This window comes from Rhizobium leguminosarum (assembly GCF_002953715.1).
Taxonomy (GTDB): domain Bacteria; phylum Pseudomonadota; class Alphaproteobacteria; order Rhizobiales; family Rhizobiaceae; genus Rhizobium; species Rhizobium leguminosarum_V.
Map to the genome: position 1 here is coordinate 3,193,680 of NZ_CP025012.1, position 56,766 is coordinate 3,250,445.

Below are 56,766 nucleotides of genomic sequence, written 5' to 3' on the forward strand. Positions count from 1 at the left end.
ACTGGAACCACTGCCGCGCCTGCGCCATGTTGCCGGCTTTGTAAGCGGCAAGGCCGAGTGCCTCGCGCGCCGAATGACGGAAGGCGTTCCCGGGAACGGCCATTTCCTCGATCGCGGCCGAAACCTGTTCGTAAGCACCGTTCTCGATGAGCAGCCAGCCGGCACGCATCTTGGCGGCATCGCGCACGGCGGCCGGAACGGCATTGTCCTTGCCGATCTCGTTGAAGGCGGCGATCGCCGCGGCGGTATCGCCCTTCTGCACCTGGACGGTCGCGGCCCGCATCCGCGCCAGCACCGGATAGGCGCCATGGCCTTCCTTCTCGAGCTTGTCGAGCGCGGCCAGCGCCTCGTCGTTCTTGTTCTCGTCGGCAAGCTTCATCGCCGCCAGGAACTGGTCGCCGGTGCCGGAGGAACGGTTGTCGTCCCAATACTCGTAGAGAACCTTGCCGGCTGTGCCGACGACGATCAGAATGGCGACGACGATGATATAGCGGCCGAACCGGCGCCAGACGCCCTTCATCTGGTCGGATCGCAATTCCTCATTGACTTCACGGATGAAGCTGTCGTCGTTGAATGCCATTCTCGTCTCCGGCCGCGGAAATACCCATACACCATGCAAAACGCATATTGTCGGGCCTTCTACTCCATTTTGCAGCTGTTGTAAGGGGGATGTGAAAGATTAGAGCAATTCCAGGAAAAGTGCGAAGCGGTTTTCCCAGGTAAAGCGCGAAGCGCTTTTGCCGGGAATTGCGTAGAAACAAAAGGTTAGAGCGGCTCTGAGCTTCCATGAAAAGCTGAACCGCTCTAGAGCGCCGCGCGTCCAACAGGACGCGCTAAGGACGCTCTAACACTTTGAATCCGCGTATAATCCTTTCCAAAAATCGGAATCGATTTTTGGGGTTATGCGCGGGTCAGATGACGAGCGGCGAAACGCCGATCAACCATTCGTGCAGCTTCCAGATGATCAGCGCCCAGACGACGATGCCGATGATGATGGCATAGAGGTCGTATTTGGCCGAGACGAACGGTCGGAGCGTGATCTCGCCCGCCCGCTGCCGCCGTTTCAGGGAAATGCGCAGGATGACGCCCCAGGCGAGAAAGGCGGCAAACAGCAGGACCGACGACGTCTCGCCATTGGCGAGCAGGTGCGCCAGCGCCCAGATCTTCACCGACAGCACCATCGGATGCTTGGTCTTGGTCGCGATATGCCCCGCCGGCAGCAGCGAGGCGACGAGACAGATCATCGCGATCAGCATCAGCGTGATTGTTATATGCGCCATCCAGACCGGTGGATTGTAGAGCATGCCGGTTACCTGCCGGGCCTGCCCGAAGCCGTAGATCAACAGGATCAGCGTGGCGAGGCTGGCGATCGAATAGGCCGCCCGCCAGCCCTTCTCGCCGAGGCTTGCAATCATCGAGCGGCGAAAGTCCGGCGACACCACCCGCACCAGATGCACCCCGAGGAAAAGTATGATGCCGACGATAAGCAATGTCATTGCGGATCCCTTCCGTGCCGTTTGTGTTGGCTTAGCCGGTGGCGTGAAAAAATGCCAGCGCGACCGCAGCTTCGCCGCAATTCTATCGGAGGGAAACCGCGAACAAATTGTCGCGGTGCCCATGTCTCGTTCCCTCCTCTCCGCCTGCCTTTCTGTCTCGCTCCTCGTTCCGGCAGTTGCAGAGGCGGCCGACCGGCCGAAACAGCTCGTCATCATTTCCTTCGACGGCGCCCACGACAACGCGCTCTGGCTGAAGAGCCGCGAGATGGCGGCGAAAAACAGCGCTCATTTCACTTATTTCCTTTCCTGCACCTTCCTGATGGACGAGGCGGCGAAGAAGACCTACCAGGCGCCGCACCAGAAGCGCGGAAAATCCAATGTCGGCTTCGCCCAGAGCGACGACGAGATCCGCGAGCGCCTCGGCAATATCTGGCACGCCCATCTCGAAGGCCACGATATATCGAGCCATGCCTGCGGTCATTTCGACGGCCGCCTCTGGAGCGAGGCCGACTGGTCGGCCGAATACGCAACCTTTCATGCGACTTTGAAAAACGCCTGGAAGAGCGTCGGCCTCGAGGAGCCGGCCGGCTGGCAGGATCTGGTCGATCACGGCATCAAGGGCTTTCGCGCCCCCTATCTCTCGGCGACAGCGGGCGCTGACATGATCGCCGCCGAAAAGAAGGCGGGCTTCACCTATGACGCGAGCCTCGTCACCAAAGGGCCTGCCATGCCTGTCGAGGAAGACGGCATCATCCGCTTCGGCCTGCCGCTGATCCCCGAAGGCCCGAACGAGAAGCCGATCATCGGCATGGACTACAATCTCTTCGTCCGCCATTCCAAGGGTGAGGAGGATACGGCCGATTCCGCGGAATTCGAGGATCGCGCCTATGCCGCCTTCAAGGAAGCTTTCGACAAGCAATATGCCGGCAACCGCATCCCGCTACAGCTCGGTTTCCACTTCGTCGAAATGAACGGCGGCGCCTATTGGCGCGCGCTCGACCGACTGGTCAGCGACGTCTGCCACCGGGATGACGTCGCCTGCGTCAGCTATTCGGAAGCGATCCCGATGATCGAGGACCGCGGGAAATTGCAGACGTCAGGTCTTTGATGGCGTCTAAGGAAATGCTGTAGAGACGGCAAGGTGTCTCCAGATTTCCTTGAACGAGACGGCATGCCGTGCCGCCCCCTCATCTACCTGCCGGCATCTTCTCCCCGCTGGGGAGAAGAGATTCGTTGCGACGCTGCGATTCCCCATTCTACCCACCGGAGGTCCGAAGGACGGGTCGAGACCTGTGGCTCGACCCCGCTCGGTGCCCGACAGGGCGGACGGGTGCCGCCGACGCGAACCTTCCGATCGCTCGCAGAATACCCCCGCTCCATCAGCCGTCGGCGTGAACAATACCCGCCTCACGCTCCAGATAGCGCTGGTCGATCTCAGGCAGCGGCTCGTCGTCGATTGCCGCTTCGAAGGCCTGGAGGCGTTTGTGGATGGAGAGTAGTTCGATGATCGTCGTCCAGGAACTCACGAGGTATTGGAACGAATTGCTGACCTGGCCAAAAGCGGTAGCAATCTGCTGCCATATCCCAAGCGTGATCTTATGCGCGACGAACGTCGGCACCAAAACGAAATAAAGAAATATCGCATCAAGCTGCCCGTATGAATAACGTGCAACATTGAAATAAAGATAATGAAAATACATACGGAAATAGTTTCGCCTGACATTCGAGAACAGCTCGGCGACGGTTACCGGTTGGGCTCTATCTTCATGATCTTCGCCGTAGACGAGTTCTTTGCGATAAGCCGCCTCAACACGTTGGTTGCGAAAATTCAATCCTGGCAGTTTTACGCCGACGACAGCCAGGAGGACGGTGCCTAATACCGACCAACCAAGCGCGAGCCAGACGAGGGAATTCGGAACCGCTCCAAGGATTGGAAGATCGGTTACATGGGCCGATAGCGCTGACAGGATTGGCAGGAAGACGATAAGCGTCATGACCGAGCCGATGAGGCTGACGCCGAGGCCTTCGATGATGTTTGCAAACCGCATCGTGTCTTCCTGGACACGCTGCGACGCTCCTTCGATATGACGAAGTTTCTGCCACTTCGACATGTAGAAATCGTTCATCGCCACGCGCCATCTCAACACATAGTGGTTGATGAGAAATGCAGACGCCACGGACACAATCACGCCCACCGTACCGATCTCCAAGAACTTCAAGATCAAATAATAGAAGTTCTCATTGGTGATGCCCGGTTTTCCGGCAAGTGCATTTTGAAGAAGATCAAAGAAAGGTCCTCGCCAAACATTAATTGCCACATCCATTTGAACGCCGAAATACGTAATGAAAATAATCAGCGCCGATCCCCAGACCGACCATATTTTCCAAGGATGCGCGTGGGCGAGGACGTGCCATACACCGCAGAACAAAGCGGAGCAAAGTATGAAAAATAGATAAAATAGCAAATTGGTAGGTGCGACAAAGAACGCGGCTCCGACTGGCTGTGCATCCTCCGACAGTGGAGGAAAGCCAAGATTGGTCAAAAGGCCAATGCCTGCGAAATACCAAAAGAAAACGCAGGCGAGCGTCCATGCGACCGCGGAGGTGAAAAACAGCTTCGGTCGGGGAAAAAACGAATGAAACACGGGGGGCTTTGCTTTCCTGAACTGTGAGTCTCGGGAGTGTCGTCAACACTGATTGTGCCGGAAACTAAGGCAGTTCCAAGGAAGCAGCAATGGGTTCAGCCGATTGTTACGGAGATGTAACCGGTTAAGAGATTTTCTTGATCACCGGCATCACCAGCGCTGCGCAGGCGACGAGTGCTATGGCGGCGATCACTGTCGGCACGGTGAAATTGCCACTGCGCTCGGCGATCCAGCCGGCGACAACGGGCCCGACGATCTGGCCGACGCCGAAGGCGGCTGTCATCATCGCCAGGATCCGCCGCGGACTGTCAGGCGAAAGCTTGCGGCCGATCTGCAGCCCGTAAGCGGTGATCGCCAGGAACGTCGCCCCGAACAGCGCCCCGCCGATCAGCGGTGCGACGGAAGGCGGCAGCGCCACGGTCGCAAGCACGCCGGCGGCCTCGACCAGAAGGGCTGCGACGTAGACGCCGCCAAGCCCGAGCGGCTTGACCAGCGGTTTCCAGGCAAACAGCGCCACCGCAGCCGTCAGGCCGGCGATGAACCAGCAGAGGAATTCGACGAAGGGTCCCGTTGCAGAAAGACGTGCGATGGTGACGAGGAAGGTCGCGGTGATGACGTAGCCGAAGCCGAATAGACCGTAGGACAGCGTCAGCAGCACCATCGGCCGGTTCCAGATGAGCGGCGGCTCCCTGCCCGCCTGCGCTGATTGCGCCGGCGTCGACGGCAATAGCAGGAAGACGACGACGAGGCTTGCCGCGCAATAAAGCGCTCCGCCGATCCAGTCGGCCCGCCAGCCGCCCGGCCCGTCGTGAAAGCCGAGGCCGATCAGAAACACCATGACCGAGGACAGCGCGATGCCCGCTCCCGGCCCGCCGAAATGCGCCGCCTGCACATGATCGTTACCGGCGGCAGCCCCGTGGCTGAGAACGATCGACGAGGTGAAGACCATCGCAAAGGCGCTGGCGACACCGGCCAAGAAACGAATAATGGCAAAGACGGCGACGGAATCGGTGGCGGCCATGGCGGCAAGCAGGATCGCGGTTGCCAGCAGCGACAACAGCGCCACCAGCCGCTCCCGCCCCGCCGCCCAGCCATAGGCGGCTAGCACTGCGCCGACGAGATAACCGACGAAGTTCGCCGACGCGATGAAGCCTGCATCCGCCGCCGAAAGCGGCACACCGCTGATCATACCGGGCAGGATCGGCGTGTAGGAGAAGCGCCCGAAGCCCATGGCAGCAGCCATGGCAACGGCGCCGGCAGCGGCGGTGGAGACGAGGTTCGGTGGGGAGTTTCGGGTGCGGGCGAGCATGTTCGTGTTTATCGCGCTGCAGCACCGGCATCACAATCAAGTAATTCTGATCGATCGATCAATTTCCCGAAACGTCGGAAATTTTCACCCCCTCTTGAAAACAATTATCTTACGATATATGTTTTACGACATAGTCAACGATACATCTAACGATGAAAGGAAGACCCATGAGAGGTTTTAAAGGCGGCATGTTCGGCGGAGATTTCCGTATGGGCCGCAAATTCGCGGCGGGCGACCTGCAGCTCGTCATCTTGGCCCTGCTCGCTGAGCAACCGCGCCACGGCTATGAATTGATAAAGTTGCTGGAGGAGCGGTCCGGCGGCTTCTACGTGCCGAGCCCCGGCGTCATCTATCCCGCCCTCACCTATCTCGAGGAAACCGGCCTTGCCGAGGTCGAGGTGGAGGGCGCCAAGAAGCTCTACCGCATCACCGAGGCAGGCCGCGGGCGCATCGAGGAAAACCGCGCCATGATCCTGCATACGTTCGCCAAGCTGGAACGCATCGGCGAGAAGATGGCCCATGTGAAGCGTGTCTTCGAAGCCGACCGTCACAGCGCCGACGAAGGCGATGACGGCGATTTCATGCAGGACGGTGGTGATATCCGCGCCGCCCGCATGCTGCTGCGCTCGGCCATGCGGATGCGCTATCCCTGGTCGAAACCCGAAGCCGCCCGCATCGCCGGCATCCTCGAACGCGCGGCCACCGAAATCCTGCAAGGCGGCAGGCCGGGAACGCGGGGTTAAAGAGCAAGGCTGGCCACCAAAGCTCGGTGAGTTGACGAGTGCGCTAACCTCTCCTCCCTCATTCCTGTGACAGGCACAGGAATGAGGGAGGAGAAGTGGGCGCACCCTACAAAGCGTCGTGGAGATGCAAACCTTGAAGGGCGAGGCGCTCCCTAACGCCCTACGCCCGCTCATCCGGCAAGGTCAGAATCACCGGCCCGTTGCGCGTCGCCACCACCGTGTGTTCGTATTGCACGGTCGGCGCCTTCGGATCGGCATAGAGCGTCCAGGCATCGTCGCCGCCTTCGGCCCATGTCGCGCCGAGTGAGAGAAACGGCTCGACGGTGAAGACGAGACCTTCCGTCATCATCCGCTTTTCCGAAGGGTCCGGCCAGGTCGAGAGCTCGGCCGGCTCCTCATGCAGGGAGCGGCCGACGCCGTGGCTCGCCAGATTGGCGACCAGCGTATAGCGGTTCTTCTGCGCAAAGGCGCCGACGGCTGTGCCGATCTTTGCCAGCGGCTCGCCCGATTTGACCTGGTTGAGCCCGATCCAAAGCGCCCGCTTGCCGTCGCGGCAGAGCCGCTCGATCTTCGGCTTGACCGGCGGCATGGTGAAGGAGGCGCCGGTATCGGCGAAGAAGCCATCCTTTTCCGCCGAGACGTCGATATTGATGAGATCGCCCGCGCGGATGACGCGCGGGCCGGGAATACCGTGGGCGATTTCCTCATTGATGCTGATGCAGGTGGCGCCGGGAAACTGGTAGCAGAACTCCGGCGCCGAACGCGCGCCCGAATCCTCGAGCACTTTGCGGCCGATCTGGTCGAGTTCCAGCGTCGTCATGCCGGGTTCCATTGCCGCCGCCATCACCTGTATGGCGTTGGCGCAGATGCGACCGATCTCCTTGAGCTTTACCAGTTCGTCGTCGTTTGCGATAACCATTCGTCTGTTCCGGCCTTGCGCAGGACGGCCGCGGCCGCCTCAGAGCGCCGCGCGTTCGACAGGACGCGCGAAGGACGCTCATCACGTTGAAGTGGCGCACAATCCTTTTTCGAAAATCGATTCCGATGTTCGACGTTATGCGCTCGTCAGGCCGTGGCTTTCGCCTCTTCGCCCCTTTCAGTCAATGCCTTTCTGACGATCGGCGCGACTTTCGTGCCGTAAAGCTCGATGCCGCGCATGATCTCGGCATGCGGCATCAGGCCGATCGCCATCTGCAGCAGGAAGCGGTCGTTCTTGAAGAGTGCATGATGGGCGATGATCTTTTCGGCGACCGCCTCAGGATCACCGACGAAGAGCGCGCCGTTCGGCCCACGCGACATGTCGAAATGCGCCCGGTTCGTCGGTCCCCAGCCGCGCTCACGGCCGATGCGGTTCATCACCTCGGCTTGAGGCCCGTAGAACTGGTTGGCCGCCGCCTCCGTTGTATCGGCGATGAAGCCATGGACGTTGATGCTGGTCTTCAGCTTCGCCTGATCCTGCCCTGCCCGGCGCGCCGCCTCGCGGTAGAGATCGAAGAGCGGCGCAAAACGACGCGGCTCACCGCCGATGATCGCCAGCGCGACCGGCAGGCCCAGCGCGCCAGCGCGCGCCACCGACTGCGGCGTGCCGCCAACGGCAACCCAGAGCGGCAGCGGATCCTGCAGCGGCCTGGGATAGACGCCGCGCCCGTTGATCGGCGCGCGAAGCTCACCCTTCCATTCCACAACCTCGCCGTCGCGCAGCGCCAGCAGCAGATCGAGCTTCTCCTCGAAAAGCTGGTCGTAGTCTTCGAGATTATAGCCGAACAGCGGGAAGGACTCGATGAAGGAGCCGCGGCCCGCCATGATCTCGGCCCGGCCGTTGGAGATCAGGTCGAGCGTCGAAAACTGCTGGAAGACGCGCACCGGATCGTCGGACGAGAGCACGGTGACCGCACTGGTCAGCCGGATATTCCTCGTCTTGACGGCGGCCGCGGCCAAGACGACCGCCGGAGCAGACGCTGCATAGTCCGGCCGGTGATGCTCGCCGAGCCCGAAGACGTCGAGCCCCACCTGATCGGCAAGCTCGATTTCCTCGATAAGATGCTTCAGCCGCTCCGCCCCTTCCGCGCCCTTGCTGCGGGAGGGGTTGGGATTGACGTCGGCGAATGTGTAAAGCCCCAGTTCCATCATCGGCATCCTGTTGAATTCTCGGCTGAGATAAGGATGCCGGGGATAGAGCGCAAATACAAATTCTGGAACGGACTGTTCGAGAATTTCGATGGGCGACATGATGTCTTTGGGAATCTGGAAGATCGATCGGCGACCAATTCGAATCTGAATTCAACGACTTCGAAGCGCCGGCGGAATCATCTTTCGAACCGCCTTAGACGATGCTTCAACTGCCAGGACGACGCGGTCTCGCCGCGCCGCCTCGCCCCCCGCTCACATCTTCGCCAGCAGCTCCGCCAGTTGGTCCGCAGCCTTGCCCCATCCTTCGTGGAAACCCATCTTCTCGTGTGCTTCCTTGTCCTCGGCGCGCCAGTGCAGCGCCTTGGCCGTATATTTCGTGCGACCGTTGCCGAGATCTTCGAGCAGGATGACGCCTGTGAAGAAAGGTTTCTCGGAAGGCACCCAGGCGCTGGTATAGGCATCGGTGAAGACGATCTTCTCGTTCTCGATGATCTCGAGATAGACGCCGCGGTTTGGGTACTGATTGCCCTCGGGGTCATGCATGACGATGACGCTGGAACCGCCGGAGCGGACGTCGAGCGTCGCTTCCGTCACACCCCAGGGACGCGGCACGAACCATTGCTTCATCAGATCAGGATCGGTCCATGCTTTGTAGATCTTCTCGCGCGGCGCATCGAATTCGCGAACGAGGACGAGTTCATGTTGCGTGCTGGCGGTCATGTCGACATCTCTCCATTTGAATGAAACCTGTTTCCTGTCAGGTTGTTACAAGGACGTGTCGAAGTTCGCCGTTCCGACAGCCCGCCGGCTTCTTCGCATTTTATTTTGCGATCGGCTGCGTGGCATCTTCCTGCATCTTGTCGATCTGCCGGCGGATATGGGCTGCCTCTGCCGCCGAATGGGCCAGTGCAATGGCGCGGTCGAAGGCTTCGCGCGCTTGGCTGGTCAAGCCAAGCTGCTTCAGCAATCCGCCCCGCAGGCCGTGATAGTAGAAATAGCCGCCGAGTTTTTCGCCAAGCGGATCGATGAGGTCGAGCGCATCCTGCGCACCCTGGAGCTTGGAGACGACGACGGCCCGGTTGAGCGTTACGACAGGCGACGGCTGGAGACGCTCCAGCGCGCGATAGAGCAGATCGATCTCCACCCAGTCTGTATCTTCAGCGCGTTTTGCGCGGGAGTGAACAGCGGCGATGGCTGCCTGAATCTGATAAGGAGCGGGCTGACGATGGCGTAGCGCCTTGTCGAGTAGCGCTAAGGCCTCGTTGACGAAGGGCCGGTTCCAGAGCGACCGGTCCTGATCTTCGAGCAGCACGATCTCGTCTCCGGCGTTGAAGCGCGCCGGCCGGCGCGAGATCTGCAGGAGCATGAGCGCAAGCAGCCCCATCAGCTCCGGTTCGGATGGGAAGATATGCAGCATCAATCGCGCCAGCCGGATCGCTTCGTCGCTGAAGGCAGCCGCCTCATGCCTGGGATCGGCCTGGCTGTAGCCCTCGTTGAAGATCAGGTAGATCATCGTGCTGACGATCGAGAGCCGTTCGGCCCTCTCCTGCGGGCTCGGCGTTTCGAAAGGCACGCCGGCCTTGGCGACGCGCGCCTTGGCCCGGGTAATGCGCTGTTCCATGGCGCTCTCGGAAACCAGGAAGGCGCGCGCGATCTGCGGCACCGAAAGGCCGGAGACGATGCGCAGCGCCAGCGCGATCTGCTGGGTCGCGGGTAGATCGGGATGGCAGCAGATGAACAGCAGCCGCAGAATATCGTCGCGATAGTTGGAATCGTCCAGCCGCTCGACGATATCGCTTTCGGCATCCTCGGTATCGGAAATGACGTCCTCATCCGGCAGAGCCTGGATCTTCGCCCGTTTGCGCACCGAATCGATGCCGCTGTTGCGACCGACGAAGATAAGCCAGGCTGTGGGATCGCGCGGTGGCCCTTTCTCCGGCCATGTCCGGATCGCCCTCAGACACGCCTCCTGAAACGCCTCTTCCGCGGTATCGAGATTGCGGAAATAGCGCAGCAGGGCGCCGAGCGCCTTCGGGCGGGCCGATGCAAGCGCGAGGTCGATCCAGGCAATGTCTGTCATGATGAAGCATCTCCGGGCCTGAAGACGTAGAAAGGCCGAATTTCGTAAGAGGTGGAACCTGGATTGACGGATGAAAGCTGCTTCGAGAAGCCGATCGCCTCGTCGAGCGTTTCAAAGTCGACGACGTAGAAGCCGAGAAGCGCCTCTTTCGTTTCCGCAAAAGGCCCATCGATGACCAAGGGCTCGTCCTTGCCCTTGCGCACCGTGGTCGCAGCCGTCGTCGGCATCAGTCGTCCGACGGGGCCGAGTTTGCCGGATGCGGCAAGCGGCTCCTGCACGGCGTAGAGTTTCTCCATGACGGCAGCTTCTTCCTCCTTGGTCCAGGCGAAGACGGTTTCCTCATGGGCGTAACAAAGGATTGCATAAAGCATCGCTCACTCCTCTTTTTGAATGACGAAGGAGTAACCGCTTACCCGACAGGCCGCATCAAAAAATTATTGACGGGAATTCGTGATCTTTCGAAGCAACGGCGACACCGTGGCTGCAGAAATTGCCGGGCATCTCCCGGGACAAGCGGAGCTATGGTACGGCGCTGATCACCCCTCAGCCTTCGCTCAAGGTCCGCCTGACCGCATTCTTCCAACCCTTGAGTTTTGCCGCCCGCACCTTCTCGTCCATGTCTGGTTCGAACCGCCGATCCCGTTTCCAGGTCGCCGAAAAACCGTCCCGGTCCGGCCACACCCCTGCCCGACTGCCGGCGAGCCAGGCAGCCCCCAGCGCCGTCGTCTCCAGGATCACCGGGCGATCGACCGGGGCGTCAAGCAGATCGGCAAGACGCTGCATCGTCCAGTCGGAGGCGACCATGCCGCCGTCGACGCGCAGGACGGTGTCGTCGGCGCCGTTCTTCCAGTCTTTCTGCATGGCATCGAGCAGGTCGCGGGTCTGATAGCAGACGGCCTCCAGCGCCGCCCGGGAGAGTTCGGCGGGGCCGCTGTTGCGCGTCAACCCGAAGATCGCGCCGCGCGCCTTGGCATCCCAGTGCGGCGCGCCGAGGCCGGTGAAGGCTGGCACGAGATAAACCTCCTGGGTCGGATCGGCCCTTTCGGCAAGCGCATTGGTCTCCGCCGCGCTGCCGATGATGCCGAGCCCGTCCCGCAGCCACTGCACGGCCGCACCCGCGATGAAGATCGAACCCTCCAGCGCATAGGTCGTCTCGCCGTTCAGGCGATAGGCGATGGTAGTCAGTAGCCGATTTTTGGAGCGCACCATGTCGGCGCCGGTGTTGAGCAGTGCGAAACAGCCAGTGCCGTAGGTCGATTTCATCATGCCCGGCGCAAAACACGCCTGGCCAATGGTCGCCGCCTGCTGGTCGCCGGCAACGCCGAGGATGGGGATGGCAGCACCGAAGATATCAAGATCGACCGTGCCGAAATCCGCGGCGCAATCCTTGACCTCCGGGAGCATTGCGGTAGGGACCCTCAGAATATCGAGCAGATCCTCGTCCCACGCGTTTTCGGCGATGTTGTACATCAGCGTGCGCGAGGCATTGGTGGCATCGGTGACGAAGCTCTTCCCTCCCGTCAGCCGCCAGATCAGGAAGGTGTCGATCGTGCCGAAGCAGAGATCGCCCCTGGCAGCACGCGCCCGGGCGCCCTTCACGTTTGCAAGCATCCAGGAAAGTTTGGTGCCGGAAAAATAGGGATCGAGGATCAGGCCGGTCTTCTTCGTGAACAGCCGCTCGAGATCCTGCCTTTTCAGATTGTCGCAATAGCTTGCCGTGCGCCGGTCCTGCCAGACGATGGCATTCTGGATCGGGCGGCCCGTCTCGCGCTCCCAGACGACAACGGTCTCGCGCTGATTGGTGATGCCGAGTGCAGCAAGATCCCTAGCCTCGATCCCGGCATCGCGCAGCGCCATGTGGACGGTGGAGACGACCGAATCCCAGATCTCCTCGGGATCGTGCTCGACCCAGCCGGAGCGCGGATAGATCTGGGTGAATTCCTTCTGACCCTTGCCGGCGACATGCATGTCGCCATCGAAGACGATTGCCCGTGTCGACGTCGTTCCCTGATCGATCGCCAGAACATATCCACTCATGAAAACCCTCCCGCTAGAGCAATTCCAGCAAAAGTGCGCAGCGGTTTTGCGTCCGGAATTGCGTGAACAAAGACATAGAGCATTTCCGTGATTCGGAGAAAAACGGAAATGCTCTTGCATGTCGATTATCGTGACAAATCAATAGGACACGGATGCGGGTGAGAAAAGCGAATAAAGCGGAATTGCCAGCCCGACGGCTTTGGGCATAACCTCGCAGCTAACGCTGCAACGCAGCATCGCCATTTCAGGGAGAACAGCATGAGCAGAACAGTCGTCGTCACCGGTTCCACCAGCGGCATCGGCCTTGCGATCGCCACTGCCTTCGCAGAAACGGGCGACAACATCGTCATCAACGGCTTCGGAAAGGCCGATGAAATCAAGGCGATCGTCGAGCGGCTTGAATCATTGTCCAAAGGCCGGGCGCTCTATCATCCGGCCGACATGACCAAGCCCGCCGAGATCGCCGACCTGATCGAAACGGCGGCCAAGACCTTCGGCGGCGTCGATGTCCTGGTCAACAATGCCGGCATCCAGCATGTCGAGAAGATCGAGGATTTCCCGATCGAGAAATGGGATCAGATCATTGCGATCAATCTGTCGAGCTCCTTTCATACCATGCGCGCCGCGATCCCGCTGATGAAGGCGAAGAAGTACGGCCGCATCATCAATATCGCCTCGGCCCACGGGCTCGTCGCCTCACCCTTCAAATCCGCCTATGTCGCGGCAAAACATGGTATATTAGGCCTGACGAAGACGGCAGCGCTGGAACTTGCCGAATTCGGCGTGACCGTGAACGCCATCTGCCCCGGCTACGTGCTGACGCCGCTCGTCGAGAAGCAGATACCGGATACCGCCAAGGCCCGCGGCATGACCGAGGAACAGGTAAAGAGCGAGGTCATCCTCAAGGCGCAGCCGACGCATGAATTCGTCAAGGCCGAGGAAATCGGCGCATTGTCGCTCTATCTCGCCAGCGATGCCGCCCGGCAAGTGACCGGAACGCACATCTCGATTGACGGTGGCTGGACGGCGGCTTAACCATTTGCAAAAACAACAACAGGAACATCATGAACGACAGCATCCGCTTCATCCTGAATGGCGAGGACATCACGCTTACCGATGTCAGGCCAACCGAGACGCTTCTCGATTTTCTGCGGTTGAAGCGGCGGCTGACGGGCACCAAGGAGGGATGCGCGGAAGGCGATTGCGGCGCCTGCACCGTGCTCGTCGGCCGGCTGGCCGATGGCAAGCTCGCCTATGAATCCGTCAATGCCTGCATCCGTTTCATGGGCTCGCTGCACGCCACCCATGTGGTAACGGTCGAGCATCTGGCCGGCAGGGACGGCGCGCTGCATCCCGTCCAGCAGGCACTGGTCGATTGCCACGGCTCGCAATGCGGCTTCTGTACCCCGGGCTTCGTCATGTCGCTTTACGGTCTCTGGCTCGCCAAGGAAAAGCCGAGCCGCCAGGAAATCGAAAAGGCGCTGCAAGGCAATCTCTGTCGCTGCACGGGCTACGAGCCGATCGTCAAGGCCGCCGAGCAGGTGAGCCTGATGCGGCCGAGCACACTCTTCGACCCGCTGGAACGGACGCGCTCGGAAATCGTCGCGCGGCTTTGGGCAATACAGGCGAGCGGCACGATCAGGATTGCGAATGGCGAAGACCGGCTGATCGTGCCGGCTTCTGTCCGGGCGCTGGCCGAGGTCCTTTCGCAGGAACCCGACGCGATTATCGTCGCCGGCGCGACCGATGTCGGCCTCTGGGTGACGAAGCAGATGCGCAAGCTGAGCCCGGTGGTTTTTATCAACCACCTCAGCGAATTGCAGTCGGTCACGGAAGGCGAGGACGGCATCGCCATCGGCGCCGGCGTCAGCTATACCAAGGCCTTCGAGGCGATCTCCAAGAAAATTCCGGCGCTCGGCCGGCTGATCGATCGCATCGGCGGCGAGCAGGTGCGCAACATGGGCACGATCGGCGGCAACATCGCCAACGGCTCGCCGATCGGCGACAGCCCGCCACCGCTGATCGCGCTCGGCGCGACGCTGACGCTGCGGTCCCTGCAAGGCCAGCGCAGAATGCCGCTCGAGGATTTCTTCATCGCCTATGGCAAGCAGGACCGGAAGCCCGGCGAATTTGTCGAAAGCGTCTTCGTGCCCTACCCGGCAGCAGCCAACCGCTTTGCCGCCTACAAGATCACCAAGCGCCGCGACGAGGACATCACTGCCGTGCTCGGCGCTTTCCTGCTGACGCTCGACGAGGCCGAAATGATCACCGACATCCGTATCGCCTTCGGCGGCATGGCTGCGACGCCGAAACGCGCCCGCACGGTGGAGGCCGCGCTGATCGGCAAACCATGGACGGAAGCGACGATCGACGCAGCCCGCCCCGCCTTCGACGCCGATTTCCAGCCGCTGACCGACTGGCGCGCGACGGCGGAATACCGCCAGCTGACGGCGAAGAACCTGCTGACGCGGTTCTATCTTGAGACCGTCGGTGCGCCGGCCGAACTGAAGCGGTTCGAGGAGGTGGCGTGATGGTTTGTTTCGCGAATTGGCCTCCCGCAGTCACCACTTTGCCCCTCACCCTAACCCTCTGCCCGCTTGCGGGGAGAGGGGACGTGCCCTGCGAGAGGTGGCGAGGAACGAAGACGGCGCGGCATGTCCCTTCTCCCCGCAAGCGGGAGTCCGAAGGACGGGTCGAGACCGGTGGCTCGACCCCGGTTGGTGGCGGCAGCCGGATGAGGGGCCGCGCAGAAAACCGTGCTGACCGTGGAGGGCTCATCTGATGGACAAATCCACCTTCGAAGACCGCAAGGCCATCATCGCAGGCCCGATGCACGGCTCGCTGCGGCATGATTCAGCGCATAAGCATGTCACCGGAACCGCCGATTATATCGACGATATTCCCGAACCCGCGGGCCTGCTGCACGGCGCCCTCGGCCTCTCCGACCGGGCACATGCCGAAATCACCGCTATCGATCTTTCCGCGGTCGCTGCCTATCCCGGCGTCGTCTGGGTCTTCACCGGCAAGGATGTCCCTGGCGTCAACGACGTCAGCTCCAACGGCAGCCATGACGAGCCGCTGCTGGCCGAAACATTAGTTGAGTTCCACGGCCAGCCGATCTTTGCCGTCATCGCCGAAACGCGTGATGTGGCCCGCCGTGCCGCGCGGCTGGCAAAGATCGACTATCGCGACCTGCCGCATTGGAGCGATATCGACGGCGCTCTCGCCAATGGCAGCCCGCTCGTCATCACCCCGATGACACTGCGGCGCGGCGAGCCGGAAACGGAAATGACGAATGCAGCCATGCGTCTGAAAGGTCAGATGCGCATCGGCGGACAGGAGCATTTCTACCTCGAAGGCCATATTGCCGTGGCCATCCCCGGCGAGGACGACGAGGTCACCGTCTGGTCCTCGACGCAGCATCCAAGCGAGATCCAGCACATCGTCGGCCACGTGCTCGATATCCCCTCGAACGCGGTGACCGTCAACGTGCGCCGCATGGGCGGCGGCTTCGGCGGCAAGGAGACGCAGGGCAATCAGTTCGCAGCGCTTGCGGCGATTGCCGCCAAGAAACTCGGCCGCGCGATCAAATTCCGCCCGGACCGCGACGAGGATATGAGCGCCACCGGCAAACGTCACGATTTCCTCGTCGATTACGAGGTGGGCTTCGATGCCGAAGGCCGCGTCCACGCGGTCGACGCGACCTATGCGGCACGCTGCGGCTTCTCCTCCGACCTCTCAGGACCGGTGACCGACCGTGCCCTCTTCCATGCCGATTCCAGTTATTTCTATCCGCATGTGCATCTGACTTCGAAGCCGCTGAAGACGCACACCGTCTCCAATACCGCCTTCCGCGGTTTCGGCGGGCCGCAGGGCATGCTCGGCGCCGAGCGCTTCATCGAGGAGATCGCCTATGCCCTCGGCAAGGATCCGCTCGATGTCCGCAAGCTGAATTTCTACGGCCAGCCGGGCTCCGAACGCACACTCACCCCCTACCATCAGGAGGTCGAGGACAATATCATCGCCCGCATCGTCGAGGAGCTGGAGGAAACGTCCGAATACCAGGCACGGCGCAACGCCATCATCGCCTTCAACCGCGACAGCCGCTATATAAGAAAGGGCATCGCGCTGACGCCGGTGAAATTCGGCATCTCCTTCACCATGACCGCCTTCAACCAGGCCGGCGCCCTCGTCCATATCTACCAAGACGGCTCGATCCACCTGAACCATGGCGGCACCGAAATGGGCCAGGGCCTCTACACCAAGGTGGCGCAGGTGCTGGCTGACAGCTTCCAGGTCGATATCGACAGGGTGAAAATCACCGCGACGACGACGGCCAAAGTGCCGAACACCTCGGCCACTGCCGCCTCCTCCGGCTCGGACTTGAACGGCATGGCCGCCTATGACGCCGCCCGCCAGATCAAGGAACGGCTGGTCGCCTTCGCCGCCGAGAAATGGGATGTTGGGCCCGCCGACGTCGTCTTCCTGCCGAACCGCGTGCGCGTCGGCGAGATCGAAATCCCCTTCCCCGATTTCATCAAGCAGGCCTATTTCGCCCGCGTCCAGCTGTCCGCCGCCGGCTTCTACAAGACGCCGAAGATCCACTGGGACCGCAAGGCCGGCCGCGGCACGCCCTTCTATTATTTCGCCTATGGCGCCTCCTGCACCGAAGTGTCGATCGACACGCTGACCGGCGAATATCTGATCGACCGCACCGACATCCTCCACGATGTCGGTCGCTCGCTGAATCCGGCGATCGATATGGGTCAGGTCGAAGGTGCCTTCGTGCAGGGCCTGGGCTGGCTGACGACGGAAGAACTCTGGTGGGACGACAAGGGCCGGCTGCGCACCCATGCCCCCTCGACCTACAAGATCCCACTCGCGTCCGACCGCCCGAAGATCTTCAACGTGCGCCTAGCCGAATGGTCCGAGAACGCTGAGGCCACCATCGGCCGCTCCAAGGCCGTCGGCGAACCACCCTTCATGCTGGCGATCTCGGTGCTGGAGGCACTGTCGATGGCGGTAGCAAGTGTCGCGGATTATCGGGTCTGCCCGAGGCTCGACGCACCGGCGACGCCGGAACGGGTGCTGATGGCGGTCGAGCGGATGAAGCGGGTGTAGGAAGATGGGCGCGCGTCAGGCTCGTTTGCTGTCCTCGGCGGCGAACCCATCGGTCAGCCACCCATGACCGACATCCGCCGCTTCCTCGCCGCCCACCCGGACAGCATCCTCATCGACATCACCGGCACACAAGGCTCCACCCCGCGTGAGACCGGTACCTTCATGCTCGTCTCGGCTGAAGCTCTGTGTGGCACGATCGGCGGCGGCCAGTTCGAATTCATGGCGATCGCGAATGCGCGGGACATGCTCGCGGGAACCGGCGGGATGGCGGAGATGGATATCCCGCTCGGCCCCGACATTGGCCAGTGCTGCGGTGGTCGCACGCAGCTGCGGTTTCGCCGGGTGACGCAGGCGGTTGGTGAAGAAATCGAAGCCAGGCTTGCCGGCGAGATCGAGTGTCTGCCGGAGGTCTATCTCTTCGGTGCCGGCCATGTCGGCCGGGCGCTGGCTACGGCCTTGGCGCCGCTGCCGCTGTCGGTGACGGTCGTCGAAACGCGGCAGGAAGAGCTCGCCAACCTGCCGGCAGAGACCAAGGCGCGACTTGTGCCGATGCCAGAAGCACTGGTGAAGGATATTCCGGCCGGCGGCGTGGTCGTCATCCTGACGCACGACCACGCGCTGGATTTCCTCATCGCCCGCGAGGCACTGGAAAAGACCGACCTCGCCTATACCGGCATGATCGGCTCGGCGACTAAGCGCGCCACCTTCGCAAGCTGGCTTTCCCGCGAAGGTGGCGGAGAGCGCGGCCGGATGGAGCGGCTGACGCTGCCGATCGGCGGCTCGGCAGTCAGGGACAAGCGTCCTGAGGTGATCGCCGCCATGACCGCCGCCGAGATCCTGACGGCGCTCGCTGCCTACCGCATGCGCTCGTCCTCGTAATAGGGATCGCGCCCGTCGAGGAAACCGAGATCGCGCTTGACGCGGTCCGGCACCGTGTCGAGATCGAGGCTGGGCATGCGCCAGATCTGCGCCAGCCAAGCGCCGATACGCTGGAAAATCCCGATGGTCGGCTGCGGCGGACTCTGTTCGATAGCATAGCAATTCATGACATCACCTCGATGGTTTGATGGTATGAGTTGCAGTTTGCAGCCAAAAGTGCTGCAATTCCAATCGAACGACCGTCTGCCTGCATCAAGAGAACTTATCCATGAAACTCTCGAAACAATTTCCGCTGAATGCGCTGCGCGTCTTCGAGGCTGCTGCCCGGCTCGGAAGTTTCACCAAGGCGGGCGACGAACTCGGCATGACGCAGACGGCCGTCAGCTATCAGATCAAGCTGCTGGAGGAGAATGTCGGCGAGCCGCTCTTCCTGCGCCGCCCGCGCCAGATCGCACTGACGGAGACCGGCGAACGCCTGGCACCGAAGGTGACCGAAGCCTTTGCCATGCTGCATGACGCAATGGCGACGGCGCGCGACAGCGTCGAAGGCACGCTCGCCATCAGCTCGACCCATACCTTCGCCTCGAAATGGCTGGCGCCGCGCCTCGGCTCTTTCCACTTGAAACATCCGGCGATTGCGGTGCGCTTTCAGGCGAGCTCTGATATCATCGACTTCGCCCGCGAGCAGATCGATGTCGGCATCCGCTGGGGCGACGGCAACTGGCCGGGGCTGACGCTGCACCGGCTGATGGGCCTGGAGTTCACGCCGATGCTGAGCCCAAAGCTGGCGGAGACGGCAGGCGGCATCAGGGAGCCGCGCGATCTCCTGAAGTTCGATCTCTTCGACGCCGGCGACATCTGGTGGAAACAATGGTTCGAGGCAGCCGGCGTCACGGAGACGGATCTCGATCGGCGCCCGCGCAACCAGCTTGGCTCCCAGGCGGTGGAAGCCGATGCAGCGATCGCCGGCCATGGCGTCGCCATTCTCCATCCGGCCTTCTATGCGGCCGAGATCGCGCTCGGCCGGCTCTACCAGCCCTTCGAACTGACCCGCAGCGACGGCAAGGCCTATTGGCTCGTCTACCCCGAAAACCGTCGCAACGTGCCCAAGATCAAGGCCTTCCGCAACTGGATCCTTGAGGAGATGAAGGCCGCCGGAAATTGATGCCGCCTAAAACTGTAGAGCGGTTTTCGGACAACGACATACCGAACCCGGTTCGTGAGCCGGGTCCGGTGCTGTGGTCCGTCTTCAATATCCCAGTTCCGGCGCATAGAAACAGCGCGGTGTATCCTCGTTCGGGAACAGACAGAGATGATAGTCGTTATCGCCGGATTGCATTGCCTTCGTCATTGGCAGCAGGAAGACATGAGCATGCGTGACCAACCGGTGGTCGCCCGGCATCAGCGTCACACGATATCCACCTGGCGTCACTGCCACGCTTTTCGAAGGGATCATCTGGCAATCGCCATTATGACTGTCGCCGTTGCAACAATAGGGGTCATAACTCCACCCCGAAGGTGCGTCGTGAGCCGTCGCCAACGACGCATACGCAATCATCACACACGTCAGAATGCTGCGCATGGGCATCTTCTCCGTCGATGAATGCGCCGCCGATGATCTAAGGGTTCTTATTTTATTCCGGCGGCCTGCAAAAATAACTGTAATCGAGTCGTCGTAGTTCCGGATCTGCTGAATTAGCAGATTCAGTATAAGGCAGAGATAATGCACAGCCTTCTCGGCAGCTTTTAGGCACGCGACAGCAGATCGACGATCCGACCGCGATCGGCAACTTCGGCAAAACCGCCGGAAATCATCAGTGGAGCGCCGAAGATCTCGACGAGCCCATTGCCGAGAATGACACCTTCGCCGTCCCGATACGCGAGAATGGGTGTTGTCGTCGTCTCGCTGTAGCGTAGTAGCGCGGAGAGATAGCCGGGATCGTCGTTCAGATGCGGGAAGAATTCGAAAGGCAGGAGATTAAGAGCCGCGCCATCCTGCACCGCATCAGGCGAAGCGCCGGAAAAGAGCGCGTCGACGGCGATTGTCGGCGTTATTAAAATCGCCCCGGCGCTGGTTCCGACAAGAATGCCATCGTCCAGTGCCCATGCGCGCAACTTGTCCAGCATACCGCTCTGCCGCAGCCTTCTCAGAAAATCGCCGGTATGGCCGCCGGAAAGATGGATGGCGTTACAGGAAAACAACCTGCTGATCTCCTCGTCGCCGGAGAGTGCGTCGAGATCGACGAAAGGATCGAGAAGAAGCCCGTACCTCATGTAATAACGCCGTTTCTCATCGAAAAACGCCCGCTGCGGGTCCGGACCGGACGTGATATAGCCGACGCGGTTCCCACGCGAGAGGATGAGTGCCGCAAGCCGCCGGTCCATCGGCGCGTTGTCGGCGATGACTTGATCGCTGTAGAGCGCGGTGATCATTCCATTGCTCCTTTGGCCGCGCCGGTCGTTGCGCGTGTGCAGTTCTTCAATCTCCTCTTCCCTCCCCGCCAAAATTTCCGCAATGTCACGAGTCGGAGGAAGATAGGGGAACTCGATGTATGAATATGCCATAGCATGGGAATGGCTCGCCTTCGCGGCACGCTGGTTCCATGTCATTACCGCGATCGCCTGGATCGGATCGTCCTTTTATTTTATCGCGCTCGATCTCGGACTGGTGAAACGCCCGCATCTGCCGCCCGGCGCCTATGGCGAGGAATGGCAGGTTCATGGCGGCGGCTTCTACCATATCCAGAAATATCTGGTGGCGCCCGCCCAGATGCCGGAGCACCTGACCTGGTTTAAATACGAAAGCTATTTCACCTGGATTTCCGGCTTCCTGATGCTCTGCATCGTCTATTATGGCGGCGCCGACCTCTTCCTCATCGACCGGCATGTGCTCGACATCAGCCCGCCCGTCGCCATCCTGATATCGCTGGCGTCGCTTGCCCTCGGCTGGATCGTCTACGACCTGCTCTGCAAGTCGCCGCTTGGGCGGAATACCTGGGGGCTGATGGCGGTGCTCTATGTCGTGCTCGTCTTCATGGCCTGGGGCTATACGCAGCTTTTCACCGGCCGCGCCGCCTTCCTGCATCTCGGCGCCTTCACCGCCACGATCATGTCGGCCAACGTCTTCATGATCATCATTCCGAACCAGAAGATCGTCGTCGCCGATCTTATCGCCGGGCGCACGCCCGACCCCAAATTCGGGCAGGTCGCCAAGCAGCGTTCGCTGCACAACAACTACCTGACGCTGCCCGTCATCTTCTTCATGCTGTCGAACCATTATCCGCTCGCCTTCGGAACGCAGTTCAACTGGTTGATCGCCGCCCTGGTCTTCCTGATGGGCGTCACCATCCGCCATTGGTTCAACACCACGCATGCCAGAAAGGGCCGGCCGACCTGGACGTGGATCGCCACCGTCATCCTCTTCATCCTGATCATGTGGCTTTCAACCGCACCGAAGCAACTGACGGGCGAGACGGATGCGGCGGCGGTCGCGCCCGCCTTCCAGCAATTTGCCGGCGATCCGCATTTCCCCGCCGTCAAGCAACTGGTCTCGACGCGCTGTTCCATGTGCCACGCGGCCGAGCCGGTCTATGAGGGCATCGTGCGGCCGCCGAAGGGCGTGCTGCTCGAAAATGAGGCGGAAATCGCCGCCCATGCCCGCGAAATCTATATACAGGCGGGCCGCAGCCATGCCATGCCGCCCGGCAACATCACCGACATCACGCCGGATGAACGCAAGCTGCTCGTCGCCTGGTTCGAGAGCGCAGTCGAAGGCAAGAATCAATGACGACGACACTCCTGCGCGGCCGCCTGCTTTCCTTCCATCGCGCACCGCTGAGCCTTGCCGACAGCCAAAGCTATCTCTACGAGGAGGATGGCGGCCTGCTGATGACCGACGGACTGATCACAGCGGTCGGCCCCTATGGCGACGTCAAGGCAAAAGCGGCGGAAGACACGATCGAGATCGACCACCGCCCGCATCTGATCATGCCCGGCTTCATCGACATGCACCTGCATTTTCCGCAGATGCAGGTGATCGCCTCCTATGCCGGCAATCTACTCGAATGGCTGAACACCTATACCTTTCCCGAGGAATGCCGCTTCGTCGAAAGCGCGCATGCCAAGCGCATCGCCACGCATTTCTTCGACGAGATGATCCGCCACGGCACGACCACGGCGGTCGCCTATTGCTCCGTGCACAAGACCTCGGTCGACGCCTTCTTCGCTGAGGCCATGCGGCGCAACATGCGCATGGTCGGCGGCAAGGTGATGATGGACCGCAACGCGCCGCAGGGCCTGCTCGACACGCCCGAGACGGGTTATGACGAGACGCGCCAGGTGATATCGGACTGGCACGGCAAGGGTCGAAACCATGTCGCCATCACCCCGCGCTTCGCCATCACCTCCACGCCGGCGCAGATGGAGACCGTAGCTGCCCTCGCGCGCGAATTTCCCGACCTGCACATCCAGACGCATCTTTCGGAAAACCACGACGAGATCAAATTCACCTGCGAGCTCTATCCCGACGCGCTCGACTATACCGACATCTACGCCCGCTACGGCCTGCTCGGGCCGAAAAGCCTCTTCGGCCACGCCATCCACCTGTCCGAGCGCGAAGCCGATACCATGAGCGAGGCGGGTGCCGTCGCCGTCCACTGCCCGACCTCCAACCTCTTCCTCGGCTCAGGCCTGTTTCCGCTGAAGGCGCTGGCGCGGCGCGAAAAGCCGGTTCGCATCGGTGTGGCGACCGATATCGGCGGCGGTTCCAGCTATTCGATGCTGCGGACGATGGACGAGGCCTACAAGATCCAGCAGTTGCTCGGCGAACGGCTGAACCCGCTGGAAAGCTATTACCTGATGACCCGCGGCAATGCCGAGGCCCTGTCGCTGACGGACAGGATCGGCACGCTGGAACCCGGCACCGAGGCCGATCTCGTCGTTCTCGATGCCGCGGCGACACCGGCCATGGCGCTGAAGATGGAAGTGGTGAAGACGCTGCCCGAAGAGCTTTTCCTGCTGCAGACGATGGGCGACGACCGGGCGATCGCCGAGACGTATGTGGCCGGCGTTGCATTGAAGGCGGGGCTTCAATTGACACGGCCTGTTACCCTTGAAATCGGCCCGTGAAAGCTGCCTGGCACGGCCAATTTCCCGTAACACTCCTGCCAAATTCATGTTATGGCCGATAGTCGCATTCAGATGTGAAGGTTCAATTCATGGCCACTCCGCTCACCATCGCTGATCTGAAAAAGCTTGCACAGCGCCGTGTGCCGAAGATGTTTTTCGACTATGCGGATTCGGGCGCCTGGACGGAATCGACCTATGCAGCCAACGAGAGCGATTTCAGCCAGATCAAGCTGCGGCAGCGGGTGATGGTCGATATGACCGACCGCACGCTGGAAACGACGATGATCGGCCAGAAAGTGTCGATGCCTGTGGCGCTGGCGCCGACCGGACTGACCGGCATGCAGCATGCAGATGGCGAGATGCTGGCGGCACGCGCCGCCGAGGAGTTCGGCGTTCCCTTCACGCTTTCGACGATGAGCATCTGCTCGATCGAGGACGTGGCGTCAGCGACGACGCGCCCCTTCTGGTTCCAGCTCTACGTGATGAGGGACAAGGATTTCGTCCTCAACCTCATCAACCGCGCCAAGGCGGCCGGATGCTCGGCGCTGGTGCTGACCGCTGATCTGCAGATCCTCGGCCAGCGGCATAAGGACCTGCGCAACGGCCTGTCGGCGCCGCCGAAATTCACCCCGAAACATGTCTGGCAGATGGCGACCCGGCCCTTCTGGTGCCTGGACATGCTGCAGACCAAGCGCCGCACCTTCGGCAATATCGTTGGCCATGCGAAAAATGTCACCAGTATCGCCTCGCTCTCCGCATGGACGCATGAGCAGTTCGACCCCCGGCTGTCCTGGGCGGATGTCGCCTGGATCAAGGAACAATGGGGCGGCCCGCTGATCATCAAGGGCATACTCGATCCGGAGGATGCCAAGGCGGCCGTCGACACCGGCGCCGATGCGATCGTCGTCTCCAATCATGGCGGGCGTCAGCTTGACGGTGCCCCCTCATCGATCAGCATGCTGCCGAAGATCGTCGACGCCGTCGGCGACCGTATCGAGATCCATCTCGACGGCGGCATCCGCTCCGGCCAGGACGTGCTGAAGGCTGTGGCGCTCGGCGCCAAGGGCACTTATATCGGCCGCCCCTTCCTCTACGGCCTCGGCGCCATGGGCAAGGAAGGCGTATCGCTAGCGCTCGGCATCATCCGCAAGGAGATGGACATCACCATGGCGCTCTGCGGCAGGCGCGACATCAACGATGTGAATTCGTCGATCATCGCCGGACGGCAATAACCTGCCGGAGAAGCCAGCTTAGAAGAGTCACGAGCCAGCCATCATGCAATCGACCGCATGCGATTCAGCATAGCGGCAGGCCGTTGTTTGCATCGAACAGAAGGATCGCGAAAATCACCAGACAGATGGCGAGGGCAAAACGCTGCCGCCAGACGATGCGGCGCGACCCGGCAATCCGCCTCTCCAAGCCAGGCGGCGCCCCGCCAGGCTTGCGAAGCTGCATCCGGGACAACAGGTCGTCGACGGCGGCAAGGCCGGCGACCTCTGTCTCGTGGCTCGACGCAAGGCGAAACAGCAGCGCATCGAAGAGGAGATGGACCGCCAGCGCAAGGACCATCACGCAGAAAACGAGCATCAAGAGCCAGCCGAGCGATGGAACGAAGCCGCGATATCCCACGGCGATCGGGCCGGCAATCAGTGGCAGCAGCGCTGCCAGCCCGCAGCAGATCGAATTGCGGCCGAGACTTCGCGCAGCCGCCGAGGCCGTGACATTCCACTGCGTCATTGCAAGCCCTCCGTCACGGCATGAAGGCTTTCCACGGGCAGATGAACACACCGCCCTGCCCGTTCGATCCGCCGCACGGCTTCGGATGGATCTTCGCAACGTCTGGTGATGAGCAGCCAACGCACGATGACGCAGGCGCTCCGCTGGAAGCCGAGCGCACAGCAGACGAGGACCGGTCCCTGCTGGCGCGAGGTCTCGATGAGGTTCGCCGCGGCGAGCGTCTGGATCTTGTCGAGGGCCGTAAGATCAAGGGTGGGAAAGCTGCACCAGCGCGCGCGCGTCCCGCCCGGACGCTGAAGTTCGCCGGTCATATCGATCACCGTGGCAAAACGGTCGGCCTCGTGGCGACGCGGAAAACGACCGAGATGGACGCCGTCGGTGATCACCACCGATGCCGGCATTCGCCGGGTCCAGAGCCGAATATTGATGAGAGCGCCAAGCCGGTAGGGTGCGAGCAGCCAGCGGCTGGCAATCGTGGCCCGGCCATCGACGCGTTTCTGGAATATCTGCGGGCCGGCGCCGAAATATCCGAGCGCAACGATCACCAGCGCAACAGCCGGCCAGAGCAACAGAAGCGCCGCTGCCGATAAAGGCGTGCAGAGCGCTCCAAGGCCGAGAAATGCGATGGCACCGCACAGATAATAGAAGCCGAGACGGCGCGACTTTGGATCGCCGCTCATCGTAAAATTCGCGAGAGGCGAACCGGCATCGCGCGGAAAAAGCCAGATGGCAAACAGACCGAGCAGCATGCCGGTCGGTATGTCGATGATGTGATGCTGCCACGTGGTCAGCACGGAGACACCGATCAGGAAGCACCAGAGGTGCCAGAGGAGCCGCACCTTCCGCGGCAGCCGGCCGCGCAGATGATCCCAGATCACCACCAGGAGTGCGATATGGAGCGACGGCGCTTGATTGAACGGCTTATCGAAGCCACCGAGGACGGCGAACATGAAGCCCGGCAGGCCACTCGTTGCCGGCCGCACGAAGGTCGCTTCGAGCGGAAACGCGATAAAGCAGGCTACGGCTACTATCTGGATCGTCAGATAACGCCTCGCCAGCCTATCCACATCGCGCGGCGCCGTGTTGATGAACAGGCAGAGTGCATAGAACAGATTGATCGACCAATATGGAATGATGGTCCATCCGAGGAACGGAATGGCGCTTTCCCATGCGAAGGCGACGTTCGGCACATGAGCGCGTTGCGATGCCACCCAATTGGCGCCGCCATAGCTCAGATAGAAGAACGGCGCCAGGAAGGCGAGCCAGAGCGCTGCCCGCTTCGGGACCAGCGCTGTCTGGGAAAAAGTTGAACGTGCCTTCTCCACGCTTTGCCCTCAGACTCTCTCAGCCAGCGACACGGTGAAAATGCCCCACTGGTCGATGCGCTGCTCGATCTTGCGGAAACCGGCTGCGGCGACCAGCTGGTCCATTTCCTCTTGCGTCCGCCGCCGCATCACCCACGCCTCGCCGCCGCGGTGCGAGGTCAGGGCGCGGGCGATCATCTCCAGTTGCGGATGCCATGGCTGGTTGGTGTAGACGAGCAGACCACCGGGCTGCATCGCACGGGCGATCCCATCGAGCGAAGCGGCGATCAGCGCATTGTCGGAAAACAGCTCGTAAAGGCCGGAGACGATCGCGAGATCCGGAGCCGGCGTGATTGCAGCCAGCCCCTCGCCGTCAAAGGCATCCTGCTGGCGGAAGCTCACGAAATCACTCAGTCCGCGCGTGGCAATGCTCTTGCGGCCGGCGTCGACGTTGATGGAGAAATAGTCCTGCAACCGCGCACTATCGGGACGCACGGCAGCCGTCTCGATCGCATCAAGGACATAACGGCCATGCCCGGCCGCTATGTCGAGCATGTGGGTACTGCGGCCGGCGGCTTTCAGGCGCTGCAGCGCGCGGTCGATCAGTTCCTGCAGGTGCAGCTTGCGCTGCCTGATGCCGCGCCAGCCGATCGCCTCGAGAAACACCTTGTCGATCAAACGCCCACCGGGGCCGAGCCCGCGCGGCTTGTTCTCGTAGACGTAATCGAGCGTCGAGCCGGAATCAAAGCCGGTCTTGACCCCGGTCCTTATGCCTTCGGACACCAGAGCGCCGATCTTGATGTTGAGGCGGCTGAGCACCCAGTAGATGCCGCGTGGGGATGTCGCATCAAGCGGGCTCGCGAGCCGGTCGGCCTCGTCCTTGGTATAGCCCTGGATATGGGCGGTGCGAAGGTCGGCAGGTGCCCAGGGCTCGGCGAAACACGCGTCGATAAAACGGCGGACCTCGGCCAGGGCAATCGCGCGGTCCTTTTCGCCGAGCGTGTCATGGTAGAAGCCGGCAAGCACATGCCGTTCCTTGATGCGGCTGCCGAGGTTTTCGTAAAACCGGTGCTGAGGCGCGTGTCGCACCACCCAGTCGCTGCCGGAGATCAGCAGCTGGGTTGGCACGGTGATGGCGCGGGCGTCTGCGACGACCCGGGCTGCCGCCTCATAGAGCTGCAACAGGATGTTGGAGGCAATCGGCCGGGTGATCAATGGGTCGGATTCGTACGAGGCGATGCGCTCGGGGTCATGCGTCAAGAACTTCGCCTTGACATAGGAATTGACGAAGAACGTTCCCTTGAGCTTTTCCCAGAACGCAATGCCCTCTTTGGCAAAAGGCACGTAGAGCTTGACGCTGAAGGCCGGTGAGGCCAGCACCAGCGCGCGGATCGGCGGCGCATAGTCGTGCACCCAGGTGGTGGCCAGCACTGCGCCGACGCTCTGCGCAATGACGGCGATGTCTTCGACGGCAATACCACTTGTCTCGCTGACATGGCGGACGAAGCAATCGAGATCACGCGCAGAGGCTGCAAAGGATGGCGAATAGCCGCGCTCTCCCGGCGAACGCCCGTGGCCGCGGGCGTCCCAAGCGTAGAAGGCAAAATCATCAAGGCCGAGCTCGGTGGCGAGATGGGCGACGCGGCCGCTATGCTCGTGGCCGCGATGGAGAAGAATGATTGCGCCCCTTGCTGCAGCGCCCGTCGAAGGCCACGTCCGATAAAACAGTCGGGTGCCGTCATGCGATGCGAATTCGGATTCATGCATTGGCTTGGCCGTCGAGGCGGGTTGCACACTATCGGCAGTTTGCAGCACGGTCTTCTCCAATTCTGATGGGTGGATAGGTTGCATCCATTGGCGAGCACAGTGATTTGCTTTCATTGCAAAAGTCTAGTTGCAAATGTAAGTCCTTTGCGTGAACCGATATGAGGTGCGGCCTTCCTCACAGCTACGACGAGCTGCACTGCCCGAGCCGAGATAGACTGTTCAAATGCCACGAAATTCCACTGAGGTAGCATGTCTGTTTATCAATTGAAGTCCCGATTTCAGAACATTCTTCGCCCTCTAGTGCGCTCACTCGCAGCACGAGGCGTCACCGCCAATCAGGTGACTTCAGTTGCTGCCGCGGTCTCGGTGGCAGTTGGCCTTTTTCTGAGCCTCGCCCCGCCTCCGCATTGGTTCCTGCTGGTGCCTGTGTGGTTTCTCCTGCGCATGGGCCTCAATGCCATCGACGGCATGCTCGCGCGCGAACATGGGCAGAAGAGCATCTTAGGCGCGTATCTGAACGAGATCGGTGATGTCGTGTCGGATGTCGCCCTGTATTTGCCGTTTGCCCTCATCGATCCGAACGGTTTGATGCCGGCGATGGCCGTCATATTCCTCTCGGCGCTGACGGAATTTACCGGCGTTCTGGGTCAAACGGTCGGCGCAAGCCGGCGTTACGACGGGCCGCTGGGCAAAAGCGACCGTGCGGTGCTTTTCGGCGCGCTCGGCATCTTTGTCGCGGTCGGTGGGACGTTTGCAGCATGGACATCGTGGCTTTGGGCGGTGGTGGCTCTACTTCTCATATGGACGATCATCAACCGCATCAGCGCCGGTATTCGCGAGGCGCACACACCCGCCCGATAGGAGCGACCGCCGATCCGCTGCCGGGTCTTCCATCGGTAAATGTGATCCGGAAACTGTGTCGATTCTCTCCTTCTAACCGCACGTTAAGCTTAGGTTGTATTTTTAGCGCGACCTCTTGAAAGCACAAAAGCGGTGCTTTATGTTTTAGCTATGGCTACCACAGGCAAGACACCGCATCCATCGCTGCTGCGCTACACGCTGGCGCCTGACGACAGTGCCCGGCAGGCGCTGGACGACACCATTGCCGCCTATCTCAGGATGATCGAAATCTTGACCGGCCTCGTCTCCGACAGGACGGGCGCCAATCTCGTCGTGCTGCATGACCTTGCCTATGAAACCGTCCGCGAGCAGACGGGCTTGCCGGCAAGGCTGGTCACGCTCGGCCTTCGCGATTTCGCCACCAATCGCGGCGTCACCGCCGATCCGCCGCATCTGCCGCTCGATGACAAGCTCTTCGCCATCAAAGGCCCCTCGGACCTGACGATCGCCACGGTGCACGGACGTGTTGCCGTGCCCTTCGATGTCGCGGGTTATTCCCGGGGATGGGAGAGTATTTTTCCGGCCTACCTCGTTGCAGGCCAGGATCGCTACGAGATTCACATCGGCGTTACGCCGAATTCCGCTCGGATGGAGGAAAACATGACGAACGAAGGCATTCTCTCACGTATGGGCCGTCTGATCGCGGGCATCGCGAATGCGGCGGTCGACAAGGCGGAAGGCGTCAACAAGATCGCCGTCATCGAACAGGCGATCCGCGAGATCGATGCAGCGGCGGATGAGGCCCGCACCGATCTCGGCAAGGCGCGCGCCGAGGAATATCGCATCCAGAGCCGCAGGGACGAAATCGTCGAAGACCTGAACGCGCTCGACCAGAAGATCCGCCTCGCCGTCTCGTCTCAGCGCGATGACCTGGCAAAGGCCGGCGTTGCCCGCCAGATCGATCTCGAATCCCAGATCGCAGCTCTGGATAAGGCGCTGGCCGATGCCAGGGAACAGTTGGACGAAGGCCAGAAAGCCTTGCAGGCCGTGCTCGCCACGCGCCGCGAGGCGGACGCTCGCCTTGCCGATTTCAAGCGCAGCATTGCCAGGCATCCCGAACACGCCGCAACCGGTCATAGCCAGCCCGTGCCGGGCGCAGATGCTGCCCGCGCTGCCGCGGCGGTCTCGCGGCTGACCGGGGTTCCCACTGGCGAGCATGCCCATAGTTCCGAATTGGACGAACTCGACCGGTTGCACCGCGAACAGGCGATCGAGGCACGCCTCGCACGCTTCAAGGCGGATAACCGGTAACGCCGATGGCCCTTCTCTTCGCTCCCGAATGTGCTCCCTTTGCCATCGCCGCCGCCGTGCTTGCAGGTCTGACCGCGATCGAGATGCTGGCGATGGTCATGGGTTTTTCTGTGACGGAATTTCTGGGAAAGCCGGAGGTTCATGGCCATGACGGCATCCTGGCATACCTGTCCTGGCTCAATCTCGGCGGTGTTCCCCTGCTGATTCTTCTGATGATGACACTCGGCTTCTTCGCGATGACGGGGTTTGCCTTGCAGGCCGTCGCCAGCGCCTTCTGGGCGCCGCTGCCAAGCTTCATCGCCGTCATACCTGCCGCGCTCGCAACCATCCCCATGGTCAGGGCATCGAGCAGAACTGTGGCGCGGCTCGTACCGCACGACGAAACCTATGCCGTCGATCTCGACGCCTTCCTCGGCCGGACCGCCGAGGTGTCGATCGGCCCGCTCGATCAGGGACTGCCGGGCCGCGTCCGTGTCAAGGATCAGCACGGAAACTGGCATGTGCTTCGAGCCCGAGCCGCCAAGGGCGAGGGTCCGCTTGGGATCGGCGCTTCGGTTCTTCTCGTCGATCACAAGGCAAATGTGTTTATCGCCATTCCCGCGCCGGTCGACCCCACCGATGCGAACAATCAATCTTTCAGGGAGCAGCAATGATGTACGACGTTATTCTACCAGCCGGCATTGGGATTGTTCTGATCTTCGGCATCGGTTTTGTCCTCGCCTCTCTTTACACGCGCTCCAGCCGCGATGAGGCCTATGTGCGCACCGGTCTCGGCGGCCAGAAGGTCGTGCTCGACGGCGGTTCGGTCGTCCTGCCGATCTTCCATTCGACCGCGCGGGTCAACCTGAAGACACTGCGGCTCGAGGTTCGCCGCGGCGAAGGCGATGCACTGATCACCAAAGACCGCATGCGCGTCGATATCGGCGCCGAGTTCTATGTGCGCGTGAAACCCGATGCCTCCTCGATTGCGCTTGCAGCTCAGACACTCGGCAATCGCACCAACGACGCCGAGGCCCTCCGCATCCTGATCGAGGCGAAATTCGTCGACGGCCTTCGCTCGGTGGCCGCGACGATGAATCTCGACGCGCTGCAGGAACAGCGCATGGATTTCGTCAAGGCCGTGCAGGAAGCTGTCGGCGCCGATCTCCAGTCGAACGGTCTCGAACTCGAATCCGTGTCGCTGACACGCCTCGACCAGACCGATATCAAGCATTTCAACGCCAACAACTTCTTCGACGCGCAAGGCCTGGCGGCATTGACCCGCATCACCGAGGGACGCAAGAAGGAGCGGAACGAGATCGTTCGCGACACCGAAGTCGCCATCGCCCAGAAGGATCTCGAGGCCCGCCAGCAATCGCTGACCATCGAGCGGACGAAGCGAGAGGCCGAACTCAGCCAGGAAAGAGACATCGCCAACAAATCCGCGGCGACACGCGCCGAAACCGCGCAGCAGGAGCAGGCCGCAAAACGCGCCGAGGAGGAAGCCCGCATCGCTTCCGAACAGGCGATCGCCGAACGCGAGGCATCCGCCAAGCAGGCTCGTGAAAGCGCCAACATCGACGCCGCCCGCGCCGTCCAGCAACGCGAAACCGAAGCCAAGCGTGACCTCCAGATCGTGGCACAGGAAAGCGCGATCGCCGTTGCCAACAAGAGCCGTGAAGAATCCGAAGCGAAGGCGGCTGCGGAAACGGCCCGCGCGCTGGCGATAGCGGCGGAGGAAAAAGTTGGCACCGCCAAGGCGATCGAGATTGCCGAACGCGAAAAGCAGATTGCCGTGATTGATGCGCGCAAGAAAGCCGAGACGGAAGCAACCGCCGTCACCGTCGGCGCGGAGGCCGAAAAACAGGCAGCAAGCGACCAGGCCGAGGCCATCAAGACGCTCGCAACCGCCGAGGCGGATGCGGCGATCATCAAGGCCAAGGGCATTCTCGAAACCGGCAAGGCCGCGGCCGAGAGCGAGGCATTGCTCAACGACGCACGCAACAAGTTGAGCTCTGCTATCATCGAGTTCGAGATCACCCGCGAACGGATCCGCATCATTCCGCAGGCGCTCGCCGAGGCGGTCAAGCCGATCGAGAAGATCTCCGATATCAGGATATTCGATACCGGCGGCATGCTCGGCCGCGGAAACGGAGCGATCGGCGGAAACGGCATCGGGCTCGGCGAAGGACTGGCCAGCCAACTCCTCTCCTATCAGGCGAATAAACCGATCCTCGACAAATTGCTGAAGGAAGCCGGCTTCGACGGCGACGATGCCATCTCATCCCTTCTTGGAAATCTCGATGGCGCAAAACCGGCAAGACCGGCAACCGCCGCAGCCCCGGCAAAGCCGGCAATACCGGCCGCAGCCGCGACACAAACGATCATCCCTCCGGCCCCGAAGCCGGCACCAAAGAAGGACTGATCACCGCACAAGCGGGGCTGGACTAGAACAGGATGATTTTAGGCCGGTTCGGCCTAAATTCTGAATCCTGTTCTAAATTAAATAGTTAGAGCATGATGTCGCTCGAAAACCGCACACACTTTTCGGCATCATGCTCTATCTCACCCAACCCGTTGCCAGTGCGCCTGCCCAGTCGGCACGGCCCCTTTCAGCGGCCAGTGCCGACATCGCCATATGGTCGTAGGCGACGGTTCGGAACTGCCATGTCCATCCGCCCACCGCCTTTTCCAGAATGGCATAACTCGCCAGCGGATGGCCGGCTTCCACCTTGTGGTAATAGGGCAGCTCGTCGTCATAGGCCGGGCAGCCGACGCTGCCGGGATTGACGATGAGGCGGCCGTCGGAAAGCCGGACAGCGCGAGGAATGTGACTGTGGCCGGAGAGGATCAGCGGCAGGTCGATACCTTCGGCCAATGCCGCGATCGCTTCGATCGGCTTCAGGAAGACGAAGCCCTCCGGCGAGACCGATTCCAGCCAGTAAAGATTGTCGTCCTTCGGCGTTGCGTGGCAGAGATAGACCTCGCCGCGATAGACGGTATCGAACGGCAGGCTTCGTATCCAATTAAGATGAGACGACGACAATTGACCGTAAGCGGCCGCATCCGAAGCATGCATTGCCGCCGGGTCCTGTTCGATCAGGTAGCGGTCGTGATTACCACGGACCGAGGTCAGGCCGAGCGGCATCAGCAAGTCTGCCGTCTTGCCGGCCTCGAGCGGGCCGCTAAAGAAATCACCGAGATTGACGATCTCATCGATCCCCTGCGCGCGAATATCCGCAAGCACGGCCTCGAGCGCCAGATGGTTTCCATGGATATCGGCAATTGCCGCAAACCGCATTTTTTAGCTCCCTCGGTAGGTGGAATAGCCATAAGGCGATATCAGCAACGGCACATGGTAATGCGCCGTGACGTCGGCAATACCGAAGCGGATCGGCACGAGATCGAGGAAAGCGGGATGCGGCAGCGGAGTGCCGCTCGCCCTCAGATAATCGCCGGCATGGAAGACCAGTTCGTAGGTACCGGCCCGAAAATTTTCGCCAATGAGGATGGGGCCACCGTCGACCCGGCCGTCGGCATTGGTCTCGACCGTCTTCAGATGTCTGCGGATCTCGCCGTCGAGCTGGAAAAGATCGATCCTCAGGCCCTCTGCCGGCTTGCCGAGGGCGGTGTCGAGAACATGCGTGGTCAGTCCGGTCATGGGGCTGGCTCTTTAATGATATAGGGGGGGTCGAAGAAGTATTCTTCCAGATTGTTGCCCGGCCCTTCGCGGTCGACGACCAGGAAATCTGAGGCCTGGCCGAGCGCCATCAGCGGATGATGCCAGACATTGCGGCGGTAGTTCACACCCTGGTTGCCGCGCGCCAGAAACACCTGCGGCCTGCCCGGACGTCCGTTCTCATCCTCGGAGACGATGACGAGAAAAGGACGGCCCGAGACCGGCGAGAAACTCTGGCTGCCGAAAGGGTGGCGCTCCATCATGGCGACGTCATAGGGGAAGCTGCGCGGCTGGCCGCGAAAGAGATTGATGACGACGCGTGCGCCCTCGCCCGTTGCCTCAGCGGCGGCCAGCGCATGAAAACGCTGCGTCGTGCCGCCATTGATCAGCCGCATCGAGGCCGGATCGGCTTCGATCACCTCGCCGAAAGGCGTAAAAGTGGATCTGGTGAGCGGGCGGACGTCGAGAAGCTCAGTCAATTACCTTACTCGCCTTGGGCATGCCAGTTGCGGACGCCATCGATCGCGGCAAGAAGCTCCGGCAGCGTGCGCTGCGTCGCCTCCCAGATTTCGGATGGATCGAGATCGAAGACGTCGTCGAGGATACGGTTGCCCGTCCCGCAGATTTTCGTCCACGGCAAATCGGGATGCTCGGTTGCAAATGCCGGATATGTCACCAGCAGACGGGATGCCGCCGCCCCGATGGTGAAATGGCAGAAGGCAACCGCCTTGAAGATCAGTTTATCCCCGGCGAACGCCTCCCCATCCATTCCGCCGACAAAGAGCAGCGCATCGGATGCCGCCTCTTGCATATCGTTAAGATAATCGACAGCGCGCCGCTCGCTCATTCAGCCTCCGGAAGCATCGATGTGAGGCGCAGCAGCGCGATCTTTTCGACCTGCGCCGTCGCGGTCGCGAATTCCTCATCCTGCCCGTTGCCGATGCGTGTTTCGAAGGCCGAGAGGATGTCACCCTTGCCAAGTCCCTTGACGGCGATGATGAAGGGAAAACCGAATTTTTCGACATAGGCCGAATTGAGTTCGGTGAAGCGGGCATGCTCAGCCGGGCTCAGGCGATCGAGACCGGCGCCGGCCTGCTCTTTCCTGCTGTCCTCGGTGAGTTCGCCTGATATGGCCAGACGACCGGCAAGATCGGGATGGGCGCGCAAGACGCCCAGGCGTTCCCGAGGGCTTGCCGCGCGGAAGACGGCGGCGAGTGCGGCATGCACGCCGGCTGCCGTCAGCGGCTCCGTCACGCCGCCGGCGTCATAGGCACGCTCAGCGATGAAAGGCGAATGTTCAAAGACGCCGCCGAAGCGGGAGACGAAATCCTCGCGCGACATCATCAGAGCGCTTCCGGCTGATGGTGCTTGTGCCAGTGCTCGGCGATCTCGATGCGGCGCGGAATCCAGACCTTGTCATGCTTCAGCACATATTCGATGAAGCGTCTCAGTGCGGCGGCCCGGCCGGGACGTCCGACGAGACGGCAATGCAGGCCGACTGACAACATCTTCGGGCTGCCCGCCTTGCCTTCCTCATAAAGCGTATCGAAGGCGTCCTTCAGATAGGTGAAGAACTGATCGCCGGCGTTGAAGCCCTGCGGCGTCGCAAATCGCATATCGTTGGTTTCGAGCGTATAGGGGATGATCAGGAAGGGTTTCCCGTCGACGCCCTTCACCCAGTAAGGCAGGTCATCGGCGTAGGAATCGGAGGAATAAAGGAAACCGCCCTCCTCCTGCACCAGTCGAAGCGTATTGTCGGAGGGCTTGCCCTGATACATGCCGCAGGGCCGCTCGCCGGTGAGTTCGGTGTGCAGGCGCACGGCTTCGAGGATATGCTTGCGCTCCAGATCTTCGGGAAAATCCTTATATTCCAGCCAGCGGTAGCCGTGGCTGGCGATCTCCCAGCCGGCCTCCTTCATCGCAGCGACGGCCTCGGGGTTGCGGGCCATCGCCAGTGTCACGCCGTAGACGGTCGCCTGCACCTTGAGATCGGTGAACATGCGCCAGAGCCGCCAGAAGCCGGCACGCGAACCATATTCGTAGATCGATTCCATGTTGAGGTTGCGCTGCCCTGGCCAGGCGGCCGCACCGACGATCTCCGACAGCAGGTTTTCCGAAGCCGGATCGCCGTCGAGGATCGAACTTTCGCCGCCCTCCTCGTAGTTGATGACGAACTGCACGGCGACGCGTGCCTCGTCCGGCCATTTCGGATCGGGCGTCAGACGCCCGTAACCAACGAGATTGCGCGGATAAGTCTCGGATACCATCAAATCACCTTATGAAAAGACGGGGAACGGTAGCATCCGCAGCCGGAATGTCGAGACGGAAACTGCTCGGCCGGATTTTGCCTTTGCAGCACAAGGCTTTAGCTCATCAGCATTAGGCGATTTTGCGCGCGCTGACCTTGCCCATCGGATGCAGCGAATGAACGCGGAAAGGACCGCCCGCGCCCTCCTCGATCATCAGCGCCACGTTCGAAACCGTGACAGGTTCGCAGAGGACAGGCTCGAAGATCGTTCGCAACACCGGCTCGATGCGCGGCATGTCGATCGCGTTGATAGGCCCTGTCACCGGCATATGAAAGCGGAACTCCTCCATCACATAGGGATTGCCCCAGCGATGCAGATTGGCAAATTGCGTCGCCGACAGCCCGTCCGGATCGCTGCGTTCAATCTCGGCCTCGCTGAGCGGCGCGCGGAAACGATCGAATTCCTGCACGATCGCCGAAGCGAGATACTGGATTTGCTCGCAGGGAGTACTCGGCAGCAGGCTGTAGAAATTGCCGAGCCGGGCGACTTCGATACGCGGAATCTGGAAGGGAACGAAGGTCCCGGAAAAACGCATCAGATCGCGCAGGAGTTGCGATTCGGGCATGTCGCGGGACAAGTGGAACGGCGCCTTCAAAACGCCGTGAAAGCCGTAGCGCCGTGGCACGGCGGTATGGAAGGCGATCTCGTGAATGCCGAGGCCACGAACTGCCGGAGGCTCCATCATATCGCCCGAAAACACGTTTCGGCCGAGCCAATTGGCGGCTACGAGCGACAGCGGATCGCTCGCCGGAGGCGTGAAGCAAATGGCATAGCGCATGCAATTTCCTCCATCAAGGAAGTGAGCGCCGTTCAGATCCGGCGCTGTCGATGCGCAAGCAGATAGGTGATTTGCATGACAGAATAACGAAACGCAGCGGCGCCTAATTCACGTTTAACGTGAAGCCGCCGCAATATGGCTTGAAATTGCGAAGCTTTCCGGCAGCAAAAGTCTGCAGTCTGTATCGCCTGCGATACATATCGCCGCCTCCGCCAGCCGGTGAGCGAGGCCGAAGCTGACCTTGAAGCCGCCGGTCAGCGCGATCAGGCGCCGGTGATCGGGATGGCGGCCGATCATTGGATCCCGGTCGATCGCCTTCGGACGAAGCCCGGCCCAGCGCTCGACAACAGGAGCGTCGCGAAGCGTCGGCACGATGCAGCGCGCCGCCTCGATCAGCACGTCGAGCTGGGCGTCGGTCGAGCTGGGATCGTCAAAACGGTTCTCGCTGGTGCTGCCGATTGCCGCGTGCCCGCCCTCATGCGCGACGACATAGAGCCCGTCGAGGAAGATCGTCGGTAGCGCCGGGTCGATATCGGCTTTCAACAGTGCTGCCTGCCCCTTGACCGGCTGACCGAGCGGTTGCTTCAGCCCCGGCGTCAGCGCTTGCAGCAATGGAAAGGAGCGATGGCCGGCGGCCAGGATGCAGTGACTGAAAGCGATCGTTTCACCGTTGATTTCGGTCGTGCCGCGATCAGGATCGAGGCCGGCAACCGTCGCATGCTCCAGGATACGAACATGCTTTGCCCGCCGCAGGAAGGCGATAAGCGCTGCGATCAGCAAGCGGGGCGCAACGCGGGCGGCGAGCGTGTCGTGCACGAAGCCGCTCTCGCCGGCAGACGCCTCGATCCAGCCGTTGACCGGCGGCCTGTCGAGTACATGCCAGTGGAAGCGGCGGTCGCCCACCCGCCAATGCTGTTCAGCGTCCTCGAAATGGCCGCGCGCTATTTTGTTGAGATGCGGCTTCGGCAGTGGGATCAGCCGTCCGGACCTTTTATAACCGGCGGAAAGCCCGGTCTCGGCTTCGAGCGCTGTGATTTCGGCTTCGAGCGAGACCAGCGCATCGAACTGGAACTGCTTCTTCTCCGACCACCGGTCCGGCATATGCGGCATCAGCGCGCCGAGCAGGCCGCCGCTTGCACCTTCGCCCAACCTGCCGGCGTCAGCGATAAGAGTACGGATGCCCCGGCGTTCGGCATGGACGGCCGCCCAGAGCCCCATGATGCCGCCGCCGACGATCAGCAACTCGCAGGACGATTGACCTGAGACCGGTGCAGGACTATCGGCTTTTTCCATGACAGACGTGAACCCCGATCAGATTGGCGCGGGCGCGCCGCAGCCGCTCGAATGGCGCGACGGCGATATGCCCTATTCAACAGCCTTTGGCGATCATTTTTATTGCCAGACCGATGGGCGGCTGGAATGCGGCCACGTTTTCCTCGCCGGCAACGGCCTGCCGGAACGCTGGAGCGGCCGGAAGCGCTTCCGGATCGGCGAACTCGGCTTTGGCACCGGCCTGAACTTCACCGAGACCTGGCGGCAATGGAAACTCCATCGCCAAGCCAGCCAGCATTTGCATTTCACCTCCTTCGAACTCCACCCGATGCGCGGCGAAGAAATCGGCCGGGCGCTGTCGCACTGGCCGGAGATCGATGCCGAACGCGAGGCGCTGACGGCGGCGTGGCCGCAAGCGCCTGATGGCATCGTTGAGCTCGATCTCGATGCCCAGACGACGCTCCAGGTCGTCTGCGGCTATGCCTTGGACGGCGTCGCGGCAGCCGAAGACGGCTTCGACGCCTGGTATCTCGACGGCTTCGCCCCGTCGCGCAACAGCGATATGTGGTCGGAGGAACTGATGCGGCTCGTCTGTGAGAAAAGCGCAGCCGGCGGCACTTTCGCCACCTACGCGGCGGCCGGTTTCGTGCGCCGCAATCTCATCGCCGCGGGTTATGCCGTCGAGCGCCGCAAGGGCTTTGCCGGCAAGCGAGAAATGCTCTGCGGCATCAAGTAATCTCGGGAAGTACGATCGATTCAAGCCGCTGCGTTGCTAACAGTTATCACTTCGTGCGATAATCGCCCGAGAGGAACGAATATGGCCAGCAGCGCGAATCTTGGACAGCAACTCGAAAACTATGTGAATGAACTCGTGAAATCGGGGCGTTACAACTCTCGCAGCGAAGTTCTGCGGGAAGGTGTCCGGCTTGTCGAGGAGCGGGAAAAACGGCTGATGGCGCTCGATCTGGCGATCGGCCAGGGGATCGCCGACGCGGAAGCAGGCCGCTTGAAGCCCATCAGCGATGTCGCCGCCCGCCTTGCAGCCAAATATGACGGCCGTTCGTGATCGTCCTCATTACCGCCCAGGCGGAGGCGGATCTCGAACGTATTGGCGACTATATCGCTGCGGACAATCCGCAGCGGGCGGCAAGCTTCATTCACGAACTGCTGGAACGGTGTGAGCGTCTGGCGGAAACGCCGAACGGTTTTTCATTGGTTCCACGCTACGAACATACCGGCGTTCGCCGCCGTCCCTACGGCAACTATTTGATCTTTTATCGCGTCAGCGAGGATCGTATCGAGATCCTGCATATCCTCAACGGCGCTCAGGATTTCGAGAGCATCCTGTTTCCCGAAAGTTCAGATCAGTAGCTGGTGCGCTCCGGCTGCTGCTCGCTCGTTCCGAGCCACTGGCGGATTTTTTCCTCGAGCAGTTCGGGGCTGATCGGCTTCGACATGTAGTCGTCCATGCCGGCATCGAGGCAGAGCTCGCGGTCGCTTTCGAGCGCATGGGCGGTCACGCCGATGATCGGCACCCGGTGCCCCTGCCCCTGTTCGCGCGCGCGGATCGTCTGGGTTGCCTGATGGCCGTTCATGACGGGCATCGAGACGTCCATCATGATAATGCGCGGCGTATGCCGCTCCCAGGCGGCGACCGCCTCCTCGCCATTGTCGACGACGAGGAAGGAAAGACCCGTGCCTTGCAGGATCTGTGTGAAGACGATCTGGTTGACCTCGTTGTCCTCGGCGACGAGCACGTCGACGAATTCAACGGCCCGCTTCTGCGGCGCAGGCGCGGGCGCCGGCACGGCCACTTCCGTCTGCAGCCGGGCAATCTCGGCCTCGGATGCCTGCTTGACGCGGCTGGCGCGCACCACCTCGACGACCGTGTTGCGCAGCACGTTGGCGCGCGCCGGTTTCATCAAATGCGCGTGGCCGTTCAGCGCCGCGAATTCCTTTTCCGTGCCGGAAATATCCATCGACGTCAGGAAGATGATCGGCAGTTCGACGAAGCGGGGATCGGCTCGTAGCCTGCGCGCGACATCGGCGCCGTTCATATCGGGCATGTGATAATCGAGCACGACGGCATCGACGGTGACGCCGAGATTGGCCGCCGCCTCCAGAATCGCAAGACCGGTACCGCCGCCTTCGGCGGCCACGCCGTCGAAGCCCCAAAGAGACAGCTGCTCGGTCAGGATTCGCCGGTTCACTTCATTGTCGTCGACGACGAGGATGCGCGCACCCTGCACGTTGATCGGCAACGGCTTCGGCTCAAGGCGGGCGGCCGCGACCGCAAACGGCAGGTTGACGGTGAAGACCGAACCCTTGCCCCATTCGCTCTCGACATTGAGATAACCGCCGAAGAGGTCGACGAGCCCGGCGGTGATCGCAAGACCGAGGCCCGTACCCTCATGCCGCCGGGTCGATGAGGCGTCCACCTGCGAGAACTTGTCGAAGACCGATTCGAGCTTCTCCGGCGGAATGCCGATACCAGTATCCTCGATGCGGATTCTGGCCATGATCTCGCCGCCAGCGGCCGGCTGGAAGCCGACATCGACAAAAACATGGCCGCGCTCGGTAAACTTGACGGCGTTGCCGACGAGATTGGTGACGATCTGGCGGAAGCGCCCGGCGTCGCCAATGACCGCAGCGGGCAAATCGGGCGCGGCTCGCACCAGGAGCTCGATGTTCTTCTCGGCCGCGTGCGAGGACAAGAGTGTCGCTACGTCCTCCACCGCTTCGGTGATATCGAAGGCGGCTTTGCGCAGCTTCATCTGCCCGGCATCGATCTTCGAGAAGTCGAGGATATCGTTGATGATCGTCAGCAGCGCATTGCCCGACTTGACGATGATATCGACGAAGGTCTTCTGGCGCGTATCGAGATTGGTCTTGGCAAGCAGTTCCGCCATCCCAAGCACGCCGTTCATCGGTGTGCGAATCTCGTGGCTCATATTGGCGAGGAATTCGGATTTGGCGCGGTCGGCGGCTTCGGCGCGCGACAGCAGCTGGCGAAGTTCCTCTTCGCGGCTCTTGAGTTCGGTGACATCGGTAAAAAGAGCCACCCAATGCTGTCCCCGGCTGACCGTCGCATCCATGTTCACCCAGCGCTCACCGCCAACATGGAAAGCCGTGGAGATCGGCAACCTGGCCGCGATATTGTCGCGCCAACCCTGCAGAATCTCGGCCGCGTCCTCGTGGAAGTCGCCGCGCGCAGCGCAGAACTCGAACATGCCGAGCCAACCCTGCCCGGTCTCGATATAGGTGGCGGGAATTTCCAGGATATGAGCCAGCGCCTCATTAGACATCCTGATAATGCCGTCCTGGACGATGGCGAGGCCCTGCGGCATGGCGTGTGTCGCGTCGCGCATCAATTCGCCGAGATGCTCCAGCGCGGCGCGGGCCTCGTGGACTTCGTTTTCCCGCTCACGCACGGCCGTGATGTCGGCATAGGTGAGCAGGATCCGGTCGTTTGAGATACGGCGGCTGTCGAAAATGACGGATTTGCCACCCGCCCAGCCGAGCTCGATCGGCTCGGGCTCCTCGGTTTCGAACAGGTGCTTGCGGAAAGCGTAGATCTCCTCGGGCGTCTGTGTGCCGTCGTAGCGACCGAGCTCATAATTGCGGCGGATGACGTCGATGAAGGGGCGGCCGTCGAAGGGATCGTCGAGCGGCAATTCCCAGATGCTGTAGAACTCGTCGTTGACGGAGAGGATCCGGTGGTCGTTATCGAGGATCAGCACGCCGATCGGAAGCGAGCGTAGGATATTCTCGATATCCCGGTGCAGCACCTCTTTGTGCTGCTGCGCCTCGATCAGCGCCTTCTCTCGTTCCTTGAGTGGCGAGATGTCTGAAAAGGAGCCGACGACATAGGGCCGACCATCCGCTGTCACAACGCGGTTGACGCGCGAGAGGACGGAATAGATATGGCCGTCCTTGCTCGGCAGCAGGCTTTCGATCTCCTTCGACTTGCCTCCCTCCAACGCCAGCAGGTTTTCCTGGTAGATCGCCTCGCCCCCTTCCGCACCGAACATTTCGTGTTCGGTCATCCCAAGGACCCGAGAACGGCTATGGCCGCTGAAGGTTTCGTAATATTGATTGGCATAGACGAGGCGATGCTTCTCGTCGCGCACGAAGGCTGCGACCGGGAGGTCCTCCAGGATAGTCCGCAGCAGGTCGAGCTCATTGACGCTCTCGTGCCAGGCCGTGTCGCTGACAGCCGCAGGCCTTGCGTCGTTGCGATAGGCGGCGTTGACGACCAGCGGCCGGCCATCCTCGGCAAAGATGCCGATCGGATGGTCGAGCTGTTCCAGCGCCTCGCGCACGCGGGCGAAATCGCTGTCGTCCGCGGCGCGGCGCGGCGGCGCTCGCACTTCGAAAATGCCGAGCACGTAAGCCCGGTCCAGCGATGGCGAAAAGCTTTCTATCTGGATGCGTTCATGGCTGAGGCCCGCCGCATCGAAGCAGATTGCGTTTTCCTCAGTGCCGAATACCAGCGCGCGGCGCTCCTTGTCCTCACGATCCTCTTCCTCAGGACGGTCGAGGAGCTCGCGGCTGCGCCTGCCGATGAAATCGGAGATTTCGCGACCTAGAAAACGGGCATAGGCCTCGTTGACGGCGACGTAGCGCAACTCGCTGTTCTTGACATAGGCCGGGGTATCCAGATCAGCGATCCGGCGGCAAGCCAACTCCAGAAGTTCCCCGGCTGATTTCAAAAAATATCGCTCCCGCAATGAATGAAATATCGACTACAAAAACTATAACGCCAAGGCTTTTAACAAGGTTTTAACCATAAATTTCGACAGCGGAATTTTACGAGCCAGCTCACCAAGCTGAAGATAATACGGGATTACCAGCCCCGGCTTGCACGAGACTGAAAGGACGCCTGCAATAGTTCCTTTCGACGTCGGGGTCCGTTGAAATCATGACGAAAATTTAATGCCGAAACCGCTTGCGCGGCCATTGCGCCGCCGCGATCCGGGCCGAGTCTCGGCATGGCTTTACGGAAGCCATGCCCATGAAAGGAAAATACCATGTCCGTTCTTCATAAGACCATGGCGACGGGCCTGATCGCGCTGACCTTTGCCGGCGCCTCGCTCGCCACTGCCACCACCGCCGATGCCCGTCCACGCGATGCCTTCTGGGGCGGCCTTGCCGCCGGCGTTGTCGGCGGCGCCCTGCTGTCGGAGGCCGCCCGTCCCGCCTACCCGGTCTATCCCGCCTATCCCGCTTACCGCCCCTACCCCGTTTACCGGACTTACTATCGGCCGGACTATTGCCACTTCGAATGGTTGCACGACGATTGGGGCAATCCCTATCGTGTCAAAGTTTGCCAGCGATAGCGGAAACCGCATCCGGCGTCGCTTGACCTCCCGTCGGCGCCGGTCAAATTACAGCGTCCTCTGCGCGTCTTTTCAGACGCGCAGAGGACGCTGTAACGCTTTGAATTTCTGCATAATTTCATCCTTAAATCGATTCCGATTTAAGAAATGATGCAGTAGCCGGAACGGCAATCAAACGAAACTGGCGGATTTTCATCCGCCAGCTCAAAGCCGATCAGATCGCATTTTCAACCGTTACGGAGAAAGCTCCTCCAGCACGCGATCCTTGGTTTCGACAGCAAACAACATCGTGATGATTGCACCGACGATCAGAATGGCTGCGAAGCTCGCAAAGACATACTGGATGCCCATGGAAGACATCACGGTGCCGACGAGGATCGGGCCGGCCGATGACCCCAAGCGAAGCCAGGCGCTGCCGGTTCCTGTTCCCAGTGCCCTGAGGCGCGTCGGGTAGATCTCTGCAGAGTACAGATACAGAGAGAATGTGACGGTCTGGACAATCGCATAAGCGAGGCCGGCAAGAACCAGAACCTGGATGGGAGAGGTCGCGCCGAGCCATGCGAGAGCCAGCAGCGGCACGGGAGCGAGAAGCAGCGCACCGGTGTACCAGCGCTTGCGTCCCACTTTGTCGATGAGCAGCGCGCAGATGACAGCGGCGATCACGCCGCCGACCGACGTGAGAAAACCATAGAAGATGCTGGTTTGAAGCGGCAGGTTGAAGACCTGTCGATACAGGGTCGGCAGCCAGGTGATCGTACCGTTGGCCACCGTATAGGCGGTAAACCACATTGCCCAGATGGAAAGCGTCCGCTTCAGGTAAATACCCTGGAACAGCTCGCGCCAGTCCGACTTGCGGCGGACCGGCGCCTGGATGAGCTTCGGCTCGGGCAGTTCCTTGCCGGCTGCGCGAGCACTCTCTTCCATGCGGGTGACGATAGCGTTTGCTTCGCCATAGCGGCCGTTGGCAGCCAGCCAACGCGGTGATTCCTTCAGGAACCAGCGCAGGGGAATCATGATGATTGCCGGAACGAGACCGACGACGAACATCGCCTTCCAGCCGTAAACCGGTACCATGAAGTAGCCGATCAGCCCGGCGCCGACGAGGCCCAGCAGGAACATGACCTCATAGAGGAGGAAGAACTTGCCGCGCCCCTTCGACCCGATCAACTCGTTGATATAGGCGCTGGCGACCGGAACCTCGCCGCCCGTGCCGATCCCCTGAACGAAACGGAAGGCCATCATCATGCCGGCGCCGGCAGCGAACAGGCATGCGACATCCATGCTGACGAAGAGCAGGATCGTGAACAGAAGAACTTTCAGCCGGCCGACCTTCTCGGCAAGCCAGCCAAACAGGATCGCACCGATCAACTGTCCCAGATAGCCCATCGACAGGATCATACCGGTCTGAGAGGGAGTCAGGCCCCACTCGCGGACGAGGACGGGCATGGCATAAGCGATGGCGATGACCGTGTAGCCGTCGAAGAACGTTGCGGCGCCGACGATATTACGCGCCCAGAATACCTCGCGGGTGATGGGAAGGCGCTCCAGACGAGCGCTGATTTCGGCCTGAGGATCAGCGGCATTCGCTGTCTCAGCCGGTATAGGCTGCATGACATTCATTGGTTCCTCCTTCTCGCCCCGTGGCCTACCACTCTCCCGGCCAGGGGCGCTCCTGCTTGATGGTTGCTACTGCGCGTCAGTTCGTCCTGTCAGAGCAATGGCCTTCAAAGACGTTCAAGTCTGCCTCGTCGGGTTTCCATGGTTTCCTCCTCCCTTCGCAATGCGCCCCTGCGACCTGCGCAGGGGCGTCAAGGAGGTCACTCGGCAGCCAGCAACTGGTCAACGCGACCAATACCGGCGGCGTCGAAGGCAGCAAAGATCTCCGCTTCGGCCTTGTCGCCAAGGCTCTTCAGCGGCTCGCGGATCGTAGCGTGGTCAAGAATACCGCGGTGCACGAGGCCGAGTTTCAAGGCCACGGTGCCTTCCATATGAGAGCCGCGATGATAGACGGCACGCGTCACCGGAAGAAGGCGCTCGAAGATCTTGCGCGCTTCCGGATAGTCCTGCGCCTTGCCGGCTTTGATCAGGTCGATCAGCAGTTCTGGCGCGATATTGCCATAACCGACGAGCAGACCGTCGACATCGAACATGGTTGGCAGCAGCCATTCATCGTGGCAGCTCAGAACCTGCAGCTTTGGATTGGCCTTCTTCAGCTCCGGAATTTCGACATACCAGCGCTTCATATTGCGCACGCCGTTCTTGGTGGCGACGACGCCTTCCTGTGTGGCAATCGCAAGCTGCGTATCGAGATCGTATGATGCCTTGGTGGCGTCGGGATATTGGAACAGGATGCACTGGAGGCCAGACTCCTGCCAGATTGCCTTGTAGCGATCCTGAGGCGCTCCCTTCTGAAAGCCGAAACGCAGCCAACCGTGGTTGGGATAGACGAGTGCGCCGGTAGCACCAGCGGCCTTGCATTTCCTGGCCTCTTCAGCGGCGACCTTCGTGCCTTCACCGGTAATCCCGGCAATGATCGGAACGGCACCGTCGACTGCTTCAACATAAGTGTGGATGAGAGCAAGGCGCTCCTCTTCCGTGAGGAAGGTGCCCTCGCCGGCATGGCCGAGGATGACGAGGCTTTTGACGCCTTCCATCGAGACCAGCCATTTGGCGAGTTTGGCGTTGGCTTTGTGATCAACTTCACCGTCGCGGGTGAAAGCGGTAACGGGGGCCGGGCTCAGCCCGCGCATATCCATCGGTTGCATATTGGTCTCCTCCTTCGTGCGATCGCGGTTCACTCGCGACCGATATAGGATCGTTTACGGGAACGTTCCCACTATCGTTCTCGAATTCTCTGGAGTCAATATCTTTTTTGGTGCATGCTCAGAATGACGACGGCCGATTGCCGACTCGAATGGAAAAGGCTCAATGAATTCAAAGACGGATGAAGTTCCGGGACAGACTCGCGTCACTATTCACGGCGTCGCTGCCGCAGCCGGTGTCTCCAAATCTACCGTGTCCCGCATACTGGACGAGAGGCTTCCCCGCTCCGACAGCGAGACCGCGCGTCGCGTGCGCAAGGTTGCCGAAGAGCTCGGATACGTTCGGGATGTTTCCGCAGCGAGCCTCAGGCGCGGCAACACGATGACAATCGGGGTGATCGTGCCCAGGCTGACGGATACGGTCATGGCCATGCTTTATGAAGCACTGGCCAAGGCCTGCAGCCGTAGTGGCCGCTTCGCGATTGTCGCAACGACCGACGACAAGCCAAAGGCAGACCGGCTTGCGGCCGAGTCTCTGCTGAAACGCGGTGTCGATGGTCTGATTCTTTCGACAGCGCGGGAAGACGATGACTTTCCGGACGAGCTGGCAAAACGCGGTATTCCTTATGTCCTGGCACTCCGGACGGATGGCCACAGCCTCTCGTCGGTCGGCGATGACAGGCTCGGTGGGTACCTCGCCGCCCGCCACCTCCTCGATCTCGGCCATCGCAGAATTGGCGTCATCGCCGGTCCATCCTATGCCTCCAGTTCGCGGGGCCGAGTGGAGGGTTTCCGCCACGCCCTGGAAGAAGCTGGATTGAAGGCAGACCCCTCAAACATCATTCCCTCGACATTCGGCATCGAGTCCGGTGCGGTAGCCGTCGAGACACTGATGCATCTTGGTCCGCGCCCAACCGCTATTTTCGCCGTCAACGACAATACCGCCATCGGCGCCTTGTCGGGACTGACGAAACTTGGCCTTTCCGTGCCACAGGACATCTCGATCGTAGGCTATAACGACATTCCGATTGTCAGCCACCTCCCCACGCCGCTCACGACGTTGCGGGTGCCGTTTGAGCAAATTGCATCAAACGCCCTTGATCTTCTTGCCGGTGACAACAGCCCTGCCGACGAGCGTATTCGGATCTCGGCCCCAACCCTCATTCCAAGGAAATCGACGGCACCGATACGCTAAAGCTCGCACCACGCAGACCATGCTGCCCTCATGCGGGCCGCATGCGGCGGTCGCATAGAGAGGAAGGACCAGCATGCCGGAACCGCTCAAGAACCTGCTGCATGAGGCATTGGTCGGCGATATGGCCGATCGCATTGCCGGCAACGCGCCGACTTTCGATAAAAACCGCTTCGTGACGCTGGCGACCGAGGGCCTCACCGCGCTGGAGCTGATGGAGCGCTCGGCCCTGATCCGCGACGCGCTGTTTGCCACCCTTCCCGGTGATTTCCGGGAGGCTGCAGCCATGCTCAAGGCGAGCCTGCCCGCCCCCGACAGGCCCGGGCTGTCCGGCTGGATGCTGCTGCCGGTCAACCAGTTCATCGCCGCGCGCGGCCCCGATCATTTCGATCTCGGTCTCGATCTCCTGAAGGCGCTGACGCCGCATTTCACAGCCGAATACGGCATCCGCCCCTTTATCCACCGCGACCAGCAGCGCGCGCTGGCCATCATTTCAAGCTGGGTCGACGATCCCGATCAGCATGTGCGACGGCTGGCGAGCGAGGGAACGCGGCCGCGCCTGCCCTGGGCGATGCGTCTGCCGCAGCTCGTGAAGGATCCGGCGCCGATCCTGCCCATCCTGACCGCGCTGATGGATGATCCCGAGGATTATGTGCGCCGATCCGTGGCCAACAGCCTGAACGACGTCGCCAAGGACCACCCGGATCTGGTCGCCGCCTTCATCGCCAGTCATATCGACGGTGCTTCATCCGAACGCCGCTGGCTGCTGAAACATGCCTCGCGCACGCTTCTGAAGAAGGGCCACGCGCAGGCGCTTGCCAATTTCGGCTTCGCCGCGGCCGCTTCGCTCGAATGCGAACTGCTGCTCCGGAATGCTGAGGTGATGTTCGGCGAAGGGCTGGATTTCGAAATCCGGGTGACCAACGCCGGCGCGCGAGCGCAGTCGCTGATGATCGACTACGCCATTCACCATGTGAAGAGCGACGGTTCGCTCTCACCCAAGGTCTTCAAGTGCAAGGCGATAATGCTCGCTCCGGGGCAAAGCCATACAATTGGGCGCCGCCACGCCATGCGGCCGATCACGACGCGACGCTACTATCCAGGCGAACATCGCATCGCCATCCTCGTCAACGGCGCGGAGACCGCATCGCAAAGCTTCGTCCTCGTCATGCCCTCACCTGACCGAGCTTGAGGCTTTCTTGTGCACTGCACTTGACTTTCCACGCGAACTAGCCCAAATGCGGGTCAGCTTTCACCCTTCCGGCCGCCGCGTGAGCGTGCCCCTGCTGAAAAATACAGACGCAGGAAGAAGGGACAAAAGCGCATTTCGATAAAGCGCCGCACTCCCATGAGCGGCCAGAAGCGCTGGAAAGCTTTTTCCAACTCACAAGTTCCCACTTCACGCGGGGTTCTTGACGCCAGAATGAAACCGGATCGCATGGTGCGTTCCGGCGATAGTCATTGTGGCGCCCCGAAAGGTTATACCTTGACTAATTTTGAATCGCTTGGTGTCTCCAAGCCGATCGTCGCTACTTTGTTCCAGCTCGGCATCGAAACGCCGACGCCGATCCAGGAACACGCCATTCCCCTCCTCCTCGAAGGCCGCGACCTGATCGGCCTTGCCCAGACCGGCACCGGCAAGACCGCCGCTTTCGGCCTGCCGCTGATCGAAAAGCTGCTCGCCGATGAACGGCGTCCCGACAACCGCACGACGCGCACGCTGATTTTGGCGCCGACCCGCGAACTGGTGAACCAGATCGCCGAGAGCTTGAAGAAGTTCATCCGCAAGTCGTCGCTGCGCATCAACGTCGTCGTCGGCGGCGTCTCGATCAACAAGCAGCAGCTTCAGCTCGAAAAGGGCACCGACATCCTCGTCGCCACGCCGGGCCGCCTGCTCGACCTCATCAATCGCCGCGCGATCACGCTGACCACAGTCCGTTATCTCGTGCTCGACGAAGCCGACCAGATGCTCGACCTCGGCTTTGTCCACGATCTGCGCAAGATCGCCAAGATGGTGCCGAAAAAGCGCCAGACCATGCTCTTCTCGGCGACCATGCCGAAGGCGATCGCCGATCTCGCCGGCGAATATCTCGTCGATCCCGTCAAGGTCGAAGTCACGCCCCCGGGCAAGGCTGCCGACAAGGTCGAACAGTACGTCCATTTCGTCGCCGGCAAGAACGACAAGACTGAACTGCTCCGCAAGTCACTCACCGAAAACCCTGATGGCCGCGCCATGGTCTTCCTGCGCACCAAGCATGGTGCCGAGAAGCTGATGAAGCATCTCGAAAACATCGGCTATTCCGTCGCCTCGATCCACGGCAACAAGAGCCAGGGTCAGCGCGAGCGCGCGCTGAAGGCTTTCCGTGACGGCAGCATCAAGACGCTGATCGCCACCGACGTCGCCGCCCGCGGCATCGACATCCCTGCTGTCAGCCATGTCTACAATTACGACCTGCCTGAGGTACCTGACGCCTATGTCCATCGCATCGGCCGCACGGCGCGCGCCGGCCGCGACGGTATCGCCATCGCTTTCTGCGCTCCCGACGAAGCCAAGCTGCTGCGTGATATCGAGCGCCTGATGGGCATCGACATCACTGTCGCAAGCGGCGAACCGCCGGCAAACATCAGCGGCGGACCCCGCCGTGCCAACGGCAATGGCAACAACCGCAATCGCAATGGCGGCCAGGGTCGCGAAGGTCAGGGTCGTGGCGAAGGCCGTGGCGACCAGAACCGTTCGGAGCATCGCGGCAACCGTCAGGAACGCCGCCCGCGCCGCGAAGGTGAAGGCAGCGAAGTCCGCGCCGGCGGCGAGGAGCGTCGTCCGCGTCCGGAGCGCCCGACCGGCCGCAACGAGGATTTCCGCGGTCAGCGCCGCGGTGAAGCGACCCCGGATCTCGGCCCCGACAACGATCTGGCCTCGACCTCCGATTTCCGCGCCTCTGCAAAGCCACAGCGTCCGGCCCATCACGGCGCCCATGCCAATGGTGAACCGAGCGGTCATCACCGCGGCAACAGCCGTCACGCCCATGGCCGTCCGGCCCGCAAGCACGGCGAGGACCGCGGCCCGCAGCAGGCCCAGGCCGGCGAACCGCGCCGGGACGGCAATGGCGGCAACCGTCGCGGTGGCTCCGGCTCCCGCAACGGCGGTGGCCAGCGCCGCGAACGCGCCTGATAGTTAAACGACTGAAAAACAAAAAGGCCGGGGATATCTCCGGCCTTTTTGTTATCTAGCGCATCGGCCCGAAAATCGGAATCGATTTTCGGAAAGCACGATGCGAGGATTGAAAGAGTTGGAGCGTCCTTTGTGCGTCCGAAAGGACGCACGGCGCTCTAAACCTCCGCAGGCCTATGCTCGCTAAACGCCTTGCGGTTCGTGAGATAGACGCCTGTCACGACCACCACGGTGCCGACGATCAACGGCAGGGTCAGCGGTTCTCCGAAGGCAATGAAGGCTTCGAGAGCAACCGCTGGCGGCATCAGGTAGATAAGCGAGGCGGCGCGTGACACCTGGCCCCGACGGATCAGATAAAGCAGCAGCCCGACGCCGCCCATCGACAGGCCGAAGACCGACCAGGCAAGCGCGCCATAGGCCTGCGCGGCGCCGTCGAAATGCTGATGCTCGAAGATCAGCGAAAGCGGCAGGGTGAGGATCAGTGCGCCGATATATTGCAAGGTCGCGATGGTTCTGAGGTCGCCGGATTGCAGGTGCTTCTTCTGATAGAGCGTGCCGTAGGTGACGGACGCCATGGCGACCAGGTTGATCGCCAGCGGCAGGGCGGCATGTGTGAGATCGGCGGTCGCCGGATCGAGCAGCTTCGGCGATATGGCGGTGGCAATGCCGATGAAGCCGAGAGCAAGGCCGAGCTTCTGTGCCTGCTGCAGCCGCTCGCCGATGAGGAAGGGAGCTGCCATCGCCGTCAGCAACGGCTGCAGCGCCGCGATGATGCCCGATATGCCGGCCGGCACGCCATTGGCGATCGCCCACCAGAGACCGGCAAGATAGAAACCATGCAGGAAGAAGCCGGAATAGACGGCGCGCAGCGCCGCCGCCCGGCTGTTCGGCCATTGCGCCCGCACCACCAGGCAGAGCGCCAGGAATGCCGCCGCCGACAGCGCGTAGCGCATCGAAAGAAAAGTGAAGGGCTCGGAATGCAGCGAGGCGTATTTCGCCACCACCCAGCCCGTGGACCAGAGCAGGACGAAAACGGCGGGGGCAAGGCGATCGAGGGACATGGGGCGCGGCTCGGCAGAGAAGGGTTCGTCGTGCTGATAGCCCCACCCGGCGGCTGCAGTCAAAAGCGAAGCATTGATGCTAATTTGAAATTTCGCTGATGCAGGACCCGATGGCGGTCACTACGGAGGACGGTGAGCCCCGCACACATGACCATATTCGATCGCCCTGGCCGAACGAAAAACGATCACATGCCCATATTTTGCTCAAGCCTGCGGATCTGCAATCCGTCATGCCGGATCGCACCACTTTAAATGCCCAGATTTTCACCCGTTTCCCGCAGCGCAAAATCTTTTCCTCGAACTGCGCATGGTTCTTGCATTGCCATTTGCGTTGTATTCAAATGAACAAAAAGGGGAGCCGAGCCTTTGGCATTTGATGAAATGATTACCGGGGACGAAAGTCCTCGCGCGCCTTATGAAAAATACTTCGAGTGGTACAACAGCCAAGACCGGGCGCATCTGATAGCCAAGTCCCGCGATGCGGAAAACATCTTCCGGAAGACCGGCATCACGTTCGCGGTCTATGGCCACGCCGACAGTTCCGAAAAGCTCATCCCTTTCGACATCATTCCCCGCATCATCTCCGCCCGCGAATGGCGCAAGCTCGCCCAAGGCATCGAGCAGCGGGTGATCGCGCTAAACGCCTTTCTGGACGATATCTACCATAAGCAGGAGATCATCCGCGCCGGCCGCGTTCCGCGTGAGCTGATCGAGAACAACGTCACCTTCATCCCCGAAATGATCGGTTTCCGGCCGCCCGGCGGCGTCTACACCCACATTGTCGGCACCGACATCGTGCGCACCGGAGAGGACCAGTTTTACGTGCTGGAGGATAATGCCCGCACGCCCTCCGGTGTCAGCTACATGCTGGAAAACCGGGAAACCATGATGCAGATGTTCCCCGAACTCTTTCATGAGAACAAGGTGCAGCGTGTCGAGGATTACCCCTACCTGCTGCGTCAGAGCCTCGCCTCGCTCGCCCCTCCCGGCTGCAAGGGCAAGCCGCGCGTCGCCGTGCTGACGCCGGGCATTTACAATTCCGCCTATTACGAGCATTCCTTCCTCGCCGACATGATGGGCGTCGAACTGGTCGAAGGCTCGGATCTGCGCGTCATCGACGGCAAGGTGAAGATGCGGACGACACGCGGTTACGAAGCGATCGACGTGCTCTACCGCCGCGTTGACGACGACTTCCTCGATCCCCTGACTTTCCGGCCCGATTCCGCGCTCGGCATTCCCGGCATCATGGATGTCTACCGCTCCGGAAACATCACCATCGCCAATGCGCCGGGCACCGGCATTTGCGACGACAAGGCGATCTACTCCTATATGCCCGAGATCGTCGAATTCTATACCGGCCGCAAGGCGCTGCTCGAAAACGTGCCGACCTGGCGCTGTTCGGAAGCCGACAGCCTGAAATATGTGCTGGAGCATCTGGAAGAGCTGGTGGTCAAGGAGGTGCACGGCTCCGGCGGCTATGGCATGCTGGTCGGCCCGACGGCATCGAAGAAAGAGCGCGCCGATTTCGCCGAGAAGCTGAAGGCCAAGCCGAACAATTACATCGCGCAGCCGACGCTGTCGCTCTCCACTGTGCCGATCCTCGTCAACAAGGGCATCGCGCCCCGCCATGTCGACCTTCGCCCCTATGTGCTTGTATCCGACAAGGTTCAGATCATTCCGGGTGGTCTCACCCGCGTGGCGCTGAAGCAGGGCTCGCTGGTGGTCAATTCCAGCCAGGGCGGCGGCACCAAAGACACCTGGGTATTGGAGGACTGATGCTCGGAAGAACCGCAAACGGCCTTTACTGGATGTTCCGTTACATCGAGCGCGCCGAAAATATCGCCCGCCTCGTCGATGCTGGGCTGCGCATGTCGCTCACCCGCAGCAGCGAAGGCGATGACAACTGGGATGGCGTGCTGCAAAGCGCTGGGGTGCGCGAGGCATATGACGAGGGCCACACGAAGCTGACGAATGCCGACGCGATCGACTATCTTCTGCGCGATCGCGCCAATCCGTCGAGCGTCATGTCCTGCATCGAGTCCGGCCGCAACAATGCCCGCATGGTGCGTACGGCGCTGACGCGGGAGACCTGGGAAGCCACCAACGAATGCTGGATCGACTTGAAGTCGCTGCTAGAAAAGCGCGTCAAGGCGGCCGAGATGCCAGAGGTGATCGATGTCATCAAGCGCCGCGCCGGCCTCATCCGCGGTGCCTTCCATGGATCCACACTGCGCAACGAACTCTATAATTTTGCCCGCATCGGCACCTTCATCGAGCGGGCCGACAATACCAGCCGGATCCTCGACGTGAAATATTACGTGCTGCTGCCCTCGGTTTCGGCCGTCGGCTCCTCTCTCGACAATGTGCAGTGGGAATCGATCCTGCGCTCGGTCTCCGCCCACCGCGCCTATAGCTGGGCCTATGACGGCGAATACCGGGCGATGAACATCGCCGACTTCCTGACCCTCAATGTCCAGATGCCGCGTTCACTTGCCTATTGCTACGAGAAGATCGTCAGCAATCTCGGCTATCTCGCCCAGGATTACGAGGAGCGGCTCCCTGCCCACGATACCGCGGATGCGATCCGCAAGACACTGCAGACGAGAGCGATCCGGGATATCATGGATCAGGGCCTGCACGAATTCCTGGAGGATTTCGTCTCGCGCAATAACAAGCTCGGCGCGGAAATTTCCAACGGCTACCGGTTCTATGTATAAGCGGATAACAACATGAGACTGAAGATCAGCCACCTCACCGAATACCGCTACGATGGACCGACGCAGTTCTCGCTGCAAAGGCTGCGGCTGACGCCGCCGACGAGCCCTGCTCAGAAAGTGCTCGGCTGGGCGCTGAACGTCGAGGGCGCTACGCCGGAAGTGGAATATGACGACCAGTACGGCAATCACGTCAATCTGGTCTCGCTGGAAGGCGAGCAGGATGTGACGCGCATCCTCGCCGAAGGCGAGGTCGAGACGGAGGACAATAACGGCGTCACCGGCCCGCATACCGGCTTCTGCCCGCTTTGGCTCTTCCTGCGCGACACGCCGCTGACCAAGGGCGGCAAGTTGGTCAAGGAACTGATCAAGGGCGTGGGTGGCGATAACGAGCTCGCCCGCATGCACGCGCTGATGGCCGCAATCCACGAAACGGTCGACTACAAGCCCGGCACCAGCAACACCGAGACGACGGCCGAACAGGCGCTGGAGAAGAAGAGCGGCGTCTGCCAGGACCATGCGCATATTTTCATTGCCGCCGCCCGCACCTTGCAGGTGCCGGCGCGTTACATCTCCGGTTATCTGATGATGGAGGAAAAGATCGAGCAGGCTGCGACCCATGCATGGGCCGAGGCCCATATTCCCGGCCTCGGCTGGGTCGGCTTCGATCCCGCCAACGAGATCTGCCCGGATGCGCGCTACATCAGAGTCGCCTCCGGCCTCTGCTATCGCGACGCCGCGCCGATTTCAGGCATGCGCATCGGCACGCCGGGCGAAACGCTGTCGGTTACCGTGAAGGTCGAGGACGGCGGACAGATGCAAAGCCAGAGCCAGAGTTGAGCGGACCGCAAAGATAGCTTTACCGCACGCTGAGATGGGGGCCAATAGAATACCTGCCGAGTTCGGCCGCGAACAAACATGTTCGACTTAAATATATAGACTGACGGTCCCGAATTTCCGCCTGCTTCCGGGATGCGCTGCACGTTATAATTGCCGTTCGTCAATTTTTCATTGCAGACTAACTCTATTTTAAGGCCGCAGGCACAAGCTTGTCTGCGGCGACGCCCGGTGTATTTCGGCAGGCGCCGATTAAGAAGCGGCATGATGCAGGCTTTCATGATGATGTTGAGCTGCAGGCACGGATGAGGCGACGATCGCGGCCCTCCGATGAGGCAGCCTGTTTGCTTCTGGGATTTAACAGGATCGTCCATGCCTCTTCTTATCGTCGACGACAGCGAATCCAGCCTTCTCGCCCTTGAGACCGCGGTCCGAGGTTTCGCCGGCTGTGTGGTCGAAAGCTTCACCAATCCGCTCGAAGCCCTTGCTCGCTGCCAGGCCGCCGATTTCGACGTCGTGCTGATCGATTATATGATGCCTGAGATGAACGGTATCGAGATGATCCGCAGGTTGCGCCGCCAGCCGGGCTATGAGGATGTGCCCGTCGTGATGATCACCTCGCAGGCGAAGCGGTCGGTTCGGCTGGAAGCGCTGGCGGCCGGCGCCACGGATTTTCTTGCCAAGCCCTTCGATCCCTTGGAACTGCAGGCGCGCGTCCTCAATCTGATGGCCCTGCATAAGGCCCAGCTGGCGCTTGCCGACCGGGCGAAATCACTCGACATGGCCTTCCGCCACGCCACCGAACAGGCCGACATGCGCGAGCAGGAGATCATCTGGTGCCTTGCCCAGGCGATGGCCTCGCGCGATGGCAACACCGGCGACCATATCGAGCGCGTCGCCAATATCGCCGAGCTGATCGCCGAAGGCCTCGGCCTCGACCGCATCCAGCGGCGCAACATCTATCTCGCCGCTCCCTTGCACGATATCGGCAAGATCGCCATTCCCGATGCCATTCTGCAGAAGCCGGGCAAGCTCGAACGGCACGAGATCGAACGCATGCGCGAGCATGTCCCGATCGGCGTCGCCATACTTGCCAACAGCTCCGCCGAGCTTTCGCGCGTCGCGACCGCCATCATCGCTGGCCAC

The 56,766-nt window shown here is 61.3% G+C and carries 55 protein-coding genes (2 of these 55 running past the window's edge); 26 read left to right on the plus strand and 29 right to left on the minus strand.

Going from position 1 to position 56,766, the window contains the following annotated elements:
- Both CUJ84_RS16130 and CUJ84_RS16135 read right to left on the minus strand, forming a co-directional pair.
- A protein-coding gene (locus CUJ84_RS16130; protein WP_028732950.1) for a tetratricopeptide repeat protein crosses the window boundary here: on the minus strand, positions 1–580 show its 5' portion. 104 nt of this gene lie to the left of the window's left edge; 580 of the gene's 684 nt are visible here — the first part of the coding sequence; it begins with the start codon at positions 578–580; the stop codon falls past the left edge of the window.
- Between the two features lie 331 nt (positions 581–911).
- Positions 912–1,496 (minus strand): NnrU family protein, encoded by a 585-nt coding sequence (locus tag CUJ84_RS16135; RefSeq protein WP_105006942.1) that lies wholly within the window; start codon positions 1,494–1,496, stop codon positions 912–914.
- 121 nt (positions 1,497–1,617) lie between these two features.
- On the opposite strand from CUJ84_RS16135, the gene CUJ84_RS16140 reads away from it, so the two are divergent.
- Positions 1,618–2,604 (plus strand): polysaccharide deacetylase, encoded by a 987-nt coding sequence (locus CUJ84_RS16140; protein WP_105008211.1) that lies wholly within the window; start codon positions 1,618–1,620, stop codon positions 2,602–2,604.
- A gap of 271 nt (positions 2,605–2,875) precedes the next feature.
- Here CUJ84_RS16140 and sbmA read toward each other — a convergent pair whose 3' ends face one another.
- Entirely contained in the window at positions 2,876–4,141 is a 1,266-nt protein-coding gene (gene sbmA / locus CUJ84_RS16145) for a peptide antibiotic transporter SbmA (protein ID WP_017994865.1), read from the minus strand.
- 124 nt (positions 4,142–4,265) lie between these two features.
- Positions 4,266–5,450: a YbfB/YjiJ family MFS transporter gene (locus CUJ84_RS16150; protein ID WP_105006943.1), complete on the minus strand. Its 1,185-nt coding sequence runs from the start codon at positions 5,448–5,450 to the stop codon at positions 4,266–4,268.
- Between the two features lie 167 nt (positions 5,451–5,617).
- Here CUJ84_RS16150 and CUJ84_RS16155 point away from each other — a divergent pair, with 167 nt between their 5' ends.
- Positions 5,618–6,193, plus strand: a complete 576-nt coding sequence (locus CUJ84_RS16155; RefSeq protein ID WP_105006944.1) for a PadR family transcriptional regulator — start codon at positions 5,618–5,620, stop codon at positions 6,191–6,193.
- A 160-nt stretch (positions 6,194–6,353) separates the two neighbouring features.
- Here CUJ84_RS16155 and map read toward each other — a convergent pair whose 3' ends face one another.
- From map to glpK, 6 genes are all read right to left on the minus strand, one after another.
- Entirely contained in the window at positions 6,354–7,112 is a 759-nt protein-coding gene (map, locus tag CUJ84_RS16160; RefSeq protein ID WP_012758531.1) for a type I methionyl aminopeptidase, read from the minus strand.
- Between the two features lie 146 nt (positions 7,113–7,258).
- On the minus strand, positions 7,259–8,320 hold the full coding sequence (locus tag CUJ84_RS16165; RefSeq protein WP_105008212.1) for an LLM class flavin-dependent oxidoreductase: 1,062 nt from the start codon (positions 8,318–8,320) through the stop codon (positions 7,259–7,261).
- 255 nt (positions 8,321–8,575) lie between these two features.
- The gene (locus tag CUJ84_RS16170) at positions 8,576–9,043 is read right to left on the minus strand and encodes an SRPBCC family protein (protein ID WP_105006945.1); all 468 of its coding nucleotides are present in this window, start codon (positions 9,041–9,043) and stop codon (positions 8,576–8,578) included.
- A gap of 100 nt (positions 9,044–9,143) precedes the next feature.
- Positions 9,144–10,403 (minus strand): RNA polymerase sigma factor, encoded by a 1,260-nt coding sequence (locus tag CUJ84_RS16175; protein WP_105006946.1) that lies wholly within the window; start codon positions 10,401–10,403, stop codon positions 9,144–9,146.
- A complete protein-coding gene (locus tag CUJ84_RS16180) occupies positions 10,400–10,774 on the minus strand; it encodes a YciI family protein (protein ID WP_018243128.1) in 375 nt (124 codons plus the stop codon). Before CUJ84_RS16180 ends, CUJ84_RS16175 begins: the two co-directional genes overlap by 4 nt.
- Positions 10,775–10,946: 172 nt before the next feature.
- Positions 10,947–12,440 carry a glycerol kinase GlpK gene (gene glpK / locus CUJ84_RS16185; protein ID WP_105006947.1) on the minus strand — a complete coding sequence of 498 codons (1,494 nt, stop codon included), beginning with the start codon at positions 12,438–12,440 and terminating at the stop codon, positions 10,947–10,949.
- A 258-nt stretch (positions 12,441–12,698) separates the two neighbouring features.
- Between glpK and CUJ84_RS16190 the strand changes: the two genes are divergently transcribed.
- The 4 genes from CUJ84_RS16190 to xdhC all read left to right on the plus strand — a co-directional run bounded on the left by CUJ84_RS16190 (position 12,699) and on the right by xdhC (position 18,440).
- Positions 12,699–13,475, plus strand: coding sequence for a 3-hydroxybutyrate dehydrogenase (locus tag CUJ84_RS16190; protein WP_105006948.1), 777 nt, complete (start codon positions 12,699–12,701; stop codon positions 13,473–13,475).
- A 29-nt stretch (positions 13,476–13,504) separates the two neighbouring features.
- Entirely contained in the window at positions 13,505–14,971 is a 1,467-nt protein-coding gene (gene xdhA, locus CUJ84_RS16195; RefSeq protein ID WP_105006949.1) for a xanthine dehydrogenase small subunit, read from the plus strand.
- A 250-nt stretch (positions 14,972–15,221) separates the two neighbouring features.
- Positions 15,222–17,561 (plus strand): xanthine dehydrogenase molybdopterin binding subunit, encoded by a 2,340-nt coding sequence (gene xdhB / locus CUJ84_RS16200; protein WP_105006950.1) that lies wholly within the window; start codon positions 15,222–15,224, stop codon positions 17,559–17,561.
- Between the two features lie 63 nt (positions 17,562–17,624).
- Positions 17,625–18,440 carry a xanthine dehydrogenase accessory protein XdhC gene (gene xdhC / locus CUJ84_RS16205; protein ID WP_105006951.1) on the plus strand — a complete coding sequence of 272 codons (816 nt, stop codon included), beginning with the start codon at positions 17,625–17,627 and terminating at the stop codon, positions 18,438–18,440.
- Here the strand turns inward: xdhC and CUJ84_RS16210 are convergent.
- Positions 18,416–18,607, minus strand: coding sequence for a hypothetical protein (locus CUJ84_RS16210; RefSeq protein ID WP_105006952.1), 192 nt, complete (start codon positions 18,605–18,607; stop codon positions 18,416–18,418). The genes xdhC and CUJ84_RS16210 overlap by 25 nt on opposite strands.
- A gap of 101 nt (positions 18,608–18,708) precedes the next feature.
- On the opposite strand from CUJ84_RS16210, the gene gcvA reads away from it, so the two are divergent.
- A complete protein-coding gene (gene gcvA / locus CUJ84_RS16215; protein WP_064247894.1) occupies positions 18,709–19,605 on the plus strand; it encodes a transcriptional regulator GcvA in 897 nt (298 codons plus the stop codon).
- Between the two features lie 84 nt (positions 19,606–19,689).
- Here gcvA and CUJ84_RS16220 read toward each other — a convergent pair whose 3' ends face one another.
- Together CUJ84_RS16220 and CUJ84_RS16225 are read right to left on the minus strand one after the other, a co-directional pair.
- Positions 19,690–20,022, minus strand: a complete 333-nt coding sequence (locus CUJ84_RS16220) for a hypothetical protein (RefSeq protein ID WP_003561515.1) — start codon at positions 20,020–20,022, stop codon at positions 19,690–19,692.
- Between the two features lie 164 nt (positions 20,023–20,186).
- Complete coding sequence (locus tag CUJ84_RS16225) at positions 20,187–20,873, minus strand: Type 1 glutamine amidotransferase-like domain-containing protein (protein WP_105006953.1); 687 nt, start codon at positions 20,871–20,873, stop codon at positions 20,187–20,189.
- A 115-nt stretch (positions 20,874–20,988) separates the two neighbouring features.
- Here CUJ84_RS16225 and puuD point away from each other — a divergent pair, with 115 nt between their 5' ends.
- The 3 genes from puuD (at position 20,989) to CUJ84_RS16240 (ending at position 24,799) form a co-directional block, all read left to right on the plus strand.
- The gene (puuD, locus tag CUJ84_RS16230) at positions 20,989–22,227 is read left to right on the plus strand and encodes a urate hydroxylase PuuD (RefSeq protein ID WP_105006954.1); all 1,239 of its coding nucleotides are present in this window, start codon (positions 20,989–20,991) and stop codon (positions 22,225–22,227) included.
- Positions 22,224–23,567, plus strand: a complete 1,344-nt coding sequence (gene guaD / locus CUJ84_RS16235) for a guanine deaminase (protein ID WP_105006955.1) — start codon at positions 22,224–22,226, stop codon at positions 23,565–23,567. The genes puuD and guaD overlap by 4 nt, the downstream gene beginning before the upstream one ends.
- 89 nt (positions 23,568–23,656) lie before the next feature.
- Entirely contained in the window at positions 23,657–24,799 is a 1,143-nt protein-coding gene (locus CUJ84_RS16240; RefSeq protein WP_105006956.1) for an alpha-hydroxy acid oxidase, read from the plus strand.
- Positions 24,800–24,863: 64 nt separating this feature from the next.
- Here the strand turns inward: CUJ84_RS16240 and CUJ84_RS16245 are convergent, their stop codons facing one another.
- Genes CUJ84_RS16245 through CUJ84_RS16255 form a run of 3 tightly spaced genes read right to left on the minus strand, consistent with a single transcriptional unit; the run spans position 24,864 to position 28,423 of the window.
- Positions 24,864–25,304, minus strand: coding sequence for a hypothetical protein (locus CUJ84_RS16245; RefSeq protein WP_105006957.1), 441 nt, complete (start codon positions 25,302–25,304; stop codon positions 24,864–24,866).
- Positions 25,301–26,629 carry a phosphatase PAP2/dual specificity phosphatase family protein gene (locus CUJ84_RS16250; RefSeq protein WP_105006958.1) on the minus strand — a complete coding sequence of 443 codons (1,329 nt, stop codon included), beginning with the start codon at positions 26,627–26,629 and terminating at the stop codon, positions 25,301–25,303. The genes CUJ84_RS16245 and CUJ84_RS16250 overlap by 4 nt, the downstream gene beginning before the upstream one ends.
- A gap of 9 nt (positions 26,630–26,638) precedes the next feature.
- A complete protein-coding gene (locus tag CUJ84_RS16255; RefSeq protein ID WP_105006959.1) occupies positions 26,639–28,423 on the minus strand; it encodes a bifunctional alpha/beta hydrolase/class I SAM-dependent methyltransferase in 1,785 nt (594 codons plus the stop codon).
- A 201-nt stretch (positions 28,424–28,624) separates the two neighbouring features.
- On the opposite strand from CUJ84_RS16255, the gene CUJ84_RS16260 reads away from it, so the two are divergent.
- The 4 genes from CUJ84_RS16260 (at position 28,625) to CUJ84_RS16275 (ending at position 32,930) form a co-directional block, all read left to right on the plus strand.
- On the plus strand, positions 28,625–29,236 hold the full coding sequence (locus CUJ84_RS16260; protein WP_105006960.1) for a CDP-alcohol phosphatidyltransferase family protein: 612 nt from the start codon (positions 28,625–28,627) through the stop codon (positions 29,234–29,236).
- 132 nt (positions 29,237–29,368) lie between these two features.
- The gene (locus CUJ84_RS16265) at positions 29,369–30,526 is read left to right on the plus strand and encodes a PspA/IM30 family protein (RefSeq protein ID WP_105006961.1); all 1,158 of its coding nucleotides are present in this window, start codon (positions 29,369–29,371) and stop codon (positions 30,524–30,526) included.
- 5 nt (positions 30,527–30,531) lie between these two features.
- On the plus strand, positions 30,532–31,179 hold the full coding sequence (locus CUJ84_RS16270) for an OB-fold-containig protein (protein WP_018073862.1): 648 nt from the start codon (positions 30,532–30,534) through the stop codon (positions 31,177–31,179).
- Complete coding sequence (locus CUJ84_RS16275) at positions 31,176–32,930, plus strand: flotillin family protein (RefSeq protein ID WP_105006962.1); 1,755 nt, start codon at positions 31,176–31,178, stop codon at positions 32,928–32,930. The genes CUJ84_RS16270 and CUJ84_RS16275 overlap by 4 nt, the downstream gene beginning before the upstream one ends.
- A gap of 135 nt (positions 32,931–33,065) precedes the next feature.
- Here the strand turns inward: CUJ84_RS16275 and CUJ84_RS16280 are convergent, their stop codons facing one another.
- The 8 genes from CUJ84_RS16280 to CUJ84_RS16315 form a co-directional block, all read right to left on the minus strand.
- Positions 33,066–33,806 (minus strand): metallophosphoesterase family protein, encoded by a 741-nt coding sequence (locus CUJ84_RS16280; protein ID WP_105006963.1) that lies wholly within the window; start codon positions 33,804–33,806, stop codon positions 33,066–33,068.
- Positions 33,807–33,809: 3 nt separating this feature from the next.
- Positions 33,810–34,166, minus strand: a complete 357-nt coding sequence (uraH, locus tag CUJ84_RS16285; RefSeq protein ID WP_003541961.1) for a hydroxyisourate hydrolase — start codon at positions 34,164–34,166, stop codon at positions 33,810–33,812.
- Positions 34,163–34,663, minus strand: a complete 501-nt coding sequence (locus tag CUJ84_RS16290; protein WP_105006964.1) for an ureidoglycolate lyase — start codon at positions 34,661–34,663, stop codon at positions 34,163–34,165. Before CUJ84_RS16290 ends, uraH begins: the two co-directional genes overlap by 4 nt.
- 5 nt (positions 34,664–34,668) lie before the next feature.
- Entirely contained in the window at positions 34,669–35,031 is a 363-nt protein-coding gene (locus tag CUJ84_RS16295) for a HepT-like ribonuclease domain-containing protein (RefSeq protein ID WP_105006965.1), read from the minus strand.
- Positions 35,028–35,528 carry a 2-oxo-4-hydroxy-4-carboxy-5-ureidoimidazoline decarboxylase gene (gene uraD, locus CUJ84_RS16300; protein WP_105006966.1) on the minus strand — a complete coding sequence of 167 codons (501 nt, stop codon included), beginning with the start codon at positions 35,526–35,528 and terminating at the stop codon, positions 35,028–35,030. Before uraD ends, CUJ84_RS16295 begins: the two co-directional genes overlap by 4 nt.
- Positions 35,528–36,451, minus strand: a complete 924-nt coding sequence (gene puuE, locus CUJ84_RS16305) for an allantoinase PuuE (protein WP_105006967.1) — start codon at positions 36,449–36,451, stop codon at positions 35,528–35,530. The genes uraD and puuE overlap by 1 nt, the downstream gene beginning before the upstream one ends.
- 112 nt (positions 36,452–36,563) lie before the next feature.
- Complete coding sequence (locus CUJ84_RS16310) at positions 36,564–37,271, minus strand: DUF1045 domain-containing protein (RefSeq protein WP_105006968.1); 708 nt, start codon at positions 37,269–37,271, stop codon at positions 36,564–36,566.
- Positions 37,272–37,385: 114 nt separating this feature from the next.
- On the minus strand, positions 37,386–38,564 hold the full coding sequence (locus tag CUJ84_RS16315) for an NAD(P)/FAD-dependent oxidoreductase (RefSeq protein WP_105006969.1): 1,179 nt from the start codon (positions 38,562–38,564) through the stop codon (positions 37,386–37,388).
- Here CUJ84_RS16315 and mnmD point away from each other — a divergent pair.
- The 3 genes from mnmD (at position 38,563) to CUJ84_RS16330 (ending at position 39,914) form a co-directional block, all read left to right on the plus strand.
- Entirely contained in the window at positions 38,563–39,279 is a 717-nt protein-coding gene (gene mnmD, locus CUJ84_RS16320) for a tRNA (5-methylaminomethyl-2-thiouridine)(34)-methyltransferase MnmD (RefSeq protein WP_105006970.1), read from the plus strand. The genes CUJ84_RS16315 and mnmD overlap by 2 nt on opposite strands.
- 81 nt (positions 39,280–39,360) lie before the next feature.
- A complete protein-coding gene (locus CUJ84_RS16325; protein ID WP_105006971.1) occupies positions 39,361–39,609 on the plus strand; it encodes a type II toxin-antitoxin system ParD family antitoxin in 249 nt (82 codons plus the stop codon).
- Complete coding sequence (locus tag CUJ84_RS16330) at positions 39,606–39,914, plus strand: type II toxin-antitoxin system RelE/ParE family toxin (protein WP_105006972.1); 309 nt, start codon at positions 39,606–39,608, stop codon at positions 39,912–39,914. Before CUJ84_RS16325 ends, CUJ84_RS16330 begins: the two co-directional genes overlap by 4 nt.
- Here the strand turns inward: CUJ84_RS16330 and CUJ84_RS16335 are convergent.
- Positions 39,908–43,255: a response regulator gene (locus tag CUJ84_RS16335; RefSeq protein ID WP_105006973.1), complete on the minus strand. Its 3,348-nt coding sequence runs from the start codon at positions 43,253–43,255 to the stop codon at positions 39,908–39,910. The genes CUJ84_RS16330 and CUJ84_RS16335 overlap by 7 nt on opposite strands.
- A 318-nt stretch (positions 43,256–43,573) precedes the next feature.
- Between CUJ84_RS16335 and CUJ84_RS16340 the strand changes: the two genes are divergently transcribed.
- Positions 43,574–43,882: a hypothetical protein gene (locus tag CUJ84_RS16340; RefSeq protein WP_003561784.1), complete on the plus strand. Its 309-nt coding sequence runs from the start codon at positions 43,574–43,576 to the stop codon at positions 43,880–43,882.
- 234 nt (positions 43,883–44,116) lie between these two features.
- Here CUJ84_RS16340 and CUJ84_RS16345 read toward each other — a convergent pair whose 3' ends face one another.
- Both CUJ84_RS16345 and CUJ84_RS16350 read right to left on the minus strand, forming a co-directional pair.
- Complete coding sequence (locus CUJ84_RS16345; protein WP_105006974.1) at positions 44,117–45,502, minus strand: MFS transporter; 1,386 nt, start codon at positions 45,500–45,502, stop codon at positions 44,117–44,119.
- 197 nt (positions 45,503–45,699) lie between these two features.
- Positions 45,700–46,647 (minus strand): dihydrodipicolinate synthase family protein, encoded by a 948-nt coding sequence (locus CUJ84_RS16350; protein ID WP_199788717.1) that lies wholly within the window; start codon positions 46,645–46,647, stop codon positions 45,700–45,702.
- 163 nt (positions 46,648–46,810) lie between these two features.
- Here CUJ84_RS16350 and CUJ84_RS16355 point away from each other — a divergent pair, with 163 nt between their 5' ends.
- Positions 46,811–47,839 (plus strand): LacI family DNA-binding transcriptional regulator, encoded by a 1,029-nt coding sequence (locus CUJ84_RS16355; protein WP_105006975.1) that lies wholly within the window; start codon positions 46,811–46,813, stop codon positions 47,837–47,839.
- A gap of 73 nt (positions 47,840–47,912) precedes the next feature.
- The gene (locus CUJ84_RS16360; protein ID WP_105006976.1) at positions 47,913–49,028 is read left to right on the plus strand and encodes a DNA alkylation repair protein; all 1,116 of its coding nucleotides are present in this window, start codon (positions 47,913–47,915) and stop codon (positions 49,026–49,028) included.
- A gap of 53 nt (positions 49,029–49,081) precedes the next feature.
- On the opposite strand, the gene CUJ84_RS38350 is transcribed toward CUJ84_RS16360, so the two are convergent.
- Positions 49,082–49,276: a hypothetical protein gene (locus CUJ84_RS38350; RefSeq protein ID WP_199788831.1), complete on the minus strand. Its 195-nt coding sequence runs from the start codon at positions 49,274–49,276 to the stop codon at positions 49,082–49,084.
- On the opposite strand from CUJ84_RS38350, the gene CUJ84_RS16365 reads away from it, so the two are divergent.
- Positions 49,275–51,008 (plus strand): DEAD/DEAH box helicase, encoded by a 1,734-nt coding sequence (locus CUJ84_RS16365; protein WP_105006977.1) that lies wholly within the window; start codon positions 49,275–49,277, stop codon positions 51,006–51,008. The two genes, CUJ84_RS38350 and CUJ84_RS16365, sit on opposite strands and share 2 nt — an antisense overlap.
- 158 nt (positions 51,009–51,166) lie before the next feature.
- On the opposite strand, the gene CUJ84_RS16370 is transcribed toward CUJ84_RS16365, so the two are convergent.
- On the minus strand, positions 51,167–52,069 hold the full coding sequence (locus CUJ84_RS16370) for a DMT family transporter (RefSeq protein ID WP_105008214.1): 903 nt from the start codon (positions 52,067–52,069) through the stop codon (positions 51,167–51,169).
- Between the two features lie 98 nt (positions 52,070–52,167).
- On the opposite strand from CUJ84_RS16370, the gene CUJ84_RS37985 reads away from it, so the two are divergent.
- From CUJ84_RS37985 to CUJ84_RS16390, 5 genes are all read left to right on the plus strand, one after another.
- Positions 52,168–52,446: a hypothetical protein gene (locus tag CUJ84_RS37985; protein WP_158686939.1), complete on the plus strand. Its 279-nt coding sequence runs from the start codon at positions 52,168–52,170 to the stop codon at positions 52,444–52,446.
- Positions 52,436–53,845 carry a circularly permuted type 2 ATP-grasp protein gene (locus CUJ84_RS16375; RefSeq protein WP_105006978.1) on the plus strand — a complete coding sequence of 470 codons (1,410 nt, stop codon included), beginning with the start codon at positions 52,436–52,438 and terminating at the stop codon, positions 53,843–53,845. Before CUJ84_RS37985 ends, CUJ84_RS16375 begins: the two co-directional genes overlap by 11 nt.
- Positions 53,845–54,786, plus strand: coding sequence for an alpha-E domain-containing protein (locus CUJ84_RS16380; RefSeq protein WP_105006979.1), 942 nt, complete (start codon positions 53,845–53,847; stop codon positions 54,784–54,786). The genes CUJ84_RS16375 and CUJ84_RS16380 overlap by 1 nt, the downstream gene beginning before the upstream one ends.
- Before the next feature lie 12 nt (positions 54,787–54,798).
- Positions 54,799–55,623 (plus strand): transglutaminase family protein, encoded by an 825-nt coding sequence (locus CUJ84_RS16385; RefSeq protein WP_105006980.1) that lies wholly within the window; start codon positions 54,799–54,801, stop codon positions 55,621–55,623.
- Positions 55,624–55,992: 369 nt separating this feature from the next.
- Positions 55,993–56,766 carry the 5' portion of an HD domain-containing phosphohydrolase gene (locus tag CUJ84_RS16390; RefSeq protein WP_105006981.1) on the plus strand. 288 nt of this gene lie beyond the right edge of the window, so 774 of the gene's 1,062 nt are visible here — the first part of the coding sequence; its start codon is at positions 55,993–55,995; its stop codon lies beyond the right edge, outside the window.

Coding starts and splice junctions, on each gene's coding strand:
- CUJ84_RS16135 (WP_105006942.1), bottom strand. CDS start 1,496: ATGACATTGCTTATCGTCGGCATCATACTTTTCCTCGGGGTGCATCTG.
- CUJ84_RS16140 (WP_105008211.1), top strand. CDS start 1,618: ATGTCTCGTTCCCTCCTCTCCGCCTGCCTTTCTGTCTCGCTCCTCGTT.
- CUJ84_RS16150 (WP_105006943.1), bottom strand. CDS start 5,450: ATGCTCGCCCGCACCCGAAACTCCCCACCGAACCTCGTCTCCACCGCC.
- CUJ84_RS16155 (WP_105006944.1), top strand. CDS start 5,618: ATGAGAGGTTTTAAAGGCGGCATGTTCGGCGGAGATTTCCGTATGGGC.
- map (WP_012758531.1), bottom strand. CDS start 7,112: ATGGTTATCGCAAACGACGACGAACTGGTAAAGCTCAAGGAGATCGGT.
- CUJ84_RS16165 (WP_105008212.1), bottom strand. CDS start 8,320: ATGGAACTGGGGCTTTACACATTCGCCGACGTCAATCCCAACCCCTCC.
- CUJ84_RS16170 (WP_105006945.1), bottom strand. CDS start 9,043: ATGACCGCCAGCACGCAACATGAACTCGTCCTCGTTCGCGAATTCGAT.
- CUJ84_RS16175 (WP_105006946.1), bottom strand. CDS start 10,403: ATGACAGACATTGCCTGGATCGACCTCGCGCTTGCATCGGCCCGCCCG.
- CUJ84_RS16180 (WP_018243128.1), bottom strand. CDS start 10,774: ATGCTTTATGCAATCCTTTGTTACGCCCATGAGGAAACCGTCTTCGCC.
- glpK (WP_105006947.1), bottom strand. CDS start 12,440: ATGAGTGGATATGTTCTGGCGATCGATCAGGGAACGACGTCGACACGG.
- CUJ84_RS16190 (WP_105006948.1), top strand. CDS start 12,699: ATGAGCAGAACAGTCGTCGTCACCGGTTCCACCAGCGGCATCGGCCTT.
- xdhA (WP_105006949.1), top strand. CDS start 13,505: ATGAACGACAGCATCCGCTTCATCCTGAATGGCGAGGACATCACGCTT.
- xdhB (WP_105006950.1), top strand. CDS start 15,222: ATGGACAAATCCACCTTCGAAGACCGCAAGGCCATCATCGCAGGCCCG.
- xdhC (WP_105006951.1), top strand. CDS start 17,625: ATGACCGACATCCGCCGCTTCCTCGCCGCCCACCCGGACAGCATCCTC.
- CUJ84_RS16210 (WP_105006952.1), bottom strand. CDS start 18,607: ATGAATTGCTATGCTATCGAACAGAGTCCGCCGCAGCCGACCATCGGG.
- gcvA (WP_064247894.1), top strand. CDS start 18,709: ATGAAACTCTCGAAACAATTTCCGCTGAATGCGCTGCGCGTCTTCGAG.
- CUJ84_RS16220 (WP_003561515.1), bottom strand. CDS start 20,022: ATGCGCAGCATTCTGACGTGTGTGATGATTGCGTATGCGTCGTTGGCG.
- CUJ84_RS16225 (WP_105006953.1), bottom strand. CDS start 20,873: ATGATCACCGCGCTCTACAGCGATCAAGTCATCGCCGACAACGCGCCG.
- puuD (WP_105006954.1), top strand. CDS start 20,989: ATGTATGAATATGCCATAGCATGGGAATGGCTCGCCTTCGCGGCACGC.
- guaD (WP_105006955.1), top strand. CDS start 22,224: ATGACGACGACACTCCTGCGCGGCCGCCTGCTTTCCTTCCATCGCGCA.
- CUJ84_RS16240 (WP_105006956.1), top strand. CDS start 23,657: ATGGCCACTCCGCTCACCATCGCTGATCTGAAAAAGCTTGCACAGCGC.
- CUJ84_RS16245 (WP_105006957.1), bottom strand. CDS start 25,304: ATGACGCAGTGGAATGTCACGGCCTCGGCGGCTGCGCGAAGTCTCGGC.
- CUJ84_RS16260 (WP_105006960.1), top strand. CDS start 28,625: ATGTCTGTTTATCAATTGAAGTCCCGATTTCAGAACATTCTTCGCCCT.
- CUJ84_RS16270 (WP_018073862.1), top strand. CDS start 30,532: ATGGCCCTTCTCTTCGCTCCCGAATGTGCTCCCTTTGCCATCGCCGCC.
- CUJ84_RS16275 (WP_105006962.1), top strand. CDS start 31,176: ATGATGTACGACGTTATTCTACCAGCCGGCATTGGGATTGTTCTGATC.
- CUJ84_RS16280 (WP_105006963.1), bottom strand. CDS start 33,806: ATGCGGTTTGCGGCAATTGCCGATATCCATGGAAACCATCTGGCGCTC.
- uraH (WP_003541961.1), bottom strand. CDS start 34,166: ATGACCGGACTGACCACGCATGTTCTCGACACCGCCCTCGGCAAGCCG.
- CUJ84_RS16295 (WP_105006965.1), bottom strand. CDS start 35,031: ATGAGCGAGCGGCGCGCTGTCGATTATCTTAACGATATGCAAGAGGCG.
- uraD (WP_105006966.1), bottom strand. CDS start 35,528: ATGATGTCGCGCGAGGATTTCGTCTCCCGCTTCGGCGGCGTCTTTGAA.
- puuE (WP_105006967.1), bottom strand. CDS start 36,451: ATGGTATCCGAGACTTATCCGCGCAATCTCGTTGGTTACGGGCGTCTG.
- CUJ84_RS16310 (WP_105006968.1), bottom strand. CDS start 37,271: ATGCGCTATGCCATTTGCTTCACGCCTCCGGCGAGCGATCCGCTGTCG.
- mnmD (WP_105006970.1), top strand. CDS start 38,563: ATGACAGACGTGAACCCCGATCAGATTGGCGCGGGCGCGCCGCAGCCG.
- CUJ84_RS16315 (WP_105006969.1), bottom strand. CDS start 38,564: ATGGAAAAAGCCGATAGTCCTGCACCGGTCTCAGGTCAATCGTCCTGC.
- CUJ84_RS16325 (WP_105006971.1), top strand. CDS start 39,361: ATGGCCAGCAGCGCGAATCTTGGACAGCAACTCGAAAACTATGTGAAT.
- CUJ84_RS16340 (WP_003561784.1), top strand. CDS start 43,574: ATGTCCGTTCTTCATAAGACCATGGCGACGGGCCTGATCGCGCTGACC.
- CUJ84_RS16345 (WP_105006974.1), bottom strand. CDS start 45,502: ATGAATGTCATGCAGCCTATACCGGCTGAGACAGCGAATGCCGCTGAT.
- CUJ84_RS16350 (WP_199788717.1), bottom strand. CDS start 46,647: ATGCAACCGATGGATATGCGCGGGCTGAGCCCGGCCCCCGTTACCGCT.
- CUJ84_RS16355 (WP_105006975.1), top strand. CDS start 46,811: ATGAATTCAAAGACGGATGAAGTTCCGGGACAGACTCGCGTCACTATT.
- CUJ84_RS16360 (WP_105006976.1), top strand. CDS start 47,913: ATGCCGGAACCGCTCAAGAACCTGCTGCATGAGGCATTGGTCGGCGAT.
- CUJ84_RS16365 (WP_105006977.1), top strand. CDS start 49,275: ATGGTGCGTTCCGGCGATAGTCATTGTGGCGCCCCGAAAGGTTATACC.
- CUJ84_RS38350 (WP_199788831.1), bottom strand. CDS start 49,276: ATGCGATCCGGTTTCATTCTGGCGTCAAGAACCCCGCGTGAAGTGGGA.
- CUJ84_RS16370 (WP_105008214.1), bottom strand. CDS start 52,069: ATGTCCCTCGATCGCCTTGCCCCCGCCGTTTTCGTCCTGCTCTGGTCC.
- CUJ84_RS37985 (WP_158686939.1), top strand. CDS start 52,168: ATGCAGGACCCGATGGCGGTCACTACGGAGGACGGTGAGCCCCGCACA.
- CUJ84_RS16380 (WP_105006979.1), top strand. CDS start 53,845: ATGCTCGGAAGAACCGCAAACGGCCTTTACTGGATGTTCCGTTACATC.
- CUJ84_RS16385 (WP_105006980.1), top strand. CDS start 54,799: ATGAGACTGAAGATCAGCCACCTCACCGAATACCGCTACGATGGACCG.